The sequence below is a fragment of the Paenibacillus sp. ICGEB2008 genome (genome assembly GCF_000307675.1).
Lineage (GTDB): Bacteria > Bacillota > Bacilli > Paenibacillales > Paenibacillaceae > Paenibacillus > Paenibacillus polymyxa.
In genome coordinates this window covers 173015-218616 of sequence record NZ_AMQU01000029.1, presented here as the reverse complement: position 1 = coordinate 218616, position 45602 = coordinate 173015, and the positions used below count along the sequence as shown (strand labels likewise).

Annotated in this window: 35 protein-coding genes, 1 rRNA gene and 2 pseudogenes (1 of these 38 cut by a window edge); 11 read left to right on the top strand and 27 right to left on the bottom strand. The window is 43.9% G+C overall.

From position 1 onward, the window contains the following. Positions 1-101, bottom strand: a 16S ribosomal RNA gene (locus C400_RS0124525); the annotation flags it as partial. 473 nt (positions 102-574) lie between these two features. After that, on the bottom strand, positions 575-1732 hold the full coding sequence (locus C400_RS0124520; RefSeq protein WP_017428575.1) for a trans-sulfuration enzyme family protein: 1158 nt from the start codon (positions 1730-1732) through the stop codon (positions 575-577). Positions 1733-1957: 225 nt separating this feature from the next. Here C400_RS0124520 and C400_RS0124515 point away from each other — a divergent pair, with 225 nt between their 5' ends. The 3 genes from C400_RS0124515 to C400_RS0124505 are packed head-to-tail and all read left to right on the top strand — an operon-like array spanning position 1958 to position 5921. Beyond that, positions 1958-3577 carry a spore germination protein gene (locus C400_RS0124515; protein ID WP_017428574.1) on the top strand — a complete coding sequence of 540 codons (1620 nt, stop codon included), beginning with the start codon at positions 1958-1960 and terminating at the stop codon, positions 3575-3577. Positions 3578-3586: 9 nt separating this feature from the next. Next, positions 3587-4786 carry a Ger(x)C family spore germination protein gene (locus tag C400_RS0124510; RefSeq protein ID WP_017428573.1) on the top strand — a complete coding sequence of 400 codons (1200 nt, stop codon included), beginning with the start codon at positions 3587-3589 and terminating at the stop codon, positions 4784-4786. Between the two features lie 28 nt (positions 4787-4814). Then, a complete protein-coding gene (locus C400_RS0124505) occupies positions 4815-5921 on the top strand; it encodes a GerAB/ArcD/ProY family transporter (RefSeq protein ID WP_017428572.1) in 1107 nt (368 codons plus the stop codon). 125 nt (positions 5922-6046) lie between these two features. Here the strand turns inward: C400_RS0124505 and C400_RS0124500 are convergent, their stop codons facing one another. The 15 genes and pseudogenes from C400_RS0124500 to C400_RS0124430 form a co-directional block, all read right to left on the bottom strand. Beyond that, positions 6047-6727 (bottom strand): YetF domain-containing protein, encoded by a 681-nt coding sequence (locus C400_RS0124500; RefSeq protein ID WP_017428571.1) that lies wholly within the window; start codon positions 6725-6727, stop codon positions 6047-6049. Positions 6728-6909: 182 nt separating this feature from the next. Next, positions 6910-7176, bottom strand: coding sequence for a metal-sensitive transcriptional regulator (locus C400_RS0124495; protein ID WP_016819043.1), 267 nt, complete (start codon positions 7174-7176; stop codon positions 6910-6912). Between the two features lie 76 nt (positions 7177-7252). After that, complete coding sequence (locus C400_RS0124490; RefSeq protein WP_016819042.1) at positions 7253-7768, bottom strand: DsrE/DsrF/DrsH-like family protein; 516 nt, start codon at positions 7766-7768, stop codon at positions 7253-7255. Next, positions 7765-8355: a sulfurtransferase TusA family protein gene (locus C400_RS0124485; protein WP_017428570.1), complete on the bottom strand. Its 591-nt coding sequence runs from the start codon at positions 8353-8355 to the stop codon at positions 7765-7767. Before C400_RS0124485 ends, C400_RS0124490 begins: the two co-directional genes overlap by 4 nt. 209 nt (positions 8356-8564) lie before the next feature. Beyond that, positions 8565-9092: a TetR/AcrR family transcriptional regulator gene (locus C400_RS0124480; protein ID WP_017428569.1), complete on the bottom strand. Its 528-nt coding sequence runs from the start codon at positions 9090-9092 to the stop codon at positions 8565-8567. Between the two features lie 144 nt (positions 9093-9236). Further along, on the bottom strand, positions 9237-10025 hold the full coding sequence (locus C400_RS0124475; RefSeq protein ID WP_017428568.1) for a DUF4309 domain-containing protein: 789 nt from the start codon (positions 10023-10025) through the stop codon (positions 9237-9239). 119 nt (positions 10026-10144) lie between these two features. Then, positions 10145-10771, bottom strand: a complete 627-nt coding sequence (locus C400_RS0124470; protein WP_017428567.1) for an HXXEE domain-containing protein — start codon at positions 10769-10771, stop codon at positions 10145-10147. An 18-nt stretch (positions 10772-10789) separates the two neighbouring features. Next, positions 10790-11380 carry a TetR/AcrR family transcriptional regulator gene (locus C400_RS0124465; protein WP_017428566.1) on the bottom strand — a complete coding sequence of 197 codons (591 nt, stop codon included), beginning with the start codon at positions 11378-11380 and terminating at the stop codon, positions 10790-10792. 246 nt (positions 11381-11626) lie between these two features. Then, positions 11627-12859: an aminopeptidase gene (locus C400_RS0124460; protein WP_017428565.1), complete on the bottom strand. Its 1233-nt coding sequence runs from the start codon at positions 12857-12859 to the stop codon at positions 11627-11629. Between the two features lie 47 nt (positions 12860-12906). Beyond that, positions 12907-14496, bottom strand: coding sequence for an acyl-CoA synthetase (locus tag C400_RS0124455; RefSeq protein ID WP_017428564.1), 1590 nt, complete (start codon positions 14494-14496; stop codon positions 12907-12909). Positions 14497-14673: 177 nt separating this feature from the next. After that, the gene (locus C400_RS0124450; RefSeq protein WP_017428563.1) at positions 14674-15777 is read right to left on the bottom strand and encodes a hypothetical protein; all 1104 of its coding nucleotides are present in this window, start codon (positions 15775-15777) and stop codon (positions 14674-14676) included. Between the two features lie 197 nt (positions 15778-15974). Next, complete coding sequence (locus C400_RS0124445) at positions 15975-18002, bottom strand: S9 family peptidase (protein ID WP_017428562.1); 2028 nt, start codon at positions 18000-18002, stop codon at positions 15975-15977. 317 nt (positions 18003-18319) lie between these two features. Further along, a complete protein-coding gene (locus tag C400_RS0124440) occupies positions 18320-18868 on the bottom strand; it encodes a GNAT family N-acetyltransferase (protein WP_017428561.1) in 549 nt (182 codons plus the stop codon). Between the two features lie 286 nt (positions 18869-19154). Further along, positions 19155-19658, bottom strand: coding sequence for a ferritin (locus C400_RS0124435; protein WP_013371107.1), 504 nt, complete (start codon positions 19656-19658; stop codon positions 19155-19157). Positions 19659-19794: 136 nt separating this feature from the next. Continuing rightward, positions 19795-22742, bottom strand: a pseudogene (locus tag C400_RS0124430) (glycoside hydrolase family 48 protein). Positions 22743-23058: 316 nt separating this feature from the next. On the opposite strand from C400_RS0124430, the gene C400_RS0124420 reads away from it, so the two are divergent. Continuing rightward, positions 23059-23427, top strand: a complete 369-nt coding sequence (locus tag C400_RS0124420; RefSeq protein ID WP_017428559.1) for a DUF423 domain-containing protein — start codon at positions 23059-23061, stop codon at positions 23425-23427. An 81-nt stretch (positions 23428-23508) separates the two neighbouring features. Here the strand turns inward: C400_RS0124420 and C400_RS0124415 are convergent, their stop codons facing one another. Next, on the bottom strand, positions 23509-24366 hold the full coding sequence (locus tag C400_RS0124415) for a sugar phosphate isomerase/epimerase family protein (RefSeq protein ID WP_017428558.1): 858 nt from the start codon (positions 24364-24366) through the stop codon (positions 23509-23511). A 16-nt stretch (positions 24367-24382) separates the two neighbouring features. Continuing rightward, complete coding sequence (locus tag C400_RS0124410; RefSeq protein ID WP_017428557.1) at positions 24383-25117, bottom strand: thioesterase II family protein; 735 nt, start codon at positions 25115-25117, stop codon at positions 24383-24385. 224 nt (positions 25118-25341) lie between these two features. Here C400_RS0124410 and C400_RS0124405 point away from each other — a divergent pair, with 224 nt between their 5' ends. The 3 genes from C400_RS0124405 to C400_RS0124395 all read left to right on the top strand — a co-directional run bounded on the left by C400_RS0124405 (position 25342) and on the right by C400_RS0124395 (position 29684). Next, positions 25342-27777, top strand: coding sequence for a GH36-type glycosyl hydrolase domain-containing protein (locus C400_RS0124405; RefSeq protein ID WP_017428556.1), 2436 nt, complete (start codon positions 25342-25344; stop codon positions 27775-27777). Between the two features lie 95 nt (positions 27778-27872). Then, positions 27873-28997 carry a GGDEF domain-containing protein gene (locus C400_RS0124400; RefSeq protein ID WP_017428555.1) on the top strand — a complete coding sequence of 375 codons (1125 nt, stop codon included), beginning with the start codon at positions 27873-27875 and terminating at the stop codon, positions 28995-28997. A gap of 168 nt (positions 28998-29165) precedes the next feature. Next, positions 29166-29684, top strand: coding sequence for an NAD(P)H-dependent oxidoreductase (locus C400_RS0124395; protein ID WP_017428554.1), 519 nt, complete (start codon positions 29166-29168; stop codon positions 29682-29684). 93 nt (positions 29685-29777) lie between these two features. On the opposite strand, the gene ectB is transcribed toward C400_RS0124395, so the two are convergent. Next, positions 29778-31040 (bottom strand): diaminobutyrate--2-oxoglutarate transaminase, encoded by a 1263-nt coding sequence (gene ectB / locus C400_RS0124390; protein ID WP_017428553.1) that lies wholly within the window; start codon positions 31038-31040, stop codon positions 29778-29780. A 549-nt stretch (positions 31041-31589) separates the two neighbouring features. On the opposite strand from ectB, the gene C400_RS0124385 reads away from it, so the two are divergent. Beyond that, positions 31590-32282 (top strand): response regulator transcription factor, encoded by a 693-nt coding sequence (locus C400_RS0124385; protein WP_016819022.1) that lies wholly within the window; start codon positions 31590-31592, stop codon positions 32280-32282. A 5-nt stretch (positions 32283-32287) separates the two neighbouring features. Here the strand turns inward: C400_RS0124385 and C400_RS0124380 are convergent, their stop codons facing one another. The 5 genes and pseudogenes from C400_RS0124380 to C400_RS0124360 form a co-directional block, all read right to left on the bottom strand. Then, positions 32288-34852, bottom strand: a complete 2565-nt coding sequence (locus C400_RS0124380) for a hybrid sensor histidine kinase/response regulator (protein ID WP_017428552.1) — start codon at positions 34850-34852, stop codon at positions 32288-32290. Positions 34853-35001: 149 nt separating this feature from the next. Continuing rightward, positions 35002-37002, bottom strand: coding sequence for a methyl-accepting chemotaxis protein (locus C400_RS0124375; RefSeq protein ID WP_017428551.1), 2001 nt, complete (start codon positions 37000-37002; stop codon positions 35002-35004). Between the two features lie 387 nt (positions 37003-37389). Continuing rightward, on the bottom strand, positions 37390-39465 hold the full coding sequence (locus C400_RS0124370) for a thioredoxin domain-containing protein (RefSeq protein WP_017428550.1): 2076 nt from the start codon (positions 39463-39465) through the stop codon (positions 37390-37392). Between the two features lie 202 nt (positions 39466-39667). Beyond that, positions 39668-40673 (bottom strand): annotated as a pseudogene (locus tag C400_RS0124365) (alpha/beta hydrolase). Between the two features lie 399 nt (positions 40674-41072). Next, positions 41073-41342: a CD3324 family protein gene (locus C400_RS0124360; protein WP_025364821.1), complete on the bottom strand. Its 270-nt coding sequence runs from the start codon at positions 41340-41342 to the stop codon at positions 41073-41075. Positions 41343-41684: 342 nt separating this feature from the next. Between C400_RS0124360 and C400_RS0124355 the strand changes: the two genes are divergently transcribed. The 3 genes from C400_RS0124355 (at position 41685) to C400_RS0124345 (ending at position 44183) form a co-directional block, all read left to right on the top strand. Next, complete coding sequence (locus C400_RS0124355) at positions 41685-42407, top strand: TetR/AcrR family transcriptional regulator (RefSeq protein WP_016819016.1); 723 nt, start codon at positions 41685-41687, stop codon at positions 42405-42407. Positions 42408-42433: 26 nt separating this feature from the next. Beyond that, on the top strand, positions 42434-43180 hold the full coding sequence (gene map, locus C400_RS0124350; protein WP_016819015.1) for a type I methionyl aminopeptidase: 747 nt from the start codon (positions 42434-42436) through the stop codon (positions 43178-43180). A gap of 472 nt (positions 43181-43652) precedes the next feature. After that, positions 43653-44183 (top strand): DUF4303 domain-containing protein, encoded by a 531-nt coding sequence (locus C400_RS0124345; protein WP_016819014.1) that lies wholly within the window; start codon positions 43653-43655, stop codon positions 44181-44183. Between the two features lie 17 nt (positions 44184-44200). On the opposite strand, the gene C400_RS0124340 is transcribed toward C400_RS0124345, so the two are convergent. Both C400_RS0124340 and C400_RS0124335 read right to left on the bottom strand, forming a co-directional pair. Then, positions 44201-44884: an alpha/beta hydrolase gene (locus C400_RS0124340; RefSeq protein ID WP_016819013.1), complete on the bottom strand. Its 684-nt coding sequence runs from the start codon at positions 44882-44884 to the stop codon at positions 44201-44203. 92 nt (positions 44885-44976) lie between these two features. Further along, a protein-coding gene (locus tag C400_RS0124335; protein WP_016819012.1) for an RNA polymerase sigma factor crosses the window boundary here: on the bottom strand, positions 44977-45602 show its 3' portion. Its footprint extends 100 nt past the window's final position; the window shows 626 of its 726 coding nt (coding positions 101-726); its start codon lies off the right edge, out of view — the gene reads right to left on this strand; its stop codon occupies positions 44977-44979.

Sequence of the window (45602 nt, the reverse complement as noted above, 5' to 3'; positions counted from 1 at the left end):
TAGGTTAATTAGAAGCAAGCTTCTAATTAACCCCGCTCGACTTGCATGTATTAGGCACGCCGCCAGCGTTCGTCCTGAGCCAGGATCAAACTCTCCATTAAAGACGTTACAAAGTAACGTCAACCTGTTTCATCTTCATCCACTCCAATGAGAAGAACCGAAGATGAAACAATATAGAAAGAGCGATTAGCTCATTTTGAAACTGACGAGATAAAACATCTCATTTTTGCTTCCATTTCATACAGCCAGATGGCATGTACCAAAATTTCAGCATTGGATTTTATAAATAAAATCCGTACTCACTCGTTGTTCAGTTTTCAAAGATCAAATCAACAGCCGTTTAACTGGCTGGATATATAATTTATCACGTGTATACCCAACAAACAAGTTGTAATATTTACCAGAAAATAATTTGTGTTTCTACTCGGTGCAATTTTTTACTGAACCTCGCCTACACATAGTGCTTTGTCTATAACAACCGAAGATATAAACGTTATAAATCATAAAAGCAGTAGCTCTTTATTGCTGGAGCTGCTGCTTTCGCTTTTTTTATATGAAAACCTGAAATGAACGCTTAGCTTAAAGCTGTAGCTAGATCTTCTATCAAAAGTTCAGCAGGTTCATGCCCCACAGCCAAGCGGATTAGCGATTCGGGCATGTGTTGTTTTTTTAGACTCAGCTTATTGAACCCGTAGTTTGGTGAGATTACTTGGCTCTCCATAGCCCCCCACGATACACCGATCCGAATCAGTCGCAGTTTATTGATCACTCTGCATATATCCTCATAACCCGAATCTTTTAGTTCAAAGCTGAATAATCCACCATACCCTTTAAGCTGTCTACATGCCAGCTCATGCTGTGGGTGAGAAGGAAGTCCAGGATGATTTACTTTAGAAATGGCCGGATGATCTGATAGAAAACGAGCAACCAACAGAGCATTTCTTTGATGGGCTTCCATACGAAGCGGGAGTGTTCTTAGACCCCGAATGAGTAGCCAGGCTTCAAAAGGGGCTAACGAACCGCCAATTAACTCATATTCTTCAGCATACATACGATTTATTATCTCTTTAGAAGCGATTACTGCCCCTGCAATTAAATCATTATGCCCCCCCAAGTACTTCGATGCGGAGTGAACGACGATATCAACGCCCCATTCTAATGGTTTTTGGAAAAGGGGTGTAGCCCATGAATTATCTATGATTGTGCGGATACCCTTAGCTTTGGAAAGCGAAGCTACTTCCTGAATATTTACCATATCGAATGTAAACGAGGTAGGAGACTCCATAAGAATAGCACGGGTCTGCGGTTGGATGGCATTAGCAACTGCTTTCGTAGAAGTCGAATGTACAATGGTATAGTTTATATCGAACTTCGTTAAGTATTTGGCTAGGCTGACGGAAGTTTCATATATGTGTCCGACCAGAATCAGATGATCCCCTGCGGATAAGCTACACATTAGAGCGGCACTGATAGCAGCCATTCCGGAGGCAAAGCACTTGCAGTCCTCCCCACCTTCCAGCGCAGCAATCATTTGTTCTGCAATCCGAACGGTAGGATTGGTTCCTCTCGAATAGACATAATGCTCCTTTTCATGATTAGCTGCTTCAGCATAATCCTCGTAGGTATCAAAGAAAAATGGAGCAGTCTCATAAATAGGAGGAACAGCAGCCTTAGCAAAATACCCTAGTCTGTCCTCAAACCCAAAACAGATGAGCTCATCTGAGAAACTCAAACCTGATCACCACTTTCTGAAAAATTCCAAACCCATGAAGGTAGTCTCCTCAATCAAGGACTCAAATATTCTATAAGTCAAATTGCTTTAGACCTGTGCTGTTTAATTTTCGAAACTGATCAGGTTTCCACATGTCTTTCACTAAGTATCCAATTCATAAAAATAGCGTATATTTTTGGATTGCAAGGAAAAGATATGCTTTATCAAAAAAGAGGGGGTTCACTTGTGTTAACACGTTGGATTAGAAGTGTTCTGAAACCTGGAAAAAGGTACACACAGGATATCGAAAAATCCAAACAGCAAACCGCTACCGATCCAATCCATTCATCGTTATCCCATACTCTTTCTTTACTTAAATTAAAACTTGGGCAAGGTCCCGATTTTGTCATTCGTGATTTTTCCGAAAGTCCTGTACATGCTGGCCATCTCGCCGTTTGTTATATTGAAGGACTGATTGACCAAAACTTGCTTTCCGATTTAATGGAGAGCTTGATTACAGAGATGGGCTCCGCAGATACTTTTATGTTTAAGGAAAATACTGCAGCTTCTTTGTTAAAAAACACAATTCCGTCTGGAAATATTCAAATGATACATTCGCAAAATGAAGTATATCAAGCCATCCTCTCCGGGAATGCTGTCATTGTCATCGACGGAAACAACTATGCATTGGTAGTTTCCATCGCAGGCGGAGTAAGACGGGCTATTCAGGAACCCAGTACTCAGACCGTAGTACGGGGTCCTAAAGAAGGATTTACGGAGGATATCTCAACCAACATTACACTGATCAGAAGAAAATTGCGGACACCTGACCTTAAATTTGAAAGTCATGTTATTGGGCGATATACACAAACCAAAGTCATGTTAGCTTACATTGAAAATGTCGCTAATCCAGAAGTCATACAGGAAATTACAAAACGGCTGCAATCCATTGATACAGACAGCATACTTGAAAGTGGCTACATCGAAGAATTTATACAGGATGAACCACTTAGTCTCTTTCCCACCATGCTAAACTCAGAGCGTCCGGATACAGTCGCAGGTAGCCTTTTAGACGGACAAGTAGCTGTCCTGGTTGATGGGACGCCATTCGCTCTGAGTGCACCTGTAACCTTCTTTAATTTCTTTCAAACGGCGGAAGACTACTACCAGAGATATGACATTTCAACTTTTTTAAGGGCTCTTCGTGTAGTATCTTTTCTAGTCTCATTGTTGCTTCCCTCTCTATTTATAGCCTTGACGACTTTCCAACAGGAAATGATCCCCACCACGCTGTTGATTACGCTAATGGCTCAACGGGAAGGAACTCCTTTTCCTGCATTATTGGAAGCTTTAATGATGGAATTAATGTTTGAAGTGATTCGTGAAGCAGGTGTGCGAATGCCACGGGTCATCGGACCAGCCGTTTCTATTGTAGGAGCTCTGGTTATAGGACAGGCGGCGGTGCAAGCCGGACTGGTCTCAGGTGCAATGGTGATCGTTGTTGCCTTCACAGCTATATCGAACTTTGTCATCCCGTATTTTGCTATGGCTTCAGCGGTCAGGTTGTTGCGTTTTGCACTTATGCTACTGGCGGGGGCTCTAGGCTTATTTGGTATTCTGATAGGAATTATCCCCCTTCTAATTCACCTTGTATCTCTCAAGTCATTCGGAGTTGATTATTTTGTTCCCTATAGCCCCACCTTTAAAACTAATATGAAGGACCTTATCATCAGAGTTCCGTGGTGGGCTATGAAAACCAGACCTAGCGAAAAGTCAGGCCATAACCAGACAAGACAGGCAGCTCACCAATACCCTGCTAGTTCGGATGATACTGAAGGTGGTCATAAGCCTGATACCCAAAAATAGGAGAGATCAATGGTGCGGCAATTAAGAGTTAGTTATGTTCTGTTTATTGCAGGGTTTTTACTTACAGGGTGCGTAGATCGAACAGAATTGAACGAATTAGCCATCACAACAGCAACTGGAATTGATGGACATAAGGGCGACTGGATCAATACTTATCAAATCATCATTCCATCAGCCATGACGACTGGCTCAGGTGGTACTTCCTCGGGGGCATCGCAAAGCGCTGTACATACCTTTTCTACACACGGAAAAACATTGAGAGAGACCGTTACGAAGAGTACCCTGGAATACCCACGCAAACTATATTTTGCCCAAAATAATATACTCGTTATTGGAAAAAAAGCAGCAGAACAAGGCATTGAAGAGATTATTGATATTTACCTCCGCAACCTTGATTCACGAGAAACTGTAAAAGTATTCATTGCCAACGGAGAGGCTCGTAATTTTTTAAAAAAGCTTGTACCACCAGAGAAAATTCCTGATCAAGCTTTAGAAAAGATTATAGAAAGAGATAGCAAATTAGCATCAATTTACCCTGCAATATCCATGTATGAATTCATTTCGAAAATTAGCTCCGATAGTGCAGCCGGAGTTCCAGAAATATCTCTTGAGGGTTCCGAGCCGGAGAAACTAGAATCTGTTGATGTTTTCAAGGAAACCTCCGCCAAAAATAAACTCAAGTTATCGGGCTTAAGCATTTTTCAGAAAGACAAGAGAGTCGGCTTCCTAAATGAAAAGGAAAGTATAGGGGTTTCATGGTTAAACAACCAGATTAAAAACACTACTGTAAACTATGTGGATGGGAATGTTACGTCCGCTTTTCTCATCCGGAAAGCCAAGGTTAAGGTTACGCCAATCAAGAATTTAAATCATTATTACCTCAACGTTGACGTTAAAGCTACCGGGGATCTTCTGTCAGCCTCTTCGCAAAGAGAAATGAAAGATATGCAAAGTGTAGGTCAATTGCAGATGCAAGCAGCAGAAACGATCAAACTGCAAATTCAGGAAGGCTGGAAAGCCTTACAGCAAAAGAATATCGACCTTATTGGTGTTGGAAATAAAATTCATCACAAGTACCCAAAAGACTGGAAAAAAATAAAAGAGACATGGCCTGAAGAGTTCGCAAACATGGATATAAAAATAGGTGTAAAAATGAAGCTTGCACGTCCAGGATTATTCGAAAAATCTTTTAACGAACTGTTGAAATGAAATAAACAGGGAGAGGTGAAATGAAGTAATGCGTCAAAATACAATCCGAGTATCCGAGCTGATCATTTGTATGTCTTTATTTGAAGTTGGAAGTACAACTTTGTTTTTAATGGGGGCTGAAGCAAAGCAAGATGCTTGGTTAGTCATGTTGATAGGAACATTAGCAGGACTTCTTCTGCTAATGCTCCATCTTGCTATTCACCATCAAGATCCTGAATTAGATTTGTTCATGTTGTTTCGCCGTTACACAGGGAAATATGTCGGTACACTCATCAATTTACTTTTTGTGATGTATTTTACATATGAAGCTTCTCGGAACATACGCGATTTAGGCGAGGTGACCGTAATGACTCTGCTCCGCCAAACCCCTTTGTGGATCATCATCTTGATCACAATCGTGGTTGTATCCAACACGGTTCGTTACGGCTACAAAGCATTTTTCTTATTTTGCTTGTTCCTTTTCCCTTTTTTTGTACTTGGATACGCCATAATTAGTATATTAATTCCGGCAACTGGTCTCTTTCACTTGGAAAATTCCCTTCCGGTTTTAGAGGAAGGATGGAACCCCATATTTAAAGCCGCTATTCCTGAGCTTATCTCCTTTCCATTCGGACAAACTGTGTTATTTCTTGTATTTTATCCGCTTGTACATAAAGGCCGGAATCTCACAAAACCCGTTTCCTTTGCTTATATAATGACCGCACTTGCTCTAACATTTGTTAATCAATTGGATATTTTTGTTCTCGGACCCAAGATCGCCGCAAATAGCACACTTCCTCTTTTGGAGACCGTTCAGTTGATTGAATTAGCAGATCTGTTCGAACGAATGGATGCCCTTTTCACCTTGCTTCTTTTTCTTGGCTTGATCATCAAAATGTCTTTATTTTTTAATGGTGCCGTAATAGGACTTGAAAAAATAACCGGAGTCGGATTTAAAAAATGGATTCTTCCCCTTGCAGCACTTATTTATGGTCTTTCTTTTTTGTCGCCTAACTATATTCATCATATGGTAATCGGCCGAAAATTTGTTCTTAATTCCTGGTTTCCTATTTTTCAAATTTTCCTTCCTTTGTTACTGTTTACCTTTATTGTTATTAAAAAAAGAAAAAAGACAAATAAACAGTCCTCTTCATAAGGATACGGTAGTTCAATACTCCGAAGTTATGCCTCTATCTCAGCAGCTACACCATACACGGTAAGAAGAGCAGAACTATAGTATGCCTATCATTCAAGTATTCAGCCTCTTTTATTGTGCTTTTTCTATTTCATCGGCACGATGTGAAGTGTCCCATCCTCGCTAAACTCTGCATAGGCAATCTCGTCGATACTATCATATCCCTGCTCTCGCACCTTTACTTTAATCTGTTCAATATCGATTGACTTCCCACGCATAGATTCATTTAGCAACCTTCCCTTATCAATGACAGTAACAGAAAAAAGGTCAGGCTGTGCATCGATTCCCATATCCTGAGCGGCGGGTGGCTCGTATTCGGGTTTGCGCATGACTGACAATGAGCCGTTCGTCTCTAGAGTGGCGTACCAGACCTCACGCAGAGAAAAAATATTTTGCTGGCGTAGCATGGAGAGTAGCTGTGTAAATTCTATATCATATTTCTCCAGCATTTTTTGATTAACCTGCCCTTTATCTACGAGCAACACTGTTCGACCTTCTGCCATATATCCAAATTTCACAAAATGGGTCGTCGCTTTCTCGAAAAAGTAGGCCAGCGCGCACCATAGTGCTAGAGCAAACAAAAGATGCCAGATCGTCAGCTTGTCGTCATATAACGTATTCCCTACAATTTCGCTTAATACCAATGATGTCAAAAAATCAAGTGGTGTTAACTGGCTGAGTGTTTTTCGGCCTGTAATAAAAGTAATAAGCCATAGGCCAAAAAAGCTGATGATCAATTTGACACCAATCGTAACAAATACCTCCATATATATACCCTCCGAAAGAAGTTATTTCTCTTATGGGTTATTTACACTCGTATACTTCTGTATAAACAGAGGCTTATTCCATTCCTAAAGTTGTCCGAAAAAAAGCCCGCCGCCAGATATAGGCAGCGAACTTTTTTTAATTACGGCTATTATATATTCTTTGTTTTCGTGTATTCACATAATTATCTACTTTTCACCAGCAGCTGAATTGCTTCTTTAACCAGCTTATCTGTATCTCCTCCAGCTTCTCGCTCTTCCAATATACAACGTTGCAGATTTTCTGCTACAATTTGGGCTATTGCTTTATCTGATGCGTTGCGTACAGCTGATAGCTGGCTGACTACATCCTTGCACGACTTTCCCTCATCCATTAAACGAAGCACCCCACGCACCTGGCCCTCAATCCTTCTCAAGCGCGTTTTCAGTTCATCACTGTAATTGTAATCCATAAGCAATGCACTCCTTTTCTGACTTACCATATACACGTATAGGTATATTATAAACCAAAAAAGTAAATAGAATACCCTAAATAAATAGATTCACCTTCCCCTGTGAAGCATCCCCCAAGTAGGCGGCCACTCCAGCATACTCCAGACCATCTATTAGCTCTGCTTGCTGCAGTCCTAATAGATCCATTGTCATGGTACAAGCAACGAGCTTGATGCCCTGCTCTCGTGCCAACTCTATAAGCTGCGGCAAGGAAAGCGCATTGTGCTTTTTCATGACATGCTTGATCATCTGTGGACCGAGTCCGGCAAAATTCATTTTGGATAGCCCAAGCTTTTTGGGTCCACGAGGCATGATCCAGCCAAAGGCTTTTTCGAGCATTCCTTTATTGGAGCGTATGAGTTCATCCTTACGCAATATATTTAGTCCCCAAAATGTAAAGAAAATAGTTACTTCATGATCATATGCCGCCGCTCCATTCGCAATAATGAATGCAGCAAGTGCCTTATCCAGCTCACCGCTGAATAATATAATCGTTGTTTTGGGCTGAGCTTGCTCTTGATTCTCTGCATAAGTTCCTGCTGCTGTACTCATATAGAATCGCTCCCCATTGTTTCTCCTGCCCAGTCGGATATGCCTGAAAGCACAGATTTGACGTTTTTAGCTCCTTTGTCTGCCAACAAGCGGCAGGCCCTTTCACTGCGTGCTCCAGCTTGGCAGATCACTGCGATCTCTTCTTCCAAGTTAAGTTCAGAAAGTCTGTTCTCCAGTTCGCCAAGAGGGATATGTTTAGATCCAGGGATATGTTTAAGCGCGAATTCGGCGGGTTCACGAACATCGAGCAAAATGAAGTTCTCTTTTAAAGAACATTTTGCTTGTAGCTCTTCATGGCTTATCGTAGAAGAAAATATTTGCTCCTTCTTCACTTCAGCCGGATTTGCTTTGCGTAAATAATGTCGCATTACATCTCCTTCTTGGAGAGTGCCCAAATATTGATGTCCAGTGTTTTTAGCCCAGCTCTGAAAATCGGCTAATGAACCTTTGTCAGTCGCTTGAACCTCCATAATCTTTCCGGGAACGAGGTCATTCATAGCCTTTTTTGTTTTTATAATAGGCATAGGACAAGCTAGCCCTTTGCAATCAAGAATATGATCTGCTTGGATATTGTTAGTTGATGACATTCTATAACCTCCGCCTTTTTTTGTTGGGTTAGTCTAGCACTATTTTCTTTATACATATACCCCTATGGGTATAAGAATAACGAGACTCGCTTCCCTTGTCAACCTAGTTAGCTCCTTTCGCTCAGAAACTAACGAATTTATGCCTTGTACTAACTAAAAGCAAACAAAAAAAAGCCGCACAAAAGCGCGACTCTACTGCATACATAAAATTAATCGTCTATTTTCATCAGTTCTGGTAGATCCAGCGACATCGAGATATTACATAGCATGCCTCTGGCCAGAAAAAGCATCGTTTTTTCCATCGCATGTTCGATATCTGCCTGCCGGAAAGCATTATAGACCGTCGTATGGATCTCACGTAGCCCCTGTTGCATCACGGTTACAACCACATCCTCACGGATCGTCTGCGCCTGCATTTGTAAGAGTATTTCATTGCGATAGTCCATCATAATTTGCGAATAGGCTGCAATCAGTTCTTGCTCTAACTGCTCAGACGAAGCCGACTGAATAACCTGGTGAAAAGAGTTTATGATGCGTGCAAATGAAACCTTCAACGCTTCAATAAGCAAAGCTTCCTTGGTAGCAAAAAAGCGGAAAACATAGGGCTGAGAAATATTTGCCCGTTCCGCAACTTTGGCTGTTGTAGCTCGGTAGTAACCCATTTCCGCAAAGACTTCGATAGCAGCAGATATGATTTCCTTTTGGCGATTTATTGATGTTGATGTAGCTTTAGCCATATTTTCTCATCCTTTGTTTATCACATTTTCCTAGTAGTGATTAATCAATTACTAAATAGTATAAATGTCACACTCTAAAAATGCAATGAACCAGAAAAGTCGCCTCCCTAATCATGATGGAAACGACTCTTTTGGCACACTCCATTATGGCGTCATCGTGTTAAAGTAAAACCGAACATAATTGACCTTTTGCGTTTTGGTTTGATAAGAAAATACTAAATAATAACTAAGATCTGACGTGTTGTTGATCGTATAATTAGCTTCTGCTGTGCCGGATGTGTCTTTAGAGGTGTCAATTGTTTCTGTGGGCTGGCCTAGTTCGCTAATAACTTGTTTAATAAGCAACTTCTTATATTGTGGATCGTAAGAAGTAATTTCTGTAACTTTGTCACTTCCATCCAGTATGAGATCTGTATGATATTTAGCGTAACTTCTCATAGGGCCTGTAGAACCAGAATCGGATTTCCCCCATAGCTCGAACAACAGATCGCTGCTCGTTCCTAGACCAAGACCTTTAGGCAGATTGGGCAACGTCCCCTGCTTGGCTGCGCTCATTATAGCAGCTGCGGAGCTGTGTTTACTGTCAGGTGTGGCTGTACTACTAGCAGGTTTCTGCTGTGTCGAGGTTGAACCTTGATCAGACTTTTTTCCAGGTTTCTTGGAATTTTCTGCATCCGCACTAGGCTTACTGATATCTGTATTCGTCTTGTTATTGGGAGTATCTTGCTCATTAGTATTGATATCTGTGTTCTGATCTGTTGAATTACTGGCAGATGGTGTGGCTGATTTTGTTGTAGATGGAGCAATTGAGCTTGCTTCTCCACTATTGCCGCATCCTGTCATTACAGCAAAACCGATTGCTAATAAAGCGCTGGTAGTGACTAGCTTGCAAGCTAACTTTTTACGATTGCGAGATTGATGTATAGGTTTCATTATGAGATCACTCTTTCCTTGTTCTTGAGTACAAACCAAGTGTAACCGAACCTCGTTTCGAGAATACCTCTACTTGTATCCAACTTGTAAACAATAGCGTTATAAATCTCTAATACATCCTACCTGCGATCGTAAGCGCCTAGCTGTTGTTTAGAAAAGGCGTAAGGGGAGTCACTCTTCTTCAACCATATATTCCCTTTCACAATAAAAATGTATATAGCAAAAACAAAGTAGATTGTGCCTGCAATCCAGTCTATTGCCGTAGGAATGTCTCGCTTTACAATTTCATGGATATACCAGATTCCGACAGGGACATGCAGGAGAAATGCCGTACACAAACCGGGATTATATACAGTTTTTGCTTTGAGATTGACAACAATTCCGTGCCAGATGACCTGAAAAAATCCCATCAAAACAGGTGCGAGTCCAAGCCAGATTACGTGGGGAAACCAGACGGGGAGTAGATAAAATACATAGGCAATTGCCACATTAATGATCATCGCTGATTGAGTGTTCAAGGGGTAATGATCCGGGGCTTCACTTTTAAACAAAACATTGTTAAATAAACCCGCAAAATATCCGGGCCAGCGGTATTCTTCAAATTGGTGAAACAAAATAGCCACAAAGCTTAACCACAGTATGCCTGATAGATCCGATAAGATGGCTGAATTCATAAGCAAAACAATACATACAGCCACTCCAATGATGCCTCCTGCATCTTGCCAATATTTTCTCAAAAATTCCATGGTATTCACCCCTGAGATTTATTTTTGATCAAAATATCTTTCAAACAGCAGGTTTAATTGTTCCTCTATTGTAGGCATTTCCACAACTGCTCCAGATTCAAGAATTGGACTCATCAGTGCAGGCAGAAAAATGGCTCCGAATATTTGCAGCATCATAGCTAACAACCGCTCTGGCTGTTGCTCACCTGTTAGCTCCTTGATTGTGTTCTGGACCTTTGGAAACCCCATCATGTTTAAAAATCTTCCGTATTCCTGTTGAGATGTAAAGGGCGTGCTGCCCATCACAATAATTCGTGATAGTAGCTCTGGATATTGGCGAATGACCTGTAAATAGTTAAGTAAAAATTGTTTCAGTCTATCTTGCGGGGGCATCGCTGTATTGTCCAAAACAGAAAATGTGTGCTGAAAGCTGTTTAGGATCACTTCGATAGCTTCGCTGAGCAAATTTTCTTTGGAGCCAAAATAATAATTAACTAGAGAAATATTAGTACCAGACAGGTCAGCAATTTTTCGGATTGTAACCGCCTCGAAACCTTTCTTTTGGATAAACTCCAGCGTAGACTGTAGAATTTTTTCTTTGGTCTGTTGTTTTTTGTCTGGGTGACTCATCTTTTTCCTCCTCCTGTTTAGTTTAATCCTAAAGGACAAATGAAACGGACTACTTTAAGCAAAACAACAATTTAAGTAAAAATTAAAACGATATTTAAAACACTGTTTAAATTATTGTTTGAACTTAGCTTAGCACTTTACATTTCACAAAACAAGTAAAGATATGAGAATTAGGCTATGAAAAAACCCGCAAAACGAATCAGATCGTTTGCGGGTTGAGTGAAGTGAGATTAAGAAAAGACTAAACTAAATTGTCCAATTTCCTTTGCGGAACACAGCCTCTGTGCTTCCGTCTTGCAGTTCACCATCAATATCCAGCTCGGCTGAGCCGATCATAAAGTCAACATGAGTCAGGCTGACATTGGCACCGTTCTGGAGTAGCTCCTCCCGGTTCATTTGTGTCCCATTTTCGATATTAAATGGATACGCACTGCCTAGGGCCAAGTGACAGGAGGCATTTTCGTCGATACCTGTATTATAAAAGATGCGATTGAGATTGGAAATCGGTGAATCGTGCGGCACCAGGGCAACTTCTCCCAGATAGCAGGCCCCTTCATCTGTAGCGAGCAAATGAGTGAGATGCTGCTCGCCGGATTCTGCTGTATATTCGGTGACCTTACCGTCCTTAAAGGTAAACGTAATGCGATCTACCAGTTGCCCATTTAAATTAAGTGGCATGGTACTTGTGATGTGGCCATTGACACCTGTACGCTTAGGCATTGTGAACACTTCTTCTGTCGGCATATTTGCCACAGTATAAATTCCTTGGGCGTTTTCGCCGCCACCACCACGCCAAATATGTCTTTCGGCCAATTCAATTTTCAAATCTGTTCCTGGTGCACGATAATGGAGGCTTTTATAGTTTTTATGATTCAGCTTGTTTTGTAGCTGTTCGAGATTGTTTAAATGTCCCTGCCAATTTTGAATTGGATCGGAGCCGTCTACACGATTCATTTGGAAAATCGTATCCCACATGACACGAATTCGGTCCTCTTCTGCTATATCGGCAAATACTTTATCTGCCCAAGCCTTCGTCGGCGCTTTAATCAGGCACCAGCTAATCTTAGCATTCCGCGTATAGTGAGCATAGCCTTCTCTCGCCGTAGCCGCCGCCTTTGTTGCGCGTGAAACGTGTTCCGGGTCAATACCTTGATATAAATCCGGGTTCGGCACTTTAATCGTTAGCGTAGCTCCACCCTCTTCGGCGAATTTCTCCATCATGTCTGCTTTCCAAGCAGGATAGTAATCAAAGCTGGCTTCGTCACCATGTTCAAAACGACTGCGTGTAATGGAATCGTCCTCAAACTCTACCTGTACATATTTAGCGCCTGCTTCATAGGCTTTGCTGACAATCAGGCGTGTAAACTCAACAGTTTCCAGTGGTGCAGTTACCAACAACGCCTGTCCCGGCTGAATGTTGACCCCTACTCTTACGACCAGTTCTGCGTATTGCTCCAACAATGATTCAAATGTACTCATTTTTCCACGCTCCTATTCCGTTTTGATTACACTAAATGATTTCATCACTATAGTACGGATTGCTTCTCCAAATCACGCAGCTCTACTCTCCGTATTTTGCCTGAGCTGGTTTTAGGGAGTTCCTGGATAAACTCTATTTTTCGTGGATATTTGTAAGGTGCCGTCCATGTTTTCACATGATGTTGCAGTTCCTTCACTAACTCCGGTGATCCTTCTACTCCGGCTTTGAGCACGATGAAGGCTTTTACAACATGTCCACGGATTTCATCCGGACTGGCTACCGCTGCACATTCCTGCACAGAATCATGCTTCATCAGCGCTTCTTCTACTTCAAAAGGACCAATGGTATAGCCAGAACTGATAATGATATCATCACCGCGTCCTTCAAACCAAAAATATCCATCCTCGTCCTTTCGAGCCCGGTCTCCTGTAACAAAATAATCTCCATGCACACTAGCTAATTTGCGTTCTGGATCATGATAATACGTATGAAACAATGCCGGCAGATCAGCACGCACTGCAATATCGCCCACTTGCCCTGGAGCCAGCGGAATACCATCCTCGTCTACGACCTCAACAAGTCCCGGTGCAATAGATTTGCCCATCGAGCCTGTGCGCAGAGGTGTGTCTCTTAGATTTCCAATAATTAACGTACTCTCGGTTTGGCCGTAGCCATCACGAATCGTAATGTTGAACTGCTCCTGAAACTTGTTGATAACCTCCTGATTGAGCGGCTCCCCCGCAGAAACTGCGCTGCGCAATAGGGATAGATCGTATTGATCCAAACCATCCATTTTTGCCATAATTCGATATTCAGTTGGCGTACAACATAACACTTGGACTCCGTATTGCTGCAGCAACTGCAAATAACGACCCGGACGGAACGAACCATTATATACGAATCCAGTCGCCCCATTTCCCAGTACCGATAAAAACGGACTCCAAATCCATTTTTGCCAGCCAGGTGCGGCTGTGGCCCATACTATGTCTGAAGCTTGAATGTCCAACCATGGTGATGTTATCCGCAGATGGGCATATCCCCAGCCATGGCTATGTACAACAGCTTTAGGATTTCCTGTGGTACCCGAAGTATAGGCCAGAATGGCCATGTCGTCACGGTGTGTCTTCACAGCTTCAAAAATATCTTCTTGTCCTTCCATCAGCTCATCCAGCACAAGCCAACCAGGTGCATTTGCTGTGTGGTCCCCGGGGACTACAATGCGGTGAGCCAAAGCAGGCAAATCATCACTTATTTTATCTACTTCACCTGTTACTCCGGTCCAGGCAATGACTGCACGCGCTTCCGAATGGCGAAGGCGATATGCAATATCCTTGGCCCGCAGCATTTCTGAAGATGGGATGACAGCAAGCCCCAGCTTCAAGCATGCCAGATAAATGACATATGCAATAATACGCCGTGGTACTACGACCAGAACTCTATCTCCTTTGTTAAATCCCAGACTTGCAAGTCCACCAGCCAGCCGATTTGCCTTTTTCAACAGCTCTCCGTAGGTGATTTCTTCGTATTCCCCTGTCTCACTTAACCACTTGAGTGCGGTCTTACCAGCCTCATGGTGTTCCATTTCCGAAGTCATATTGTAATATTCAGGCGCAAGCCATTGTTGCTGATCAGTCAAGTTATACCTTCCCCTTTATACATAAGATAAGAGCAACTTCCTTTATGTAGTATAACACGTCTTAGTACCAGGTTCTAATACCAGAATTAATTTATTTGGAAAAAAATAAAATTTGTAAAACAAACGACAAAAAGAAAGAGCCTGAATACAGACTCTTTTCTTTACTATTATTGTAATCTACAACTCAATGTCTACCACTGTAGAAGCCGCTTCCTGCCCGTTTACGAGCAGCACAATTCGGTGCGCTCCCGCATAATGACGACGAGTTGTCAGGTCTGCGAACCGGTGTGTTCGTGTACCCGTTAGACGGGTTCCTCCAGGGACCGTTTTGTCAGAAAGCAAAAACAGTTTGCGTGAAACTTGTCCTCTCGCCTTTACAAAGTCGATGCCATATTCGATGCGAACTCGTACAGGTTCACCTTCTCGAAGCTGAAGCACATAGCTCAGTTCACTGTGATCCCCGATCTTTAATACGGCAGGGTCTGTGGTGAAAGAGGCTGCTGTGACCAGCGGCACCCCATCCGTATGATCTGCATAGCCGAACATGGCCATCACTTCAGGGATGGATTTGCGAATCAGGGATCGACAGCCATGACGCACAATCCAGTCGGTATCAGGATGTGCGCCCTTCCACCGTTGAGCCGTTGCGATGACAATATCGGGATGATCCTTGGCAATATCGTTCAGGTTGTTGGCTACACTTTTACGTACATACAATGATGGATCGGCCTTCAGCAGTTCTAATACAGCCAATACCGGAGCAGGATCACGTTTGAAGACAGGCAGCGCCTGTCCCCAAGGCAGCCGTGGACGACAACCTTCGCTGGCAAGACGGCGGACGTGTTCACTGGGGTGTCCCGCCCAGGTCATCATCTGCCGCATCATCCGTTCTGGTTCACGCAGGAGGAAGGGTCTCACAGCGAACTCCGCAGAGGATTTTGATGTAAATCGCTCCAGTGCATTCATGGACAGGTCCCAATGCTCTTCTCCCTGCCCATATACCTCTACGAAATCAGGGAAAAACAAGTACGGAAATCCGCTACAGTACTCATCAATGGCAAATAATATAGAAAGAGCTTCTTCATAACTACTGGGCAAAAACGCCCCTAATGTTAACGAAATACGCCGTATTCGTTCTTTTAGCTCCAGCTCTCCCCATTTTTTATCCATAACTTGATGGATAAATCCGTCAATGTCGAACGGACTGTATGCAGCCTGTACTCTTTCACCGAATAGACGAAGGAATTCCTCCGTGTACATATTTTTTAAGGGTTCAGCCATTGTATATCTCCTTTTAAATATGAATGTAAGCAAGAAGCGATGAACGAACAATATCTTCGTATATGATAACCATAAATCGTGACCCAGCACCAGCACTAAATGGGGTTAAGAGAATGGATATAAGACACATTAAAAAATGCCAAGTCCTAAGATTAGGACCTGACATTTTTCCATAAACACTACAAATCGAATGAGACTTATATTTTGTGTTGGACAAACCAGTCGGTAATGCGTTGCAGTCGTTCCACGCGAAGCTGTGGGTGCCCTTTACGTGAAAGCTCGTGACTCGAAGCTGGGAAACGGACAAATTGGGTGGGCTTTCCCAAACGACGCAATGCTGTAAACAACTGCTCTCCCTGCTCAATAGGGCAACGTAGATCCTGCTCTCCATGTAATATGAGCAGCGGTGTATTGATTTGCTGTACATAAGCCAACGGGGACTGCCTCCACAAAAGCTCGAAATCATCCCATGGATTCCCGCCAACTTCATCTTCCGTAAACGAGTATCCTATGTCACTCACCCCATACATTGACAGCCAGTTAGATATGGAACGCTGGGTCACAGCTGCGCGGAAACGATCCGTATGCCCGACAATCCAGTTTGTCATAAAGCCACCATAGCTGCCTCCCGTGACACCCAGTCTTTCTGGATCGATGAATGGGAATTTGCGTATAGCCTCGTCCACGGCGCTCAGTAGATCGGTGTAATCACGTCCGCCGTAATCTCCAAGGACAACATTGGTAAAAGACTGTCCATACCCTCGACTTCCTCCCGGGTTCGTATAGATGACTACATACCCCCGAGCCGCCAGCAACTGAAACTCATGAAAAAAGGAATTGGAATACATGGCATGGGGACCGCCGTGAATTTCCAAAATGGCAGGATAAGCCTCCCCCTCCTTAAAACCAGCAGGCTTCATCACCCATCCCTGCACGCGTCGACCATCCTCGACCTCCGTCCAGAAGCTCTCAGGCGCACTAATCTCAATCTCATCAAGCAGAGCATCATTCACTCGTGTTAGCCGTTCCTCGGTCCCTGAATGGATCGCAATCCGAAACAAATCGCCTGGTAAAGCGACATTGGTGGAAGCAGCAATGATATGCTGCTCATCCGAAGTAAGCTCGAATTGGTAAATTTCCCGTTCTCCTTGGGTTAAAATTTTAAAAGTTCCATCAAGCGCAAACTGATATACGTGCACATTTCCTTCAATGGTTACCAGCGTATACAGGGATTGACTGTCCGCACTGAAGCGTGGTGGTCCTACATGAAGATGTGAACGCATGTCGCTCATACCCGCATTACCGAGGTGAGCATCAAGTGTCTCACTAACGCATACTGCCGTCCCGCCACTGGAGGGAACCGTATACAGTCGAGTCTGAGTAGCGCCTTTGGCATGACGATCATGACCGTAAAAGGCAATCAATGTACCATCGGGAGAGAATGCAGCGCTCTCGATTTGAAGCTCGGAATGAGTCAGCTTAAACGGTACTGTCGCATTGCTATTAGAAGTCGCAGGAGCTACCGTAAACAAATCACTTTGCTTGCGTAAATCCGTATCCTCTTTGGAATGCTCCGCTATCCTAGCGACAAATAAAATCTGTTGGCCATTCGGTGACCAGACAGGCTCCGCGACATCATAAGCGCCGGATGTCAGTTGAACCGTGTGCCCTGAAGGCACATCAGTTACATACAAGTGATCACGAGTATCTTCACACAGCCCATAGCCGTCGGATTTAGCTTTTGTTCGATTAACTACTCGTCCCTCAAGCTGTGTCTCCTGCTTTCCTGCGTCGCATGTAGGAGTTGACTGGTTCTCAGCAGTTTTAGCTACAAACGATATGTAGGCTCCATCCGGCGACCAGGCTAATGAACGAACATTGTTCCCTACGTGCGTAAGTTGTCGGGCTTCCCCGCCGCGTGCTGGAATAATCCATACCTGACGCTTGCCGTCTGTCGAACGGAGAAAAGCAAGTTGTGACCCGTCCGGTGACCAGACAGGTGTTTCATCTTTCGGTCCATATGTAAAGGGTATTGGAGTTTTACCTTCGAACGGCAACAGCCAAATAGCCGAGTTGTAGTCTGTCCGTTCTTTATTAATACACTGCTCTACGTAAGCAATTTCGCCACTCGTGGGATGAACAGCTGGATCGCTAACCCAGTGAAATCGATATAAATCCTCAGCTGTTATACGGCGTTTGGTTGTGCCAGATTGCGAGTTGCTCAAATAAATCCCTCCTTAATATTGTTAGATTTGTACAACTTCACATTCAATTAATCCGATTAATTTTATATGAATTTAAATATACGATTACGTTACTCTTTTTATGTATCTCTGTCAATTTGTCCAAAACTCAAAGAACCCTCTCTCCGTCACAATGACTCGAAAACACCGCTGCTTCGGTTGCTTTCTTGAGAGAAGGTCATATCTGTTATCGTTCTTCTGTACCGTACGCATTAAAGCCAAGTTCCTCTGCAAGCACAGCCTGCCTGACGATATTTTGGAATTTCTACTGTGAACTCAGGCTTCTCCAGTGATCGTGTCTAATTTCGGTTAGCAGTCTCGGCTTCATTCTTTTCATGGATGTAGGTGGAGAATAATTCAGGATTAACTACTTTACGCAGTAAATGCATCGTCCCGTCCCCTGTTCCATGGTCAAAAGCATGGATACGTTCATATCCCCAACGCTCGTACATGGATAATAAATAGGGATGTTTTTCCGCAGTGGCTAATGTCACTGCAGGAGCTCCAACCTGTTCACGAATAATCGTTTGTTCTACCCAGTTCAGCAGTTTTTTTCCATATCCTTTGCCCTGAGCAGCCGGATCTACGGCAAACCACATCACAAACGGAAGATCGGTTATAAAATTAAGGGCTCTATTTTTTAAATGACTAACGGTAGCCTGGATGACACCATCGACTTCCAGCACATAGCAATCATTATTTTTAATGTTTTCTTGAATGAGAGCGACGTCTGCCTGAGCGGCAGGCCATTTAAGCTCCAACTGCCGAATTGTTTCATACGCCTCATACGTTATATACTGCAATCTTTCTGCATCCTCTTGACGTGCCAGACGATAGATCTCGCTCATAGTTCCCCGCCTCCCTATAGTATTGTAATAATGTGCATAATTTTTTTCAACTAATCCTATCTTTTTAATCAGAAATGAAAGTTAACATAACTGTAGCATGGCTCACCATTCAGCGACAAATTAATTTTTTCTATACCTTCATTTAAAATAACAATATCCCTTGAGGGTTGGAAAGTCTGCAATTCAAATAAAAGCAAAAAAGCCCGAAAGCCGGGCTCCTTTACTTTCTAGACCAATAGAATGCTGTCCCTGTCTCTGGGGCATTCAAACCAACCTGTACGCTGTGTTATTCCGCAGGGGCAACAAAGCTGCGTTTGGCAAACTCGCTGTCCAGCATATAAAAGGCATTGCTGTCTCTTTCAATGCGCTTAAGCTTCTGGATAACACTATCGAACAGAGCTTCCTCTTCGACTTGCTCATCAATAAACCATTTCAAGAAATGGATCGTTGCATGCTCTCGTGCATCGAGGGCCAAGTCAGCCAAATGATAAAATTTTTGTGTGTTTTGCTGCTCATGCTTGTAGCCATGCTCAAATACGTCCAGCATGGAATCGTAGCTATTTTTGGGCTCCGGTAATGCTGCCAATGTAGCGCGTCCTCGACGGTCGTTAATGTATCTATACAGTTTCATGGCATGAAACCGTTCCTCCTCTGCTTGTACCAGGAAGAAGTTTGCAAACCCATCCAGACTTTCACTAGAGCAATATGCAGCCATCGCCAGATATACGTGAGCGGAGTAAAATTCAAAGTTCATTTGCTCATTCAGAGCCTGTGCCAAATTGTCATTCATGTCTTAGGTCACCTCGGTCAGATATGTAATGATGTAACGTTCTTAGTGTACCATGAATTTGATCACAAAAAAACGGACGGAAGTGAATTCAGACACACTCACGTTCCGCCCGCCTTGCTCAACATTTAGTTCACAATCAAGGCTCCAGACCCCAGACACGTTTGTCGTTTATATACAAAGGTGTTTTGTCCCAATCTGTATAAGAGGTCTTGGTTGCATCATAGGAAAAATCGTCACTTTCGTTATAGTTGCTCCAATCCGTCTTGTTCATGCGAATCTGAATATCCCCCGTGTTTTCCCCTGCTGCCAGACTTCCCGCACCGGCTCCAAAGGAGATCTCCAAATAATAATCTGCCCCAGTTACGGCCTTATCCAGTTTCACAAACCGTCCCTGAACATTGCCGCTGCCCAATTGTGCATAATCACAGTGAAACTCCTGCCCCTTATCGCCATCTACAGTATAGTAGTATCTCAGCTTTACGTTTTTCAGATCAAGAGCCTCTTTACCCTTGTTTACGACACGGAAGAGTGGTCGAATCTGGTTATCTCCCGGGTTGGTGTCGCCCACACGGTATTGGGCAATTACATCTCCCTTCGCCGGAATCGGGGCTGCTGTTGGCTTGGCGCTGACCTCAGCAGAATCCGGGCTGGTTCCTAAGGAATTTGTTGCACTTGCTACATAATAATAAGTGGTTTCATTCACCACCCCTGTATCCTTATAAGTGGCGTCAGTTACCGTTGCTACCGTGGTATACGGGCACCACTGGTTGTGGAGCGCTTAACCGTGTAGCTATCAGCACCTGTCGCTTTGCTCCAGGTTAGTGTAACTTGTGCATCTCCTGCACTCGCCTTTACATTTGCCGGAGCTTTGGGAGCTGTAGGTTCGGCTGGTCCACTACCATTAATCAGACGGTCATACTCTGCATAAGCAGTTGCCATATCTACTTGGGACCAGAAACGGTGATACGTAAATTCTGGCGCACCTTTATCCCATTTTTTGGTCTGTTTGTTCCATGAAGTCGTGTATTTGTCTTTAAGATAGGACCATTGCGGATCTTTAGTGATATTAGGGCGGATGTCGCTATAGCTGGAATACGTACCATTCCCTCCCTTGGACGGATCAGACGGTGTAGCTTCTGTGCCTGGGATCGTGTTGCCTTGCCCAGTCTTACCACTCCATCCGCTCGGGATATATACTTCTTTAGTAAAATAACGATAATAATCCTCACGTGCTTCCTTCGTTGTAATTCCTATGCCGTCGTTATAGCCCCATGCTGCATCAAGCAAGGCTTTGGACAGATCTTTGGCTTCCTTGCCTAACTCGGTGTAGTCTCCTTTTTCAGCTTTTGTTCCGGCAGCAAAGAAGGTAAGCGCCTTCACATAACTGCCCAGCACTCCTGCATCCTGTCCTGGATTTTTGGTTACGACATGAAGATTGGCATTTCCTTTATGATTGGCAAATCCGCTCCAGGTTTCAGGCTTTCCACTCCATTCCAGATTGCTCGGCAGCCAGAACTCACCTTTAGCCGCTGTAGTGGCTACCTTCGGATTTTTGCCACCCAGAATACGCTTGCCTTGTGCATCCAAATAGTAACCCTGCGCATCAGTTACAGGCCGTTCGTTGGCAAATACATAGCTCTTGGACCAAGCGATCCAGTTTTCCGTCACTTGTTTAGCCATTTTAAACTGCTCCGACGAAGTGTTACCTTTCTTGGCCAAAATATAGTACAGCTCCGCAATCCGCTCGACAGGCCAAGCCTGCATGCCAAACCAGTTGTTGGACGGTGGATCTTGATATACAGGAGCCCCTGTATAAGCCATGCCATAAAAAGTGCTTGTACCAGATGGATACGCCTTGTAGGCACCATCCCAGCTATTCGTTGCTCCACCTGCAATGGCCCCCTCATCAGATTGCAGCCAAGTGTAAAATTCCAATTGGCGCTTGAGCGAGGTCGCCCAATCCTGTCCAGCCGTAGGTGAATTTGGGATCAATCCGCTATCCTTATCCGATAATGCATATGCAGCAACGACATTCTGGTAGCCCTGATGCGCATGGCTGGCACCAATCCGCCAAGCCCAGTTGCCGCTTTGGCCCAGTCCGCCGCCCCAAGCCGTATACCATGCCATTAGATAAAGACTGGCATCCTTGCCCGTGCCAGCAATCGGACTTCCATTGGAAGCGCTTCCTACTTTCTGGAAGTATTTATCGTACATGCCGTAACGCAAGAAGTCTCCCATCTTTTTCGCTTTGTCCAAATATACCTGGTTGTCATAACCGAGTTCTTTTGCCCAGTACATGGCTTGAACCGCCCGTGCGTCCGCATCCGTGGCATTCGTGTAGCGCCATTGCTGTGCAGGAGCATTATTTTCCTTGGTGAACAGGCTCATGAAGCCTTCATTAGGCTTGCCAAACTTGTGATTATCCTGCGATGGATGCGGTACGGCCTCCCAGACCGATTCCTGTTCCCCACGCTGGAAGGTGTTCACATAGGTGGCCTGATGTGACGGGTTCAGCAGATTGCCAAAACCGTACCAATTGTCTACATCCAGCAGCCAATGCATCAGGTAGGTCTGGTTGTTGCCATAGGTTGCCTTCAGCTCAGAGTCCAGCGGGTCCTTGCCAGCACCATACTGACCACTCAGACGGCTTGGGTACTGATCCGGCTGCGGATATTCTGCGGCATAAGTGGCAGGGCTGTTCGGGTTATAGTTGCTCATTGTAGGTTGCTCTTCCTTACCGTCACCCTCATTAACAGGAATGATATATTTCTCCATGTTGTCCCATGCCGATTCCAAATGACCCCAATCCCCGGTATAATGACCATAGAGAACTTCCAGCCACATCCAATAGCTGTACGCTTCCGAGGTCGTTAAGTGTCCATAGTCAGGAGCCTCGCTCATGAGTGTTTCAACGGAATGATAAGGGATACCTTCTTTTGAAAAGTAACCGCTGGCCGGGTCCTTTAGCTGTTTATACATTTGTAGAAAGCGTGTCGATTCAGGGGTTGCGGCTGATGCACGGTCGGGTTCGGCCTGAAATAAACCCAAGCTTAACGGAAGTACCAAAATGGCTGACATGACCATAGAGACAGATTTTCTGAACACAGATTTTCTACTGATCACTTTTGCATTCATCCTCTCCATTATCAATATTGGCTTTACTTAAAATTTGGTTCCGAAAAACGACAGCACAAAAAGACAGCGCCATCACCTCACTTTCCCGTTATAAAGGTGGAGGACACGCTGTCCATAGCTCCAAATGCTTCACATTGGCCCTGGCAAGAATATACCACACTAGTCGCCAAATGAGAGTCGAAAAATTCTATATGTTTAGAGTTGCACAAGGAAAATTGACGAAATCGATAGGAATCGGTACTATTTCACAAGGAGGCGTTAAAACATGAAAGTGTTGCTGTTGCTTGGCTGTATTGTGATGTTTTTAGCTGTAGCTCTGGGAGCATTCGGGGCGCATGCGTTGAAAAAAAGACTTTCCGCAGACATGATGAGCATATTCCAGACAGGAATTCAGTATCAAATTGCTCACGGTTTGGGTTTGTTGCTGCTGGGAGTTCTTGCAGGCAACCTTGCCCATTCTTCTCTTATTGTAACCGCAGGTTGGGTTATGCTGGTAGGCATTCTTCTGTTTTCCGGCAGTCTGTATGTTCTTAGTGTGTCTGGTGTGAAAAAGCTTGGAGCCGTCACCCCAATTGGCGGGCTGGCTTTTTTGGCAAGCTGGGTCATTGTGATTGTGGCGGTAATACAAGGCTAAACAAATAAACAGAGACTTGGAAAAGTAGGCGCTTCCAAGTCTCCTGAATCATGGTCGAATTATTGATGAATATGAACGCGTCTATGATTTCATTTGCACTTGCTGTGCTTTCTGAGCCGCGATCCGATGACCTTCGATATAGCGTTTGGATTGAGCCATTTCATGCTCCTGAGCAGCTTCCATAATAATATGGACCCCTGGCTTGTACTGCTCCAGCAGTTCCATATATAGAGCATAGTTCATGTCACCAAAACCCGGCGGTACGGTCTCGATCTCACCTGATGATGACAAACGTCGGTCTTTGGCATGTGCTGCGATAATCCGAGGTCCAAGCAGCTGAAAAGCTTCGCGGATGATCTCATCCTGTCGCGCCAGGTTTTCCGTTTTTAGCAAATTACCCGGATCAATCACAACACCAATGTGTGAAGACGGTACTTCCTCCAGAAAGGTAGCTAGCTCTGCTGCTGTTCCGACCAAATGATCGTTAGCAGCCTCCAATCCTACGAATACCCCCCATTTCTCCGCCTCATCTGCTAATTCTCGCACAACTTCTTTTACAACTCTCCAGTCTCGCTCCGAATAAGGGGTCCCATCCTCATTGCGTCCGACTTCAGCTGCAACCATTGGTGCTCCTAACAGACTTGCGTATCGGATCAGCTCTTTGAACCGCTCTACATTTTCACGTAACAATTCCTCATCCTGTACGAAAAAATGCAAATAGCACCCGAGCACTGATATGGATACTCCGTGCTTACGAAATTCCTCAGCGATAGACAATGCCAATCCAGGATTGAACTTGCCTGGTTTATTAAAATCGACATCACTGATCGCTCTCCACGGAGCGAGCTGAACATGAGTAAAGCCCGCTTCACCTACCTTTGCAGCCAACTCGCGATAAGGCAACTTGCCAAACAAATGTGCCAATACACCTACTGTCACTAAAAATCACCTCTTTTTATTTTTGTATTCTACTAATCGCCGTACTCAGCTCCAAGGACTCATTGATGATTTCTGTAATTCGTTCTACTTCATCATGAATAAAGAAGTGTCCTCCCTCAAAGGTAAACACACGAAATTGCTGATCCGTATGCTGTGCCCACGCCTCTGCATCTTGTAGGGCCACCGTGTTATCAGTCAGTCCTGTCAAGGCGGTGATAGGGCAATGTAAAGGCGTGGCTTTGCTCATATACTTATACATCTCGACTGCTTTGAAATCTGCTCTTAATACTGGCATAAAATAGTCATACAATTCCTGATTGTCAAAAATGGCTTCCGAAAGTTGACCATACCTCTGCAAATGCGTTCTGAATTGATCTGCAGGCAGATCATGTAACCACGGGAGATTTCTTGGGATATGCGGTGCCCGTCCACCCGAAACAAATAGATGAGCCGGCTGGCCATATCCTCCAGCCACCAGCTTATAATACAGCTCGAATGCAATCATCGTACCCATGCTGTGACCGTATATGGCATAAGGATCACCAGGGGCTAACTCATGGCTGATTTGATGCAGCAGATCCTTGCTCATCTCCTCAATACTATCCTTAAGCGGTTCCCCAGAACGAATACCTCTGCCCGCCAATTCCAAAGGGACAAGTTTAATCTGTGGAAGCAGCAGCTTTTTCCATTTGAAGCTGACTGATGCCGATCCGCCTGCATATGGGATGAAAAATAATGTGATAGGTACCATTCTTGCAACCTCCTGTGTTGCGGAATTCTAACTTTTTTATTTTAGCACAAAAAGGTATATTTACCCATTTCAAATATTTTGCAAATTCGAAAAAGAGGGTTGACGAATTCAAGCACATTTTGCATAAAGCAGGAAATGTCTTTCTTAAGGAAGAACTGCTGTATGTTTGAATATAATCATGTGTTGGGTCTTTTATTTTTCCAATTTGAGAGGAGTCCTGCGCCATGAAGTATGGTTTCTTCGATGATGCCAACCAAGAATATGTCATCACCACCCCTCAAACTCCGTATCCCTGGATTAATTATTTAGGTAATGAACGATTTTTTGGACTCATCTCCAATACAGGCGGCGGCTATGCATTTTATCGAGATGCTCGCTTACGTCGCTTAACACGTTACCGGTACAACAATATTCCTGTCGATAACGGTGGTCGCTATTTTTATATTTATGCTGATGGAGATTATTGGACTCCGGGCTGGATGCCGGTTAAAAGGGAGCTGGAGCAGTATGAATGTCGTCATGGACTTGGATATACCTCAATTATGGGGGAACGCAGAGGGATTCGGGCTACGCAACTAGCTTTTGTGCCCCTATCTTTTGACGGCGAGGTCCACCAGGTCAAGCTTCAGAACACATCGTTACAAACTAAAAAGATCAAACTCTTTTCATTCGTCGAATTTTGCCTGTGGAACGCCTATGACGATATGACCAATTTTCAGCGTAACTTGAACACAGGCGAAGTTGAAATACAGGACTCTGTCATTTATCACAAGACAGAATACCGTGAGCGCCGCAATCATTATGCTTTTTTCTCTGCGAATCGTCCGCTGGCGGGCTATGACACAGACCGTGAAGCTTTTTTGGGTCTCTACAACGGACTGGATCAGCCCCACACCATCACCGCAGGGCAAGCGTCTAACTCGATAGCCAGCGGCTGGTCCCCTATCGGATCGCATTGCATTGAGATTACACTGGAGCCGGGCGAAGAAACAAGCTGTAACTTTGTACTCGGATATGTGGAAAACCCAGAGGAAGAAAAATGGGAGTCCCCCGGTATTATTAACAAAAAACAGGCTCATGCTATGATCGCGCAATTTGCGGATGAAACCGATGTGGACCGTGCGTTAAGTGAGCTGCGAAGTTATTGGAACAATCTGCTGTCTAAGTACACCCTTCAAAGTCACGATGACAAGCTGAACCGAATGGTGAACATATGGAACCCGTATCAATGTATGGTTACATTCAATATGTCACGTTCGGCTTCGTATTTTGAATCCGGTATTGGACGTGGTATGGGTTTTCGGGATTCAAATCAAGACTTGCTCGGCTTCGTCCACCAAATACCGGAGCGGGCAAGGGAACGGATTATCGACATCGCTTCTACTCAATTTGAAAATGGCGGGGCATATCATCAGTATCAACCGTTAACCAAAAAAGGAAATCACGAGGTTGGCGGTGGCTTTAACGACGATCCGCTGTGGCTTATTGTCGGTACCTCAGCATATATCAAAGAAACCGGAGACTTTGGCATACTGGAGGAACAAGTTCCCTTTGACGGGAATATAGATCGTGCCGCTTCGCTGTTTGAACATTTGAAGCGTTCTTTTTATCATGTTGTAGACAATCTCGGTCCGCATGGTCTTCCGCTCATTGGCCGGGCTGACTGGAACGACTGTCTGAATCTCAACTGTTTTTCTGCTACACCAGATGAGTCCTATCAGACGACACAGAATTTGGAGGGCCGCATAGCCGAATCTGTGTTTATCGCCGGACTATTCGTGTATACTGGACCGGATTTTATTGAGCTTTGCAAGCGCAGAGGTTTGAATGAAGAAGCAGTCACCGCTCAAGGACATGTGGATCGTATGCGGACAGCCACATTGGAGCATGGGTTTGACGGGGAATGGTTCTTGCGTGCGTACGACCATTATGGTAACAAAATAGGGAGCAAGGATTGTGAGGAAGGGCAAATTTTCATAGAGCCTCAAGGCTTCTGTGTAATGGCAGGAATTGGCATTGAAGAAGGCCTGGCTCATAAAGCTCTCGACTCTACACGTGATCGGCTGGAAACTCCCTACGGCATTGTACTACAACATCCGCCTTATTCCCGCTACTATATTAATCTGGGTGAAATCTCTTCTTACCCTCCTGGGTATAAGGAAAATGCAGGTATTTTCTGTCACAATAACCCCTGGATTATGATGGCAGAAGCTGTCATAGGACGCGGTGATCGCGCTTTCGAGCTGTATAGCAAAATTGCTCCCGCTTATCTAGAGGACATCAGCGACATTCATCGTACCGAGCCATATGTGTATGCTCAAATGATTGCAGGCAAGGATGCGGTTCGTGAAGGTGAAGCCAAAAATTCCTGGCTAACGGGTACTGCGGCTTGGAATTTTATAGCTATTACTCAATCCATCCTCGGTATTCAGCTGGAATGGGACGGTCTGCGTATTGATCCGTGCATCCCCAAATCCTGGGGAGAATTCACAGTCACCCGTGTCTTCCGAGGCGACACCTATGTGATTCATATCACGAATCCACAGCACGTCTCCAAAGGTGTAGCTACAGTTACCGTAGATGGCACTGTTCTAACGAATAATATTCTGCCGGTTGCAGGAGATGGAACTATTCACCAGGTAAAAGTGTTACTGGGCTAACGAGTTCGTGCCCTTCAAAAAAATTAGCTTCAACTTCACCACATAGTATCTTATAATACGAGAATGGCTATAGATACATTAAGTGTGGTGACATCATGAACAAGACAAAACGGCTTACTCAAACCATGGATTACAGAACAAAGCAAGCCCGCTGGGTGCGCAAAATGTTATTACTTTACTGGATGATTATAACCGTACATTTTATCGTCCAGCTGGGCAGCTACTTATTCCTTGATTATCCCGCTTCGCCTTATGAATTTTACGTTGGGGTCCTTATTGTTCCCACACTAATCATGAGTGGATCCAACTTACTTGCAGAACTGGCACATTTTAAATTTAACAGGTATTCTTTTGTGATTCTGTTTATGGCAAGCACCGTCATTTGTTGGATGATTATTCGCCTTAACTATGACATTCGGATTATTCCAGCGTTGTGCTTGTTGCCTATTTTCTCTTCAATCTTGTTCTTCAATCGTCGCTTAATATGGCTTTCTTTTGTATTGCAAGTGATCGTCTTCTTTCTATTGCTAGCAATAGATGGATCATTCCGCAGCTATTTGTCAGACTTTGATATCGTGGCGATTCCGACATTTTTGATTATGTCCACCTTTATTGCCCTCATTATTCAGGCCAGCGGCCGCGATTTGTTAGTGGATTTATACAAAACAAAGCGTGCTCAGCAGGAATTAATGATCAGTAACGCGATTATTAGTAAAATGTCCATGACTGATGGTTTAACGAAGCTATACAATCATTTGTCTTTCCAAAACTTTTATGAAAAAGCACTGGAATATGCAGAACAAGGCGCGATCATCCATCTGGCGTTAGTGGATATTGATAATTTCAAGAAGATCAATGACACTTACGGGCATCAGTTTGGAGATAAAATTTTGGAAGGCATCTCGCAAATTATTACAGAGCAGATTACAGCAAATGACATTCCGGCCCGCTATGGCGGTGAGGAGTTTGCTATTTTGATGTTCGAGCATACTTTTGAGGAAGCTTATCAGATTGTAGAGAACATTCGGCGTGAAGTGGAGAAAATGACCTTTCAGGAGAAAATGCAAATCGTTTCTGTAACCGTAAGCATTGGATTAAAAAGCTATACCGAGGATATGAACAAAGACAAAGATGTATTTTTCCAGGAGACAGACGACTATTTGTATCAAGCCAAGCGCTCCGGTAAAAATAAAATTGTTGCTCTTAACCATATCGCTTAATGTAAAAATGCATTTAATGCAACTCCGGCATATAGTTGTCGGAGTTTTTTTGTATGTAGAAACTTAAAATTGAGAAGAGTTGACAATTTTATGGATTGCAAACTAAAATGGTTACACGCGGAATGGTTATTTACTTACGAAAAATAAGCTTTAAGGAGATGGTTTTACATGTCAACACTCGTTATTGTTGTTCACCCTGATCTTGCAGAGTCTCGCGTTAACAAAAGATGGATGCAAGAACTCAAGAAGCAATCCAGTGTGACCGTTCACAACCTGTATGAAGTATATCCGGATGAGCAAATCAACGTTGCCCATGAGCAAAAACTGCTAGAGCAGCATGATCGTATCGTTCTGCAATTCCCTTTTTACTGGTATAGCAGTCCTCCCCTGCTGAAAAAATGGCTGGATAAGGTTTTAACCTACGGCTGGGCTTATGGAAGCGAAGGTGACAAGCTACAGGGCAAAGAGTTGTTGATCGCCTTGTCTGCTGCTAGCGTGGAGGAAAACTATCAACATGACGGACGAAACAGATATACGATCGAAGAGCTGTTGAGACCTTTTGAAGCTACAGGCCTTCTGATTGGTGTCAAATTGCTCCCTTATTTCGTGCAGTATGGTGCCGGAGTTTTGACAGATGAGCAGTTGGAGCAATCTGCACAAAAATACGTGCAGGCGGTTATTTCTTAATTTACACAAAATACCCCTTGGAAGGTGCCCACACCTGCTTGCCCTACAGCAGACGTTGGCTCCAACCAAGGGGCTTTGCTGATAGAATTACATTTACAGCGTAACCAAGTTGCTGGTTACCTGAGCCATGCTTTCTTTAATAATATTGCAGCCCTTGCTCAAGTTCTCCATACTTATCGTTAACGCTGGCATAATTTTAAGTACCGTATCGTTACGCCCAGCTCGCTCAATAATAAGCCCCTTACTAAAGCAGAGAGTTGCAACCTCCTTGGCGAAAGCTTCTCCCAGATGGGTCACATCAATTCCCCAGATCAGTCCCAAGCCGCGAATTTCAATAAGTGGATCCATTGTTTGGATATGTTCACGCAAGAACTGCTGAACAAAAGCTTCTTTTTCCTTCACTTGGGCTTCCAACCCAACCGTGTCTCTGAACTCCAGCGCCGCCTTTGCTCCGACAAACGCTAGCTGATTTCCACGGAAGGTGCCGTTATGTTCACCAGGACTCCAAATATCCAGTTCTGGCTTAAGCAGCAACAAGGACATTGGCAGACCGTATCCACTGATCGACTTGGACAAGACAACCATATCAGGCACAATGCCTGCTCGCTCAAACGAGAAGAACGAACCAACTCGGCCGCAACCGACCTGAATATCGTCAGCAATGAGCAAGATATCATGATCATCGCAAAGCTGTCGCAAATCACGCAGCCATTCGTTATCTGCAATATTAATACCGCCTTCAGCCTGTATCGTTTCCAAAATAATCGCAGCAGGCTTCTCCACACCGGAATGAGTGTCTGTTAAAAGCTGTTCCATGTACAAAATGGTATCCATTCCGTTAAATGTGCTGTTATAAGGTATAAAGGTAACATTATTCAGTGGGACTCCTGCGCTCTCTCGCATGGAGTTATTGCTGGTAATCGATAAACTACCGAGCGACATACCGTGGAACGCGCCCATAAAAGCAAAAACACCATTTCTTTTTTTTACCTTACGCGCAAGTTTCAGTGCTGCTTCCACTGCATTGGTTCCCGTCGGTCCGCAAAATTGAAGCTTATAATTCAAGCCCTTAGGCCGGAGAATACGCTCGGAAAAAGACTCTATAAACTCTTGCTTGGCCGTGGTGTACATATCCAGACCATGCATGATCCGATCGGAGGTTAAATAATCTAGTAACCGGTTTTTCATAAAGTCATTATTGTGCCCATAATTTAGAGCCCCTGCACCGGCGAAAAAGTCAATATATCCCTCTCCTGCCTCCGTGTACAAAACATCGTTTTTCGCTTTGTTGAAAACAACTGGAAAACTCCTGCAATAAGACCTTACATTGGACTCCAGTGTTTCGAATGTGTTCATAAATATTCGTCCTCCCGCTGACCTGATTTTTGAAAAATACAAGCATGGAAAGCAAAAAAAAGTGTAAATATGTAATCTAAAATGAGTAGACAGTCTGAATTCACAATGGGATATCCACACCATAAAATCTTGAGTACGATCACAAGAACATATAGAGTACAAAAGAATACAACAGAGATGCACATTGAGAGTAAGATGAATAGAAGATTAAATAGTGGGGTTTTCTAAGAGGTCTGTCAGAGGATGTCAACTCCTATGTAATAAAATACCATAATTTTCATTAAAGTCAATGCATGTTTCTGAGATCTTTTGTTAATTTATTGTAATTTTAGGACATTTCCTTGCAGTATATTGTTAAATAAATATGAAATATGACGTAATATAGTAATAAATCTCAAAAATAGTACATTTTCATATCAAATAGATATATATCTAGATCGTCCGGAGACTGGATTTCCATAATAAAGCTGAGCTTTTGACAGACTGACCAAAGGAGTTTACTCTATCAAAAGAACTTGCTAAATTTAAAAATAGATAAGGAAACACATCATGTCTAATGTTTTGATTATTGAAGATGATAATATGCTGGGTGACACTCTCTCCTTATATTTAACAGGGGAAGGCTACCACGTTACACGAGTGGAACAAGCGACTGAGGGTATTGCCCGACTCGATAGGGTACAGCCCGATATTATTTTACTAGATCTGTTGCTTCCAGATTTGGATGGCGTGAATCCCTGCCCACTGATACGCAAGCATACGGACGTACCAATCATCGTGATTTCTACAGAAAACGACATTTCAGAGCGCATTCGTACACTTACGTTGGGAGCAGATGATTATATTTGCAAGCCTTTTAGTATGCAAGAGCTCAAAGCACGGATCGAAGCTCTTTTCCGTCGGATCAAAATCACACGCTTGCAAGGAAGAGGCATTTCACCTGTAGCTGAACCTGAAACAGGCATTACTTTGGATCTGGCGAGAAGAATGGTTACCGTTAATGGTCAGATGGTAGAGATGACCTATTCGGAATTTGAGCTAATGAAGCTCTTTTATACGAACCGAGGAATTGTATTTAGTAGATATGCCTTGATTCAGGCTCTCCGTGGCACAGACTCCTTTATTAATGAGAGGGCAGTGGACGTACATATTAACCATTTACGTAGAAAGATCGAAAAAGACCCCAAGAAACCGCAATTGATTAAGACCATTTGGGGAATCGGTTACAAATTTATGCAATAACGCAGCTAGATCCAGGGAATGGATGATTTAATTTGATTAATCTCCTTTTGAACCCTACTCAGTTGCTCTCTCCAGTCTGGATACAGCTCTCCCCCTGAGGTTTCATTGCTGCGCTTCAATGCTTTCTCCAGCTTTATCACCTTTGCCAGCAGCTCAGTCGCGCACAGATTCCCCGTTCCTCCCTTCAGCGAGTGAATTAATCGAAGAGCAGAAGATAACTGACCATTGTCCATTTTTCTCACAACTCTTCTATCAAGATACTGGTATTCCTGTATCCATTTATGTAGGGCAAATTGAAAAATATACACCTTGCCATCCATACCGGCTATCGCTTTCTCCGCGTGAATACCATGTAATTCTTGCAGCCAAGCTAAATGAATCCAGCTATTTAACATTCTTGTTGCGGTTAATTCATGTACAGGCTTGAGCAGCACATCATTAATGCCTGCACGAAGACAAACCTCCTGCTCAGGCTGCACAGCATCCGCGGTAAAAGCGATAATGGGGAGTCTGTTAAAAGCTCTGTTTCTTCGAATATGTCTGGCCGTCTCAAAACCATCCATTTCCGGCATATGCAGATCAAGCAGCACCATATCCCATGAGCACCGCTCCAGTAATTCTATAACTTCTCTTCCATTTGTGACTATCGTTACCTCAAAACCACGCTCTGCCAAAAACTCAGTGATCACTACTTGGCTAATCTCGTTATCCTCTGCTATGAGGATTTGATATTTATGTGTTGAGACCCCAACTTCATACTGGAGGTCCATTGTTGCAACAGCTTCCAGACTATGATTATCTACAGACACTGGCTTTTCCTGCTCAGGTCTCAAGCGGAGCACCTCCAGAAGAGCGCTCCGGGTTACTGGCTTAGACAAAAAGGCATCTACCCCCTGCTCTGTAGCTTCAGCGGCTACTTCTTCCAACTGGAACACGGTTGTAAGCCCAATGACCTGAGTCATTTGCTTATCCAGTATATGAAGCCAATGCCTGCGTGATTCAAGCTCTCTAAAGTCTTCCATCCCCATATCAATCATAACCAAATCAAAATGTTCACCCTTTTGAAAAGCGTCTGAATATTCCTGTAAGGATGAAACGGTGAGTGTTTGTAGCCCCAAATCTTGCAGTAGTTCGTTCAGGCTGTGGCTCACCAGTTCATGCTGTGCAATGATTAAGGCTTTGCCGTTTACTGGTTTTTCCAGCTGTGTGCTTCTCGCATTAAAATCCCCTATTTCAAGCTCCACATTAAAGTAAAATTGACTATACTCTCCTAAACAGCTTTTCACTTCTACGCTACCGCCCATAGCTTCAGCCAATTGTTTGCTAATAGCCAAACCCAGCCCGGAACCCCCATATCTGTGGGTTGATGTACTCACTTGCGTAAAAGGGACGAATAGCTTGTCCATTCCGGTCTTGGAAATGCCTATGCCCGTATCTTCTACCATAAAAGAGACACTCACTCGTCCGTCCTGCTGGCTTACCATTTTTACCTGTAACAATACATGTCCCTGGTCCGTGAACTTAATGGCGTTGGTCAGAAGATTTAAAAGCACCTGTTCCATTCGAAGCGGATCTCCCTTGAACCTTTTCGGTAATTTCGGGTCCGCTATGAAAACGATCTCTACTTTTTTATGTTCCAGCAAAATCCCAACGGTATCTGCGAGATGCCGAAGCATGTGTTCCAGCTCAAATTCCGCCTTTTCCAGTTCTACCTTACGGGCCTCCATTTTAGAAAAATCCAAGACATTATTGAGCATGGACAAAAGAGTACGCGAGGAGGCGAGCAGCTTATGGAGGTAATCATTCTGAACGTCAGTCAGTTGAGTCTTACTCAACAGCTTTGAGAGGCCAATGATGCCATTCAGCGGCGTTCGAATTTCGTGGCTCATATGAGCTAGAAAAATACTTTTTGCATGGTTAGATTCACTCATCTCCTTTCTTTTCTGCTCGGAAGCTTTATACTCCGTAATATCCAATACATGACCGATGACATATCTGGTGAGTCCCTCGTCCCTGACAGGATGCAAGGTAATTAAAGCTGAATATTCCCAAAACTCCAATTCAAATACGGTCCGATCACCGAACCAAGCCTGTTTGTAGTATTCGGAAAGCTGCTCTAGTGTTTCAAAGGAAAGCTCCAAAATATCCCCGATACGTTTCACATGCTCCCATTTATTGAAATTGACTTGCAGATTCAGACCCATGCGCTCCAGCAATTCACCATCAAGCAGCATATAATAAAATTCATCCCCCCTTTTCTCCAGCCTGAAGGTAAAGCCAGGTTGAACTCGAAGTAAAGTTAGCAGATCATGATTTTTGTCAATCGAACGCTGTCCATTTGTATACCTGGCGGGGATTAGAGCCTGCCCAAACAGAGTCATGAACAATAGACCAATCCCTATTTCCAACCCGCAGGTCAGCAGTGTTCCACCACTTATGCCAAAATATAAGAACAGAACTCCTGCCAGCCCGTATAAGACGCCCGTGATCGCCTGACGAATGAGCTGACGCTGAAAAATCAAAACTAATAATAATATCACGATCGTATATAGCAACAAATCTCGAACCAAGTGTTCGTCCTCCTTGTAATCTCCCATACGTTGCGAAAAGCTGTATCGGAAATATAAAAAAACTCAGGACAGATTCCTTATGCCATTAGGCTTAAAGAACTGTCCCGAGCATTCATTGTACTATAGATTCCATAAGGTTCAAGCTCGTTTTAATATTTGAAACGACTGATCATCACCTTCAAATCAGCAGCCATATTGGAAAGCAATTGAGCAGAGGCTGAAATTTCCTCCATGGAAGCCAATTGCTCTTCTGAGGAGGCGGCCACTTCTTCAGATGTAGCGGCATTACCGGTTGCAATCGTCGCCAGCTCATTGGCTGTCGCTGCAATCTCTTGTACACTGGCTGAGATTTGCTGGGCTATCGAAGCAACCTCCTCTACCTGAGGCGTGGTCTCTCGAATGCCTTCCATCGCATGATTCAGCTTCACAATGGTCGCTTTGGAAATCTGTAGCCCATCCTTCACCTCAGTCGTAACCCTATCCATCGTCTCCACCGTAGTTTCGGTTTCATGTTGAATTTCGCCAATCAAGTTGGCAATCTGGGTGGCAGAACTCTGAGACTGTTCTGCCAGCTTACGCACCTCATCCGCGACGATGGCAAAGCCTTTACCATGATCACCTGCTCTAGCTGCCTCAATAGCTGCATTCAACGCCAACAGGTTCGTCTGATTGGAGATATCGCCAATGACCTTCGTAATTTCTCCAATTTCATGAGAGCGGGCTTGCAAGGTTTGAATCATCCGGTTGGAACGCTCTACTGACTCGTGAATGGAATTCATCTGCTCGCCTGTCTGCTCTACAGATTTTCGTCCTTCCTCAGCTTGCAAGGCAGATTGTCTGGCCAGATCCGCTACTGAAGTCGAGCGTTCAGCGATTCGAGTGATTCCATGTGCTATTTCATCCAGTGCCACCGAGTTATTTTCCAGCCCCATAGTCTGCTTCTCCGCACCGCTAGCAATTTCTTGCACGGCTTGGGACACCTGCTCACTTGCAGCGCTGGTTTGTTCCGCGCTTATCGTCAGCTCATTCGAGGAAAGAGCGACGTGATTTGCACTGTTTCCTACATTCTGAATAACAGATCGCAAGTTGTTCTGCATATTCTGAAAAGCTACTCCTAATTGTCCAATTTCGTCTTTGCTCATGACTTGAATGTCCTGTGTCAGATCCCCGGCACTCACATTTTCCGCCTGTTCTTTAAGTTTTAAAATCGGTTTAATGATGGAACGGATCAGGAAATAAACAATGATAACACCAATCACAAGACAACCAACAATGGTAAGCAAAGTGCTGATCAAAATCGGCTGAGCTGCTTCATCGACTTCAGATAAATAAAGCGTTCCGCCTATCTTCCAGCCTGTCAGCTTATTGGTCGCATAGTTCATATATTTGAGCTGACCTTCATATTCATATTCGTATTCACCAGTATCGCTTTGAAACATGCGTGATTCAATATCTGTAATTTTGGTGCCTGCTGTCTTCGTTGGATGAACAATGTAAGTATGGTTGCTATCCAGCAATATGGCATAACCCTCATGGCCTACTTTAATATTGTTCAATGTATCTTTAATACCACTAATTTTCAGGTCAATGCCAATAACGCCCGATCCATCTGTCGTTGCTCTCGACACTGTAACCGTCATCTGCTTTGAATCTGCCGAAAGATAAGGTGAACTAATTACTGTCTTTGTTGGTCCCTTTATCGCTTCATCGTACCAAGGTCTGATACGTGGATCATAATTATCGGGTAATTGCTTTTGTGGATAGGTTGTAATTTTAGCGTCTTTCGTACCATAATAGATGGATTCTGCTTCTGGGTGAAGTGCAGCATACTGTTTAAACAACTCTTCCAGTTTAGCCGCTTGTTCCTCCGTCTCGATCCGATTGCCTTTTAGTCTTTCTGCAAAATATTCTGCATCATGGATCTTGGGTTCAATGGTACTATCAATGATAAAATTTGTACGGATTATAGCCTGCTCGGCGCTCTCTTCAATCTGGTTTCGAATCTGCTGACTAGCGCTCACAAACGACAGAGCACCCACGATCATGGATGGTATGATCAAAAATGCAATAAAGGCCACCATTAGCTTTGTTTTAAAATTTTTACTGAGTATCCTCGATACCTTCCATTTTCTTCCTGAAAACTTCTTCATTACTAAGCATCTCCATTTCATCGCCTGAATTTTGTAACCTATGGTGAACCGCTTAAATCTTGTCGATGATGACAGTCACCCGACAGATTCTCTCTCACGTTTTTTCACATCTCTTGCTGAGATGCTTCGATATAAAAAAATATAAACACGCTAGTCGAATAGGTATATGTACTTATTTTTGAGCGCCACAAGGCTGAACGGAACCGGTTCTTTGATATAATATACCTAAAAATTATTAAAAAAAATGCAATGTAGATGTTAAGAAAATGTTAGTTTCCCCACACTATACCTACCTCTTTACATAAAATAATCCCCTTGAAGGTGGCACACATAAGGTCATTTATCGAAATCACCATATGCTACACCCGCAAGGGGATTAAATATGCTTTATTCCATTCTATCCAGCAAAGCCTTAAAATCGTCGATATGGGTGACCGGTGCCTGACAAGCAAAATGCTCACACACATATACGGCTGGTTTGCCATTCACAAGATCGTAATCATGGATATAAGGAGCTAATTCTGCAATCTCCGGCTGTCCTTTATCCTTAAAAATAACAACCATATCCGGCCTAAAACCAGCTTGAACCACCTGAACGAACTGGGCAGTCTGCGGATCATCCCTTTGACCCACAATCACAATCTCTTTCGTCTTTCCCGTCGCATACAACAACGCGCTGAGCAGCGCTGAGTAGCCTGAGGGGTAATGAGCAACCATCCCGCCAAAAGCCTTAAACTGCTTGGCTGCATAGTCTTCCAATCGAGTTTCCCCCGTTAGCCGCGCAAGCCGCACAAAATTATGGGCCGCAATGCTGTTACCTGACGGAATCGCACCATCATAAATTTCTTTGGGTCTGGATATCAATTGTTCGCTATCTGATCCGGTAAAGAATAATCCGTCCCGTTCTTCATCCCAAAACAGATCAATCATATTCTGATTAAGCGTCAGTGCCCGCCGTAGATATTGCACATCAAAGGTCGTCTGGTACAACTCGATCAAGCCCCACACATAAAAAGCATAATCATCTACATAGCCGGGGTAAGCTGCCTGACCGTCCCGATACCGTGCCAATAGGCGTCCATCCCCCCGTCTCAAATGGTTCCACAAGAACGTCTCTGCCTTTCGAGCTTGCTCAGTATATCTGGTATCTCCAAAAGCTTGCCCCGCCTTGGCCAAAGCAGCAATCATCAACCCGTTCCACGAGGTCAAAATCTTGTCATCCTTTTGAGGATGAACCCGCTGCTCCCTAGCAGTAAACAGCTTGGCCCGTAGCTCACTGACCCGCTGCTCTAGCTCTGGCTCGGTCAAGTCATGCTTGTTCGCATAGGCTTCCAGATTGATATCAATCAGGTTTGGAATATTGTGGCCTTCAAAATTACCGTAAGGTGTGATTCCGTACAAATCGTTGAAAAAAGCGGCATCCTCATCGCCCAGTACAGACTTTATCTCGGAGTCGCTCCAGACGTAAAATCTACCCTCTTCTCCTTCAGAATCCGCGTCCTCTGCCGAATAAAAGGCGCCACCTACATCCGTCATGTCTCTTGCGATATATGTAAAAATTTGTTCAGTGATTTGTCGATACAGTCTCTTGCCTGTCACCTGCCAAGCCTCTGTATACGTGATGGCCAACAAAGCGTTGTCATACAGCATTTTTTCAAAATGCGGCACCAACCATTTCTCGTCCACTGAGTACCTTGAGAATCCCATGCCTACATGGTCGTAGATTCCGCCCCGTGACATCGCATCCAGCGTCTTCTCTACCATTTCCAATGCCTGTTGATTCCCCGTATGTTGTGCATATCGCAGCAGAAAAGACAAGTTATGTGGAGAGGGAAACTTCGGCGCTTCTCCGAAGCCACCATATTCATGATCGAAGGTGTGACTGTATTCATGGAAAGCTTTATTCAAGCACTGCTCATCCAGTTCTCCGCGATAACCTGCAAGCAAATCCTGTCGTTCATGCTCGGTAAGCACCTGCTCACTCAGCTCCATCAGCTCATCCGGCTGTTCTTTCCAGCGGATTCCCACCTTACTTAGCAAATCCAAAAGTCCGACACGCCCAAACTTCTGCTCCTTGGGCAAATACGTACCCGCAAAAAAAGGCCTCTGATCCGGCGTCATCAAAATCGTCAGCGGCCAACCCCCATGCCCGGTCATCGTCTCGCAGATGGACATATAGATATGATCCACATCCGGACGTTCCTCTCGATCCACTTTAATGGATATGTAATCCCGGTTTAATACCTCAGCTACCTCTTCATCCTCGAAAGATTCTCTCTCCATTACATGGCACCAATGACAAGTCGAATAGCCAATCGACAAGAAAATAGGCTTGTTATCACGCTTAGCAATTTCAAAAGCTTCATCTGACCAAGGGAACCAGTTTACCGGATTGTAAGCATGTTGCAATAGATACGGTGACTTTTCCTTGGCTAATCTATTCGGTTTGCTGCTCGTTGACATGGGGCATCACCACTTCCGTAGTTGGATTTTATGCTCGGTATTATTTTACCCTAAATGGTTGGTAAAAGTCGGAAGAACAGAAAAAAGATAATGACCTTTTATCGAATCTATCAATTAATTGTTTATTCAGGTCATAAGTAGGTATGAAAAAGCACTGATGGGTATTCTCCAACAGTGCTTTGTTTACTGCAATCGTACCTTATTAGCCTTTAGCATTATACTCATTAGCGTTTATATCAAATATGTTCAGAGCTTTCAGTAAGGCGTATTCACTTGTTCTGGTCCCTTCTTTTGAAAAATGTGCATCTGGAAAAGCGGGGGACATATGATGGTACCCGGGATAAACATGTAATTCCACTAAGACACCATCAAAGACCAGTTGTTTAGCAAAAGATAAGGCTTCATCAATAAACAAATCAACGGTACCTATATTTATATAAGTCGGTGGTAACCCGGCCAATGACTTTGCACGGGCTGGCACATAATACTCACTTACCTCCTCAGAACCCGGTTCAATCCCCAATACAGATTTCCAGCCAAAATAATTACTTTGTTTTGTCCAAATAAACTCTCCTGCGTATGGATGCTCCGGTGCGATACTTGTGCGGTCATCTAGCATTGGCCTCATTAATCTTAGATGATGGATTTCGAATTCCTTCTGATCGCGAATGTACAAAGCTAAACCAGCCGCCAAACCACCACCAGCGCTACTGCCCCCGACGGCAACTTTCTGAGTATCTATCCCTAACTCTTCCGCATGTTCAATACACCATTTTAGGCCCGAATAACAATCCTGTAACTGACTTGGCTGTACATGCTCTGACGCTAGGCGATAGTACACAGATACACAACAGAAACCTTGTTCTGCACCAAGAGCTGCATTAGCAGGACGATCCACGACTGGACTTCCTAAGACCATCCCGCCTCCGTGTATGGAATAATACAGAGGCATCTTATTATGCTTTGATTGTTTAGGCTTAATGATTTCTATTTGAATATCTGGACCACTAAAATAACTTGGCACAACCTTTTTTTTCCAATGTAACAGGGAACATCTGCGTTACATCTAATGGTTGCATCATTTGAGATTGGCTTTTACGTGCTTCCATTAGTGTAGATTTGGTAAGATCGGTTGTTGGTATTAAATCAACTGCACTGATAATTTCTGGATCAATCAGATGTCTACTTCTACTTTTTTGTTCCCCCATGGTAGTCGTTTCCCCACTTTCTTGTTTCAATGACAATAAATCAATACATGTTTCCCTTCATTTATTCAGAATCGGCACCGTTCCAAATCCGTTGTTTCTGTCGTTTATATTCATATTTTAAAGATTAAAATAAGCTTTATAAATGAAAACAACGAGTTAGAATCATTTTTGACATAAAAACAATAATGAAAAAATGAGGTGCAATCAAATCTTTTGCCAAACAAAAAAACGTGACCGGATTGGTTTTTCACCGCGATCATCCAGTCACGCCCTAAGCTCACCATGTTATGAGCCAAAACTAAATTTATTGACGCGAGTATAGCACCACGCCACTTTGCAAACAGGTATTTTTTATGTCCACTTCATGGGGTATCGATCGATATTCGCTGGCGTATCCCCCTACTTTTTATGTGAATACACAATTTTCTTAATGGTTTCGGTAGAGAGAAAAAACTCCTTAGCTAATTGCTCAATACTGCTACGATTTTGAAAAGCATTTCTGATCGCGGCATTTCGCTGTTCAAGCAACCTTCTCCCGCCACTCAAACTGCCCCAATCCATATATTCCGTTTTTGGCTTAGGAATATACAGAGTCTCTCCTTGAACATATTTTTGAATTTCCATAATTAGTTTTTGAGGTAAAACTTTTGTAGCATTCGTATATCTCAATTTTGCTCGCTCCTTATTTTGATTTTTTAAAATAAGGTGCAAAGCCAAAAATATTAAAAAAGCTTGTTCAGCGTTAAAAAATTGTTTCGCCCCATACAAAGTAACGCTTTCTCAATAATTGGCTTTGCATGAGTGTAAGAAGTCACAGACAATCCCAATAGATTCTCCATCAGTAGGCACCCCCTTTTACTTCGCAAGTATAGCATAACTCTGCTCACCTGATCTTCATCCATTTACGAGGTGCTGTCGGGACGCTTTTTTTGCTCGACTCTTGTTATTCGTAAGCCGATGTTTTATATTGACATAAGAGTAGGTCAAAAACAAAAGAGGTGAACGGACGAGATGTCTCCACGAACGAAGGAACAAAACGAAGAGATCCGGCTGCGGCGACTGGCACAAATCCGGAAAGCCGCTGCCGATGTGTTTTTGAATAAAGGGCCTTTACTGGAAATCCGCGATGTGGCCGTGCAGGCGGGACTCGGCTATGGCACGGTATACCATTATTACGGCAATAAGGGTGATCTGCTCCACGATCTGCTATGGGACGCGTTGGAGCGGTCCGGGGGATGGTTGGAGGCCCCGCGTGCTTCGGCTTCGGGGCAGGCGCCGGCGCGCGGGCATTTCGGCTTGGCTGTGGCGGCAGATATCGGGAACACGTCTGCCGCGGATTCCCAAAGCAAAAGCCGCGAAACGGCCGCTACCGCAGAGCTTGGCCCCGTCGCCGCCGCTGGCGTCCGACTACTGCAGCTTTGGGCGGAGGACCACGCCCTGTACCTGCTGCATAAGCTGGCCGGTGAGGGCTTTGCCTCGCTGCCTGAAGCGCGCTCGGCCCCACTCTCGGACGCTTTTCGCCGGGAGGTGCTCGCGCCGCTTGCCGCTTTGCTGGAGACTGGGCGTGCGGTGGACGAGGTTGCCGCTTCCGGCGAAAATACGGCAGAGTCGCCGTATCGGCTACACCACGCGGAAATGCTGCTGGCCGCCTTGGTCGGCTGCGCCTCGCTTTCGCTTCGTCGCGGAAAGCTGCACGAGGAGGCCAGGGATATCGCCCGGTTTTTAAAATTATAGAATGGATAAGGAGCGAATCATCAAAGATGATCATCTTAAAATCACCTAGAGAAATCGAAGAAATGAAACCGGCAAGCCAGATCGTTGCGGACTGCTACCGCGAGGTGGTCAAACTGATCGAGCCTGGGATTACCACTCGGGAAATCAATGACTTTGTTGCCAGACACATCACCAAGCTAGGCGGCAAGCAGTTTACGAAAGGGTACAACGGTTTCCCCGCCGAAACCTGCATTTCGGTCAACGATGTGGTCGCCCACGGCATTCCTTCGAACCAGGTGCTTATGGACGGCGACTTGCTGAAGCTCGACATCGTCGTGGAATACGGCGGATGGTTCGGCGATTCGTGCTGGTGCTATGCGGTGGGCAATATCCGGCCGGAGGCGCAAAAATTAATGAAGGTGACAAAGGAATGCTTGGATTTAGGGATTGCCCGTGCACTCCCCGGGGGCCGGCTCGGCGACATAACGTCGGCGATTCAACAGCATGCGGAAGCAAACGGGTTTTCGGTCGTACGCGATTTGCTCGCGCACGGGATCGGACGGAGCCTGCACGAGGAGCCGAGCTACGAGCATATCGGCATCGCTGGTAAAGGCATTCGGTTAAAGGAAGGGATGGTGTTTACCATTGAACCGATGATCAACGAAGGTACGTTTCGTATTACGATCGACGACGATCAATGGACGGCGAGAACGGCCGACGGCAAGTTGTCGGCACAATATGAGCATACGATCGCAGTTACACAGGACGGCCCACTGATTTTAACGGCCCAGTAAGAATAAAGACAAACAGTCGGGAATGCGTCATTTTAGGAATAAGTCGCCAACCCGGCCTGCTTGGTCCGGCGAAAGTTCGTAATCCGAAACGTGAAAAAGCGCTGGTCCCAGGCTGGAACCAGCGCCTTTTTACATGGTTTGTATCTTTACCGATTTACGAAAAACCATATTGTTATGCGGTTTTTTATTATGACTTTGGTATCATGTTACGGATTTACACTCTCTCTTGGCTAGCCTATCTTGCATGTATGTTTTTCATTGCATATCTTGCTATTGGCTGAGCAATCAATAGCTCAATCCAAAATGCTACACCAAAATTTCTAAACCAGTTGTGAAAGAAGTTCTGGAAAGGTTCTAGGCTTATTTGTTTCGTACCAACCAAGTTCCTATAATTGTGGTAGGCTGCACTGCATCGAGCTAATGATGTAAAATATAAACAAGCATAAAACTCACAAAGGAGTATATGAACCAGATGAACAATTTTCTGAATGAATTTGAGGAAAGATTTAGAACAGGATTTCTAGATGATCTTAAAAGCATACTGGAAGAAGTGAAGAATGAGAAGGTTTACGCCTGTGCTTTTGGAACAGACAGCGATTTTGTCACCTTATTTCTAGCTGTTAATACGGAGGAATCACTTGTTAGACATGTCATAAACATGAAAGCCGAAGGCCTGTGCAACAGCAAGGAAGATGAAATTTATTACAGATGGGGATTAAGCGAATATCAATATGGCGATACAACACACCTCAATCATATTAGCAAATTTCTGTATGCAACCGACAATGTGTTGGATTATAAAGATGAAATGATAAAAATTATGGCCAAGGTCGTTAAAGAAACCGACGATGTACTTTTTACTCAATTCGGCCAATCCAAAGAAGATATTATTTTTTTCGTGTCCATGACGGATGATGATATGGCCGAGGAACTGGAAGATCAATCTGTAATGCAGATGACAAATGCCAATTTAGTTGATGGCTTCTTGCATCGTTATCAGTAGAAGTCATTTGAAGCAACTCACGAACAGGCAAATTGCAGTTGCTCTTTGGTGTGAAAATAATGCTTTCCACGTTCCATCACTTTTAGCTGGCAATGAAATCGGCTTGCAAACGTAGATATGACGTCATATTCACACAAGTCATCTTCAGAGCCATAAAGTATGGCAGTTGGCTTATTCCATGTATCAATTGGATGCGATTTAACATAGCAGTAATAATCCCAATAAAGTGTTCGCCCAATGGGTGTAGATATTTCTTTTTCAACTTTTAATCTATCCTCACTTACACTGAACCATGTCATCATATTTTTGATTATTCTCTCCATATCTAGCACTGGAGAAAGAAACAGACATTGTTTTAGTGGGAGATGATGATAAGCAAGCAAACTAAAATACGCACCCATGCTACAAGCGAAAATACTAATTTCATGCCATTGCTTTTGTGTGTAACGCATGATGATGTCAAGATCATGAACACAATTTTGAACTTTACAGACGTAGGTTTCTTCTTTGCGGTCACCATGTTCAGGCAAATCAAAACTAATGACTTGATACCCTTGTGCCGTTGCTTCTTCTGCAAATATAACGATCACATCATCTGCCTTGTTTGACATATTACCGTGGATAGCTATAAGTATCTTATCTGATTCACCACCCCACAAAATTGCCGGGATGCCCTCGATTTTCAATTTTTGCTTTATCATTACTTTATCCTCGCTTAAAACAGCTTGTTGTTGTCTTCCTTATCAAAATATTCTTTGTGATTCTATCCTATGATACTACGATGATAAGAAAACTACGCCGCCATCATACTTATGGTATCGAAATTCGCTTGTTTTGCTGAGATGTGACTCCAGAGCAACTTATTATTGACGATACTGATCATAACTTCTGGTTCTATTACATCCTGGTAGGAAAGCATAACCAAAGTTGCAATATCTCCCATCTGATATGCAGCCGTTAATGCCCTTAGAAAAGTTTTCGATTTTTCACTTTCTGGTAAGGATAATTCTCCTTTGAGGAGTTCCTCCTGAACTGCTCCTAACGATTTTCGTGCCCGATGAAGTGCAACTTTTACCGCTCCCTCTGTTGTGCCCAGTATATCGGATGTTTCACTAATCGAAAATGCGAACACATCTCGCAGCAGGAAGACAGTTCTCTGAAGCGGTGATAGATGATTCATTAAGGACTGCAACGCTATCTCAATTTCAAAAGTTCCATGATCCGCTTCAGTCACTTTTGCTTGTTCCCTATTCAATATCCGAGTGAAGACTGCTTTTCTCCGTATCTCATCAATCCAGGTGTTTTTAGCAATCCGCAGCAGAAGCGCTTTGGGATTGGTATGTTCGAAATTGTTTAACTTTCCTAATGCTTTTACCCAAGTATTCTGAGCCAATTCTTCCGCATCCCAATTTGATTTCG

Coding starts and splice junctions, on each gene's coding strand:
- C400_RS0124385 (WP_016819022.1), top strand. CDS start 31,590: ATGTCTAATGTTTTGATTATTGAAGATGATAATATGCTGGGTGACACT.
- map (WP_016819015.1), top strand. CDS start 42,434: ATGATCATCTTAAAATCACCTAGAGAAATCGAAGAAATGAAACCGGCA.
- C400_RS0124465 (WP_017428566.1), bottom strand. CDS start 11,380: ATGAGTCACCCAGACAAAAAACAACAGACCAAAGAAAAAATTCTACAG.
- C400_RS0124470 (WP_017428567.1), bottom strand. CDS start 10,771: ATGGAATTTTTGAGAAAATATTGGCAAGATGCAGGAGGCATCATTGGA.
- C400_RS0124375 (WP_017428551.1), bottom strand. CDS start 37,002: ATGAAGAAGTTTTCAGGAAGAAAATGGAAGGTATCGAGGATACTCAGT.
- C400_RS0124450 (WP_017428563.1), bottom strand. CDS start 15,777: ATGGCTGAACCCTTAAAAAATATGTACACGGAGGAATTCCTTCGTCTA.
- C400_RS0124440 (WP_017428561.1), bottom strand. CDS start 18,868: ATGAGCGAGATCTATCGTCTGGCACGTCAAGAGGATGCAGAAAGATTG.
- C400_RS0124485 (WP_017428570.1), bottom strand. CDS start 8,355: ATGTCATCAACTAACAATATCCAAGCAGATCATATTCTTGATTGCAAA.
- C400_RS0124510 (WP_017428573.1), top strand. CDS start 3,587: ATGGTGCGGCAATTAAGAGTTAGTTATGTTCTGTTTATTGCAGGGTTT.
- C400_RS0124405 (WP_017428556.1), top strand. CDS start 25,342: ATGAAGTATGGTTTCTTCGATGATGCCAACCAAGAATATGTCATCACC.
- C400_RS0124400 (WP_017428555.1), top strand. CDS start 27,873: ATGAACAAGACAAAACGGCTTACTCAAACCATGGATTACAGAACAAAG.
- C400_RS0124505 (WP_017428572.1), top strand. CDS start 4,815: ATGCGTCAAAATACAATCCGAGTATCCGAGCTGATCATTTGTATGTCT.
- C400_RS0124475 (WP_017428568.1), bottom strand. CDS start 10,025: ATGAAACCTATACATCAATCTCGCAATCGTAAAAAGTTAGCTTGCAAG.
- ectB (WP_017428553.1), bottom strand. CDS start 31,040: ATGAACACATTCGAAACACTGGAGTCCAATGTAAGGTCTTATTGCAGG.
- C400_RS0124395 (WP_017428554.1), top strand. CDS start 29,166: ATGTCAACACTCGTTATTGTTGTTCACCCTGATCTTGCAGAGTCTCGC.
- C400_RS0124480 (WP_017428569.1), bottom strand. CDS start 9,092: ATGGCTAAAGCTACATCAACATCAATAAATCGCCAAAAGGAAATCATA.
- C400_RS0124495 (WP_016819043.1), bottom strand. CDS start 7,176: ATGGATTACAATTACAGTGATGAACTGAAAACGCGCTTGAGAAGGATT.
- C400_RS0124340 (WP_016819013.1), bottom strand. CDS start 44,884: ATGATAAAGCAAAAATTGAAAATCGAGGGCATCCCGGCAATTTTGTGG.
- C400_RS0124490 (WP_016819042.1), bottom strand. CDS start 7,768: ATGAGTACAGCAGCAGGAACTTATGCAGAGAATCAAGAGCAAGCTCAG.
- C400_RS0124410 (WP_017428557.1), bottom strand. CDS start 25,117: ATGGTACCTATCACATTATTTTTCATCCCATATGCAGGCGGATCGGCA.
- C400_RS0124355 (WP_016819016.1), top strand. CDS start 41,685: ATGTCTCCACGAACGAAGGAACAAAACGAAGAGATCCGGCTGCGGCGA.
- C400_RS0124345 (WP_016819014.1), top strand. CDS start 43,653: ATGAACAATTTTCTGAATGAATTTGAGGAAAGATTTAGAACAGGATTT.
- C400_RS0124435 (WP_013371107.1), bottom strand. CDS start 19,658: ATGAATGACAATTTGGCACAGGCTCTGAATGAGCAAATGAACTTTGAA.
- C400_RS0124370 (WP_017428550.1), bottom strand. CDS start 39,465: ATGTCAACGAGCAGCAAACCGAATAGATTAGCCAAGGAAAAGTCACCG.
- C400_RS0124500 (WP_017428571.1), bottom strand. CDS start 6,727: ATGGAGGTATTTGTTACGATTGGTGTCAAATTGATCATCAGCTTTTTT.
- C400_RS0124460 (WP_017428565.1), bottom strand. CDS start 12,859: ATGAGTACATTTGAATCATTGTTGGAGCAATACGCAGAACTGGTCGTA.
- C400_RS0124420 (WP_017428559.1), top strand. CDS start 23,059: ATGAAAGTGTTGCTGTTGCTTGGCTGTATTGTGATGTTTTTAGCTGTA.